Annotated in this window: 49 protein-coding genes, 1 pseudogene and 1 riboswitch; of the genes and pseudogenes, 41 read left to right on the forward strand and 9 right to left on the reverse strand. The window is 32.6% G+C overall.

Annotation, left to right across the window (positions count from 1 at the left end; genetic code table 11):
* The 6 genes and pseudogenes from ACFHWD_RS16000 to ACFHWD_RS16025 form a co-directional block, all read left to right on the forward strand.
* A pseudogene (locus ACFHWD_RS16000) lies at nt 1-301 on the forward strand (dihydrolipoyl dehydrogenase); the annotation flags it as partial.
* 335 nt (nt 302-636) lie between these two features.
* Nucleotides 637-1,944, forward strand: a complete 1,308-nt coding sequence (locus tag ACFHWD_RS16005) for a hypothetical protein (protein ID WP_378062668.1) — start codon at nt 637-639, stop codon at nt 1,942-1,944.
* Nucleotides 1,945-1,982: 38 nt separating this feature from the next.
* Entirely contained in the window at nt 1,983-2,699 is a 717-nt protein-coding gene (locus ACFHWD_RS16010) for a zinc dependent phospholipase C family protein (protein ID WP_378062669.1), read from the forward strand.
* Between the two features lie 100 nt (nt 2,700-2,799).
* Nucleotides 2,800-3,339, forward strand: coding sequence for a class I SAM-dependent methyltransferase (locus ACFHWD_RS16015; RefSeq protein WP_378062681.1), 540 nt, complete (start codon nt 2,800-2,802; stop codon nt 3,337-3,339).
* Between the two features lie 54 nt (nt 3,340-3,393).
* On the forward strand, nt 3,394-5,103 hold the full coding sequence (locus ACFHWD_RS16020; protein ID WP_378062670.1) for a B12-binding domain-containing radical SAM protein: 1,710 nt from the start codon (nt 3,394-3,396) through the stop codon (nt 5,101-5,103).
* A gap of 20 nt (nt 5,104-5,123) precedes the next feature.
* The gene (locus tag ACFHWD_RS16025) at nt 5,124-5,429 is read left to right on the forward strand and encodes a hypothetical protein (protein WP_150357993.1); all 306 of its coding nucleotides are present in this window, start codon (nt 5,124-5,126) and stop codon (nt 5,427-5,429) included.
* A gap of 77 nt (nt 5,430-5,506) precedes the next feature.
* Here ACFHWD_RS16025 and def read toward each other — a convergent pair whose 3' ends face one another.
* Nucleotides 5,507-5,983: a peptide deformylase gene (gene def / locus ACFHWD_RS16030; protein WP_378062671.1), complete on the reverse strand. Its 477-nt coding sequence runs from the start codon at nt 5,981-5,983 to the stop codon at nt 5,507-5,509.
* 154 nt (nt 5,984-6,137) lie between these two features.
* On the opposite strand from def, the gene ACFHWD_RS16035 reads away from it, so the two are divergent.
* Nucleotides 6,138-6,626, forward strand: a complete 489-nt coding sequence (locus ACFHWD_RS16035) for an ECF transporter S component (protein ID WP_150357991.1) — start codon at nt 6,138-6,140, stop codon at nt 6,624-6,626.
* A gap of 216 nt (nt 6,627-6,842) precedes the next feature.
* A complete protein-coding gene (gene helD / locus ACFHWD_RS16040; RefSeq protein WP_378062672.1) occupies nt 6,843-9,146 on the forward strand; it encodes an RNA polymerase recycling motor HelD in 2,304 nt (767 codons plus the stop codon).
* Between the two features lie 194 nt (nt 9,147-9,340).
* Here the strand turns inward: helD and ACFHWD_RS16045 are convergent, their stop codons facing one another.
* Nucleotides 9,341-9,505 (reverse strand): Spo0E family sporulation regulatory protein-aspartic acid phosphatase, encoded by a 165-nt coding sequence (locus tag ACFHWD_RS16045; RefSeq protein ID WP_378062673.1) that lies wholly within the window; start codon nt 9,503-9,505, stop codon nt 9,341-9,343.
* 387 nt (nt 9,506-9,892) lie between these two features.
* On the opposite strand from ACFHWD_RS16045, the gene ACFHWD_RS16050 reads away from it, so the two are divergent.
* The 9 genes from ACFHWD_RS16050 to ACFHWD_RS16090 all read left to right on the forward strand — a co-directional run bounded on the left by ACFHWD_RS16050 (nt 9,893) and on the right by ACFHWD_RS16090 (nt 18,195).
* Entirely contained in the window at nt 9,893-10,612 is a 720-nt protein-coding gene (locus tag ACFHWD_RS16050) for a TIGR04283 family arsenosugar biosynthesis glycosyltransferase (protein ID WP_378062674.1), read from the forward strand.
* Complete coding sequence (locus ACFHWD_RS16055; protein ID WP_378062675.1) at nt 10,569-11,279, forward strand: TIGR04282 family arsenosugar biosynthesis glycosyltransferase; 711 nt, start codon at nt 10,569-10,571, stop codon at nt 11,277-11,279. The genes ACFHWD_RS16050 and ACFHWD_RS16055 overlap by 44 nt, the downstream gene beginning before the upstream one ends.
* 26 nt (nt 11,280-11,305) lie before the next feature.
* Nucleotides 11,306-12,310: a phosphotransferase gene (locus ACFHWD_RS16060; protein ID WP_229981557.1), complete on the forward strand. Its 1,005-nt coding sequence runs from the start codon at nt 11,306-11,308 to the stop codon at nt 12,308-12,310.
* A complete protein-coding gene (locus ACFHWD_RS16065; protein ID WP_229981558.1) occupies nt 12,304-13,446 on the forward strand; it encodes a (Fe-S)-binding protein in 1,143 nt (380 codons plus the stop codon). Before ACFHWD_RS16060 ends, ACFHWD_RS16065 begins: the two co-directional genes overlap by 7 nt.
* Entirely contained in the window at nt 13,443-14,156 is a 714-nt protein-coding gene (locus ACFHWD_RS16070) for a TVP38/TMEM64 family protein (RefSeq protein ID WP_150357984.1), read from the forward strand. Before ACFHWD_RS16065 ends, ACFHWD_RS16070 begins: the two co-directional genes overlap by 4 nt.
* A 24-nt stretch (nt 14,157-14,180) precedes the next feature.
* Nucleotides 14,181-15,104: an HPr(Ser) kinase/phosphatase gene (hprK, locus tag ACFHWD_RS16075; RefSeq protein ID WP_150357983.1), complete on the forward strand. Its 924-nt coding sequence runs from the start codon at nt 14,181-14,183 to the stop codon at nt 15,102-15,104.
* Entirely contained in the window at nt 15,101-15,646 is a 546-nt protein-coding gene (locus ACFHWD_RS16080; protein WP_179978280.1) for a 5-formyltetrahydrofolate cyclo-ligase, read from the forward strand. Before hprK ends, ACFHWD_RS16080 begins: the two co-directional genes overlap by 4 nt.
* 137 nt (nt 15,647-15,783) lie before the next feature.
* The gene (locus tag ACFHWD_RS16085) at nt 15,784-16,722 is read left to right on the forward strand and encodes a magnesium transporter CorA family protein (protein WP_150357982.1); all 939 of its coding nucleotides are present in this window, start codon (nt 15,784-15,786) and stop codon (nt 16,720-16,722) included.
* Nucleotides 16,723-16,794: 72 nt separating this feature from the next.
* Nucleotides 16,795-18,195, forward strand: coding sequence for an aminopeptidase (locus ACFHWD_RS16090; protein ID WP_150357981.1), 1,401 nt, complete (start codon nt 16,795-16,797; stop codon nt 18,193-18,195).
* 52 nt (nt 18,196-18,247) lie between these two features.
* Here ACFHWD_RS16090 and ACFHWD_RS16095 read toward each other — a convergent pair whose 3' ends face one another.
* The gene (locus ACFHWD_RS16095) at nt 18,248-19,099 is read right to left on the reverse strand and encodes a PHP domain-containing protein (RefSeq protein WP_229981575.1); all 852 of its coding nucleotides are present in this window, start codon (nt 19,097-19,099) and stop codon (nt 18,248-18,250) included.
* Nucleotides 19,100-19,338: 239 nt separating this feature from the next.
* Here ACFHWD_RS16095 and ACFHWD_RS16100 point away from each other — a divergent pair, with 239 nt between their 5' ends.
* The 4 genes from ACFHWD_RS16100 (at nt 19,339) to ACFHWD_RS16115 (ending at nt 22,542) form a co-directional block, all read left to right on the forward strand.
* Nucleotides 19,339-19,539, forward strand: coding sequence for an alpha/beta-type small acid-soluble spore protein (locus tag ACFHWD_RS16100; protein ID WP_150357979.1), 201 nt, complete (start codon nt 19,339-19,341; stop codon nt 19,537-19,539).
* A 153-nt stretch (nt 19,540-19,692) separates the two neighbouring features.
* Entirely contained in the window at nt 19,693-20,064 is a 372-nt protein-coding gene (locus ACFHWD_RS16105) for a phage holin family protein (protein WP_150358996.1), read from the forward strand.
* A 209-nt stretch (nt 20,065-20,273) separates the two neighbouring features.
* Nucleotides 20,274-20,711: a bacteriohemerythrin gene (locus ACFHWD_RS16110; protein ID WP_179977367.1), complete on the forward strand. Its 438-nt coding sequence runs from the start codon at nt 20,274-20,276 to the stop codon at nt 20,709-20,711.
* A 4-nt stretch (nt 20,712-20,715) separates the two neighbouring features.
* Complete coding sequence (locus ACFHWD_RS16115) at nt 20,716-22,542, forward strand: MutS family DNA mismatch repair protein (RefSeq protein WP_179977366.1); 1,827 nt, start codon at nt 20,716-20,718, stop codon at nt 22,540-22,542.
* Nucleotides 22,543-22,570: 28 nt separating this feature from the next.
* Here ACFHWD_RS16115 and rbr read toward each other — a convergent pair whose 3' ends face one another.
* The gene (rbr, locus tag ACFHWD_RS16120; RefSeq protein ID WP_150358993.1) at nt 22,571-23,158 is read right to left on the reverse strand and encodes a rubrerythrin; all 588 of its coding nucleotides are present in this window, start codon (nt 23,156-23,158) and stop codon (nt 22,571-22,573) included.
* Between the two features lie 197 nt (nt 23,159-23,355).
* Nucleotides 23,356-23,533, forward strand: a riboswitch (Lysine riboswitch).
* Nucleotides 23,534-23,653: 120 nt separating this feature from the next.
* Here rbr and ACFHWD_RS16125 point away from each other — a divergent pair.
* A complete protein-coding gene (locus ACFHWD_RS16125) occupies nt 23,654-25,126 on the forward strand; it encodes an amino acid permease (RefSeq protein WP_150358045.1) in 1,473 nt (490 codons plus the stop codon).
* 97 nt (nt 25,127-25,223) lie between these two features.
* Here ACFHWD_RS16125 and feoB (ACFHWD_RS16130) read toward each other — a convergent pair whose 3' ends face one another.
* Together feoB (ACFHWD_RS16130) and ACFHWD_RS16135 are read right to left on the reverse strand one after the other, a co-directional pair.
* Nucleotides 25,224-27,347, reverse strand: a complete 2,124-nt coding sequence (feoB, locus tag ACFHWD_RS16130; RefSeq protein ID WP_150358046.1) for a ferrous iron transport protein B — start codon at nt 27,345-27,347, stop codon at nt 25,224-25,226.
* Nucleotides 27,331-27,585: a FeoA family protein gene (locus tag ACFHWD_RS16135; protein ID WP_150358047.1), complete on the reverse strand. Its 255-nt coding sequence runs from the start codon at nt 27,583-27,585 to the stop codon at nt 27,331-27,333. The genes feoB (ACFHWD_RS16130) and ACFHWD_RS16135 overlap by 17 nt, the downstream gene beginning before the upstream one ends.
* 466 nt (nt 27,586-28,051) lie before the next feature.
* Between ACFHWD_RS16135 and ACFHWD_RS16140 the strand changes: the two genes are divergently transcribed.
* From ACFHWD_RS16140 to ACFHWD_RS16175, 8 genes are all read left to right on the forward strand, one after another.
* A complete protein-coding gene (locus tag ACFHWD_RS16140; protein WP_378062676.1) occupies nt 28,052-29,161 on the forward strand; it encodes an ABC transporter ATP-binding protein in 1,110 nt (369 codons plus the stop codon).
* Nucleotides 29,158-30,057: an ABC transporter permease subunit gene (locus ACFHWD_RS16145; RefSeq protein ID WP_326839083.1), complete on the forward strand. Its 900-nt coding sequence runs from the start codon at nt 29,158-29,160 to the stop codon at nt 30,055-30,057. The genes ACFHWD_RS16140 and ACFHWD_RS16145 overlap by 4 nt, the downstream gene beginning before the upstream one ends.
* Nucleotides 30,057-30,845, forward strand: coding sequence for an ABC transporter permease (locus ACFHWD_RS16150; RefSeq protein WP_150358049.1), 789 nt, complete (start codon nt 30,057-30,059; stop codon nt 30,843-30,845). Before ACFHWD_RS16145 ends, ACFHWD_RS16150 begins: the two co-directional genes overlap by 1 nt.
* 62 nt (nt 30,846-30,907) lie before the next feature.
* Nucleotides 30,908-31,987 (forward strand): spermidine/putrescine ABC transporter substrate-binding protein, encoded by a 1,080-nt coding sequence (locus tag ACFHWD_RS16155; protein WP_378062677.1) that lies wholly within the window; start codon nt 30,908-30,910, stop codon nt 31,985-31,987.
* A gap of 45 nt (nt 31,988-32,032) precedes the next feature.
* Nucleotides 32,033-33,403: an amidohydrolase family protein gene (locus tag ACFHWD_RS16160; RefSeq protein ID WP_229981562.1), complete on the forward strand. Its 1,371-nt coding sequence runs from the start codon at nt 32,033-32,035 to the stop codon at nt 33,401-33,403.
* Nucleotides 33,404-33,450: 47 nt separating this feature from the next.
* Nucleotides 33,451-34,437: a UDP-glucose 4-epimerase GalE gene (galE, locus tag ACFHWD_RS16165; RefSeq protein WP_378062678.1), complete on the forward strand. Its 987-nt coding sequence runs from the start codon at nt 33,451-33,453 to the stop codon at nt 34,435-34,437.
* Between the two features lie 94 nt (nt 34,438-34,531).
* Nucleotides 34,532-36,229 carry an arginine--tRNA ligase gene (argS, locus tag ACFHWD_RS16170; RefSeq protein ID WP_150358053.1) on the forward strand — a complete coding sequence of 566 codons (1,698 nt, stop codon included), beginning with the start codon at nt 34,532-34,534 and terminating at the stop codon, nt 36,227-36,229.
* Between the two features lie 154 nt (nt 36,230-36,383).
* Complete coding sequence (locus tag ACFHWD_RS16175) at nt 36,384-36,764, forward strand: CBS domain-containing protein (RefSeq protein WP_150358054.1); 381 nt, start codon at nt 36,384-36,386, stop codon at nt 36,762-36,764.
* 10 nt (nt 36,765-36,774) lie between these two features.
* Here ACFHWD_RS16175 and ACFHWD_RS16180 read toward each other — a convergent pair whose 3' ends face one another.
* From ACFHWD_RS16180 to ACFHWD_RS16190, 3 genes are read right to left on the reverse strand one after another with little or no spacing between them, the layout of a single operon-like run.
* A complete protein-coding gene (locus ACFHWD_RS16180) occupies nt 36,775-36,927 on the reverse strand; it encodes a FeoB-associated Cys-rich membrane protein (RefSeq protein WP_207708013.1) in 153 nt (50 codons plus the stop codon).
* 17 nt (nt 36,928-36,944) lie between these two features.
* Nucleotides 36,945-38,711 carry a ferrous iron transport protein B gene (gene feoB, locus ACFHWD_RS16185; protein WP_378062679.1) on the reverse strand — a complete coding sequence of 589 codons (1,767 nt, stop codon included), beginning with the start codon at nt 38,709-38,711 and terminating at the stop codon, nt 36,945-36,947.
* A 48-nt stretch (nt 38,712-38,759) separates the two neighbouring features.
* Complete coding sequence (locus tag ACFHWD_RS16190) at nt 38,760-38,993, reverse strand: ferrous iron transport protein A (protein WP_150358056.1); 234 nt, start codon at nt 38,991-38,993, stop codon at nt 38,760-38,762.
* A gap of 212 nt (nt 38,994-39,205) precedes the next feature.
* Between ACFHWD_RS16190 and ACFHWD_RS16195 the strand changes: the two genes are divergently transcribed.
* The 11 genes from ACFHWD_RS16195 (at nt 39,206) to argB (ending at nt 51,583) form a co-directional block, all read left to right on the forward strand.
* Nucleotides 39,206-39,931 carry an HAD-IB family hydrolase gene (locus tag ACFHWD_RS16195; protein ID WP_150358057.1) on the forward strand — a complete coding sequence of 242 codons (726 nt, stop codon included), beginning with the start codon at nt 39,206-39,208 and terminating at the stop codon, nt 39,929-39,931.
* 70 nt (nt 39,932-40,001) lie between these two features.
* Entirely contained in the window at nt 40,002-40,655 is a 654-nt protein-coding gene (locus ACFHWD_RS16200) for a ribonuclease H-like domain-containing protein (protein WP_150358058.1), read from the forward strand.
* 78 nt (nt 40,656-40,733) lie between these two features.
* Entirely contained in the window at nt 40,734-41,432 is a 699-nt protein-coding gene (locus ACFHWD_RS16205) for a FadR/GntR family transcriptional regulator (protein WP_179978279.1), read from the forward strand.
* A gap of 303 nt (nt 41,433-41,735) precedes the next feature.
* Entirely contained in the window at nt 41,736-43,262 is a 1,527-nt protein-coding gene (locus ACFHWD_RS16210; RefSeq protein ID WP_150358764.1) for an L-lactate permease, read from the forward strand.
* A gap of 52 nt (nt 43,263-43,314) precedes the next feature.
* A complete protein-coding gene (gene larA / locus ACFHWD_RS16215; protein ID WP_150358765.1) occupies nt 43,315-44,589 on the forward strand; it encodes a nickel-dependent lactate racemase in 1,275 nt (424 codons plus the stop codon).
* A 48-nt stretch (nt 44,590-44,637) separates the two neighbouring features.
* A complete protein-coding gene (locus ACFHWD_RS16220; RefSeq protein WP_179977362.1) occupies nt 44,638-45,426 on the forward strand; it encodes an electron transfer flavoprotein subunit beta/FixA family protein in 789 nt (262 codons plus the stop codon).
* 20 nt (nt 45,427-45,446) lie between these two features.
* Nucleotides 45,447-46,661, forward strand: coding sequence for an electron transfer flavoprotein subunit alpha/FixB family protein (locus tag ACFHWD_RS16225; RefSeq protein WP_150358767.1), 1,215 nt, complete (start codon nt 45,447-45,449; stop codon nt 46,659-46,661).
* Between the two features lie 47 nt (nt 46,662-46,708).
* Nucleotides 46,709-48,121, forward strand: a complete 1,413-nt coding sequence (locus ACFHWD_RS16230; protein WP_150358768.1) for an FAD-binding oxidoreductase — start codon at nt 46,709-46,711, stop codon at nt 48,119-48,121.
* Nucleotides 48,122-48,414: 293 nt separating this feature from the next.
* Nucleotides 48,415-49,449, forward strand: coding sequence for an N-acetyl-gamma-glutamyl-phosphate reductase (argC, locus tag ACFHWD_RS16235; protein WP_378062680.1), 1,035 nt, complete (start codon nt 48,415-48,417; stop codon nt 49,447-49,449).
* 23 nt (nt 49,450-49,472) lie between these two features.
* A complete protein-coding gene (gene argJ / locus ACFHWD_RS16240; RefSeq protein WP_179977361.1) occupies nt 49,473-50,693 on the forward strand; it encodes a bifunctional ornithine acetyltransferase/N-acetylglutamate synthase in 1,221 nt (406 codons plus the stop codon).
* A 38-nt stretch (nt 50,694-50,731) separates the two neighbouring features.
* Complete coding sequence (argB, locus tag ACFHWD_RS16245; RefSeq protein ID WP_150358430.1) at nt 50,732-51,583, forward strand: acetylglutamate kinase; 852 nt, start codon at nt 50,732-50,734, stop codon at nt 51,581-51,583.
* The last annotated feature ends 72 nt before the right edge of the window (nt 51,584-51,655 follow it).

Below are 51,655 nucleotides of genomic sequence, written 5' to 3' on the forward strand. Positions count from 1 at the left end.
AAAAGGAATTGACTACAAAGTAGGTATTTTCCCCATGGGTGCCAATGGGAAAGCCGTGATATCTAAGGAGACGGATGGAATGGTAAAGATAATCTCGGATAGAAAAACAGAAGAAATCCTTGGTGTTCACATCATGGCACCCAGGGCCACGGATCTCATAGGGGAAGCTGCACTTGCACTGAGGCTTGAGGCCACTGCAGATGAAGTTATAACTACAATACATGCTCATCCAACCATAAATGAAGCTTTCAAAGAAGCCGCGCTGGCTGTCCAAAACAGAGCTCTCAATTCTGTAAATTAAAAATTAATTTAATTTGNGGCCACTGCAGATGAAGTTATAACTACAATACATGCTCATCCAACCATAAATGAAGCTTTCAAAGAAGCCGCGCTGGCTGTCCAAAACAGAGCTCTCAATTCTGTAAATTAAAAATTAATTTAATTTGAATAATTCTAAGCTTTAATAATTTTTTTATTGAGGCTTAGAATTATTTTTTAGAGGTGGTAACATGGTGAAATTTTCCGAAATTATAACATACAAATTATTGTAGTATTCTTTCTAAATAAACATTCATATGCAGAAAATTTTTTTAATATAATATTTTAGGATCTATATTTGAGGAGAGTATTATATTTATGAAAAAATTATTGAAAGTTTTATCAATGCTTGTGCTTATATCTGCATCAGTTTTTGCAATTCAATTTTATTTTGATAAAACACATCCCAAAATTCAGGTGGAGTTGAAAGACAACGCTCTAAGCTGTAGTTTGAAATATAGTGGGCTAAAGAACTCAGTTGATTTCACAGTGGATGAAAAGAATAATTATTACATAGCATATAGAAATAAAATACAGATTATAAAAGAAAATGGAAAGAGTTATGATATATTCAAAGATCCTGAGCTGGATATTCACAGTATAGACTATTTTAAAAATAACCTATATTATTCTTCAAAAGATAAAATATATTGCTATAACATGAAACAAAATAAAAATACAGTTCTTTTAGATAATCTCCCTAATTATGGAGATTATAAAGACAGCTTATTAAAAGTAAGAGGGGAATATATATATGTATCCATAGGGGCTGCAACTAATTCAGCTGTAGTGGGGGATGACAACAAATGGGTTAAGAAGAATTTCTATGTCCATGATGTGACACCAGAGGATATAACCTTGAGGGGAATTAATTTTGGCAAGTACAAGAGAGGGGCATTTCAAAGTTATAATACAAAGAGCTTAAAGGGGCAGATAGTGCCACAGCATTTTCCAGGAAATGCCTCCGTAATAGTATATAATATAAAAAACGACAGCAGTGAAACTTTTGCCTGGGGGATAAGAAATATAGGCGGTATGGATTTTACAAGTAATAATAAACTTATATGCAGTGTTGGAGGTATGGAAAATAGAGGGAGCAGGCCTGTTATAGGAGATACGGATTATATATATGATATAGAGAAAAGTATATGGTATGGATGGCCGGATTACAGCGGAGGTGATCCAGTTACTTCTCCAAAATTCAAGAGTGTCAAGAGTTCACCACTGCAGTTCATACTTGACAACCACCCAAGCACAAATCCTCCGGCTCCACTGTATCAGCATAAAAGTGTAGGCACTTTAGGAACTTTAGCTGTAGATTCAAATGGAGATTTAAAATCAAGAGATTGTATATTCTTTTATGATAATTCAGATAATATAATCTATAGTTTTCGGGGAGCAGGTTCCCCTTTAGCAGAAGTTAAATTTAAGGATATTTCTAAAATTTCCAGCATAAAGATATATGATAAGTCATTGTTAACACTTGACGGAGAGAGTGGATATTTATATAGTATAAAAAGAGGCAAAATTAATGTAAAGCCGGAAGTAAATAAAAACATTTACCTATATTTACTTTTAACGGTGATACTCGGAATTATATTCATTTTAAAGAATCAAAATTCTTGAAAGTGCATTAATATATTTAAAGAGGAGATTATTATTGGATGAAGCGTAGAATTGAAAAAACTTATGGAAATGCTGTTAAAGGTATATTCCTTGCAGTAAATCCACTTAAGAAAAAGATCATGAAGACAAATTGTACTGTTCATAAGTTCATAATTATACAGGCTATAGAAATATTAAAGATCAATGGATATACGGAAGAATATAAGTTTTTTAAAAAATACGTAAAGGCTTTGAATATAGGAGTTACCTGGGCAGATCAAGATTTTAAGAGTTCAAATCATTTTTATCATATAACTAGAGGCAGAGGACTATACGGGTTTTCAGATGCACTGACAGAATGCAAGAAATATTATAATAGATCATTACAATTTCTGAAAGATAGAGAAATTCAAAGGGCTTTATTTTATTTTGGAGCATCCTGCCATCTTGTTCAGGATGTTACAGTCCCACATCATGTAAACAATAAACTTTTAAACAGTCATAGAAAATTTGAACTCTGGATAATAGGAAAGCTTATGACAGATTATTCTTTTACTACAGAAGAGGAACCCATAATATACGATAAAGTAGATGATTTTATAAAGAACAATGCTATAATGGCAAACAGCACCTATATAAAAAACAGAAATGTAGAGTCCAGAGAGGAAAGATACGGTAAGATATCCATGATTATTATAAAAGAAGCTGAGAGGACTACAGCAGGCTTTATGCTTAAATATTTCAATGAAATAGAAAATTTAAAAATTCTTCCATAGATTGGAGGATTTTTTTTCCTTTTACAGAACATATATAGTAAGTATATAGCATATTATGTATTTTATTATATTTTTTACTATATGTTCATAAAGGATAGTGATTCGATTGAATAGAAATGTATTTATAAATATGGAAAATGAAATATTTAAGGGAAATTTACTGGATGTAGGTCTTGACAATCAGGGCATAGTATATAATGTATATAAGCAATTTAACGATAACATAAATGTTGAATATATAAGTGGAAAAGATGAACGGAAAAATATAACGGAGGACTACTATGATAATTGTATACTGTTATTTTCTTTTGACAAACTCTGCTTTAATTTTAAAAAGAAAAATTTTATAATGAATATACATAGATATTTGAATAAAAATGGATTTTTGCATATATGGGATATAGACAAGGGATATAATAAAATTTTTTGCGGAGATATAAAAATAGCAGTACCTGGAGGAAAACTTAAGAAAATAAAAATAAGGGATTTTAATATTTTAAAAAATAGTTCTAAAGAAAATACTTTAAAACTGCTGGAAGATTATTTTAAGGTTTTAGATTTTAGAAATTCGGATGGAATTTACTATATAAAGGCCAAGAAAAAAATATTGTCTAGTTTGAAACGAAATTCTAAATTGTAATTTGTGATGCCTATTAGAAAACTATGGTGATTTGGAGGTAAATAGGAAACTCATATGAAGATATTACTGACTGCATTGAATTCAAAATATATTCACAGTAATTTGGCAGTAAGATATTTAATGGCTTATACCAAGAAACTTGATTATGATTGTGTTGTAAGGGAGTTTACAATAAATGATATACTGGAGAGAGTTTTAGAGGAGATCATAAGTGAGAAACCTAACATAGTAGCTTTTTCCTGTTACATATGGAATATAGAGTATATCAAATCTCTGGCTGTGCTGATTAAGCTTGTTGATCCTAAAATCCAGATTCTATATGGAGGTCCGGAGGTCTCCTATGACAGCTGTAAATTTTTAAAAGATGCTGCGGGAGAATATGTAATCATAGGAGAGGGAGAAGAAACTTACTGCGAATTTGTAAAATTTCAGATAGAAAATTTCAGGAATTCAGGTAGAGAAAATAGTGAAACAGATTTTTTAAAGCTTAAGAATATAAATGGACTTTGTTTTAAATGGAATAACAAAATAATTTTAAATGGATATAGAAAATTAATAGACATGAACAGAATAGTATTTCCCTATAAAGCGAAAGAGGATTTTCAAAATAAGATAATATATTACGAATCCAGCAGGGGATGCCCTTTTAACTGTAAATACTGCTTATCTTCAACTACTGCAGGTGTCAGATTTCTGAATATTGAGAGAGTGAAAGCAGAACTTCAATTTTTAATGAGAAAAAATATAAAACTTATAAAATTTGTAGACAGGACTTTTAACTGCAACCATGAATTTACTATGAAACTCTGGAAGTTTATAATAGATGCAGATACAGATATTACCTTTCATTTTGAGATCTCGGCAGACATCCTTACAGAAGATGAAATAGAATTACTTCAAAGGGCTCCTGCAGGAAGAATTCAACTTGAAGTTGGAGTTCAAACTACAAATGACAGGGTTCTAAATAATATAAACAGACATGTTGAGTTTCAAGAAATAAAGAGAAAAGTGAAAAAAGTAGAAAAAAACCACAATGTAAAACAGCATCTTGATTTAATAGCAGGACTTCCGGGAGAGGATTTTAGTTCCTTTAAAAAATCATTCAATGATGTGTATTCTGTGAAGCCAGAAGAAATTCAGCTTGGATTTTTAAAACTTTTAAAGGGATCTGACCTGAGGAAAGATGCAAAAAATTTGGGAATTGTGCATTCTCCTTATGCCCCATATGAGGTTTTAAAAACAGACAACATAAGTTATGAAGAACTAGTTGTATTAAAAAGAATAGAGAAGATGGTAGATAAGTACTATAATTCTGGAAAGTTTACACATATACTAAATTATTTTGCAACTAAGTTTAAAACTGCCTTTGACTTTTATTATGAATTGGGAATGTTTTTTTATAATAGTGGATATTTAACTAGAAATATATCATCAGCAGAATATTATAAGGTGTTTGTTGAATTTGAAGAACAGTATTTAAAGGAAAAAAATATTGAATTAAATGAGATAATAAAATATGATTATCTTAAGTTCAATAAAAAACGATGGCTTCCAGATTTTTTATTGAGATATAGGGATAAATATGGAGAAAAACTTATAAAGCAAAAAATACAGGATAAGGATATAGCGGTATCGAAGAATTATTATCTTGAAAAATTTTCTATAAATATAGAAAAGCTCTTGAAAAGCTCCCTTATAGAAAAAGAAGATGGATATGTAGTATTTGACGGAAAAAGGGAATTATATTTTTTCGGCCATATTTAAATAATGAAGGAGTTGATATTATGAACTTGACTATTGATGACAGAGCCCTTGAATATGCAAGAGAAAAAGGCGGAGATTTTGTAGTTAAAACTGTTTCTACATCCGGAGGATGCTGTGCTATGGAAGTACGGGAGATAACTGTAGAATTTTCAAGTGATTTTAAAGGAAGCAATAAAATATTTAATAGGTACAACTATAAGGGTATAAATGTATATGTGGAAAGAGGACTTGAAATGGAGGAAGAAGTACTCATATATGAAAAAGCGAAGCTGCCTTTAATTGGAAATCTATTTGGATCGAAGGGAATATCCGTAAGATATCTCTAATTATTTTTAGACTGGATATGAATTGAGCTGCCCTAAGGTATTAAAATAGGACAGCCTCATTTTTTTGCCCGATTATATTAATCTGAATCTTTTACCTTATATACTTTTTTTGTCCTGTCTGTATACAAAATGCCGAACAAATGATCTATTTCATGGCAAAATACATTGGATACAATTCCGTCAACTTTATAAGTCGATTCATTGCCCTCTATATCCTCACTTGTCACTAAGATTTTTTTTGGCCTTATCACAACTCCTTCATATCCTGGATAACTCAGGCATCCTTCTACACTTTCCTGTCTGCCTGTTTTTTTGATTATTTTAGGATTTATTAAAATTATAGGCTTAGAATCCTCTTTTTTTAAGTCTATAACTACAATTTTCCTAAGTATTCCTATTTGAGGAGCAGCGAGACCAACACCGTCAGGACTGTTATTTAAAGTATCCTTAAGATCTTCTATAATTTTCAGAATTTCATCGTCTATTTCTTTCACTGGTCTGCTAACTCTATTCAGCAATTTATCTCCAAATTGCAATATTTTTCTTATTGCCAAATTATTACCTCCCTATTAATCTAATCGCCAATAAATAAATTATACATTTATTTCATAAAAGGATCAATTTAGATTTAATAGCTTTACATTTTGAGTTAACTATTATATTATTAGTGTATATATAAGAGTATATACACTAATTTGGAGGAGAAAAATGAATAATATAAAAAAACTTACTTATTCAGGGCTTCTAACAGCTCTGGCAATTGTAATACCAACAGCTTTTGGAATTTTAAAAATACAATTTGGGCCTTTTAGCGCTACTTTGGCTGCTCATGTACCTATGTTTATGTCGATGTTTTTAGGACCTTTTGCAGCAGTAATGGTGGGGATAGGATCTGTAATAGGATTTTTAGTTACTTCGCCTCTTGTAATAGCAGCAAGGGCAGCCAGTCATATATTTGTTGGATTGGCAGGTGCATTTATGCTTAAAAAAGGAATATCTTTTAAAAAGATCATAGTGCTTACAGCGCCTATTCACGGAGTACTTGAGGCCATAGCAGTAATACCTTTCGGGTTTACTATGTACAAGGTACTCATAGTAGTAGGAGTTGGTACACTTATTCATCATATGATAGATGGAGCTATTTCTCTTGGCATTCTGGGAGCACTTTCGAGAAGCTTTAGTCTCAAAAGGATTTAGACTCAAACAATGAGAATATAATTAGAGTAAGAATGAACTGCTGAATGTTTGATTATTCAACAGTTTATTCTTTTGCGCAAATATAAGAAAATGTCCTAACTTAGTAAAAAGAGATTTGTAATATTTCCTTCTTGTGGTTCTGACATGTTATAATGTTAAATATAAAATTTATATAATATCTTATACAGTAAGTACAGGAGTGGGAGAAGGGATACTATGTCTATAGATTCTAGTGAAATGGAAATTGAAAAGGAACATTTGAAGGACACTTTAAAATGGTTGGAATCAGAAATAAAAAATATACAGCAAAATGACAAAAAATTAAAGATGAGTATAGAGGACTTGAGGAAGCAGTCTAGGGGAAAGTATAATGAAGAACTGGATACAAAGGAAAAACTTTATAATATCACCCATAAAAGTCTTGAAAAATACGAAGAAAGCAAAGAAAAACCTTATTTTGGAAGAATTGATTTTAGAGAATACAAGAGCGAAAAAGAGACTTTCTATATAGGCAAATTTGGGCTTGGAGATGTAGAAAATGGAGATGAAAAAGTAATTGATTGGAGGGCTCCCCTGGCGGATTTATATTACAGTGGTGTAGAAGGAGATACATTTTACAAGTCTCCTGTTGGAGTGATAAGTGGAAAACTCAGTTTAAAGAGGAAATTTTTGATTGAAAATGGTAATTTAAAAGATGCCTTTGATGATGGAGTAAACGAGATATTACTTAAATCTGACAATGAAGAGGGCAACCCACTGGTAGATGAATTTCTAAAAGTAAATTTAAATCAAAGTGTGAATAACAGGCTCAAAGATGTGGTGGCAACCATTCAGAAAGAGCAGAACGATATAATAAGAGCAGAAAAAAATACCACTCTTATATTTCAGGGAACTGCAGGTTCCGGTAAAACTACAGTGGCCCTTCATAGGCTGGCATATTTACTCTACAGATATAAAGATAAACTAGGCGGAAAAGACGTTTTGGTTATAGCTCCCAATAAGCTTTTTTTAAGTTATATATCAGATGTACTTCCGGATCTGGGAGTAGACAATGTAAAGCAAATGACTTTTGAAGAACTGTGCAGTAAAATACTGCACATTAAATGTAAAATATATACCAAAGATAAGAAATTGGCAGATATACTTGAAAATAAACAATGTTTTTCTAAAAAAAACATGATCTACAACAGCCGTATAAGAGGAAGTATTTTATACAGGAAATTAATTGATGATTACATAAAATATATTGGGGAAAAGGATTTAGATATAAGTGATATAAAAGTAGATGATTATATTTTATTTGACAGCAGAGAAATACACAGGCTATACACGAAGGATATGAAATATTTGCCTGAAAATCAAAAAAAATATAAGATAAAAAAATATTTCGAGTTAAAGATAGATGATAAAATACATAAAATAATGGATAAAATAGATTTTCTATACGATTATAAAATTGCCAGATTAAAAAAAACTATGAAAGACAGTGCAGGTAGGAGAAATAAAATTAGATTTATCTACGATGAAAGAGATAAAAAGAAAGAGTATATAATAATTCAATCGGAGAAAAATTTTGAGGATTATTTCAATAGGTGGACTGAAGTCGATACATCTAAGCTCTATGAAAAATTTCTAACGGACAAGGATGTATTTGAAAGGATCATAAGTAAAGAAGTTTCCAGGAATCGCTGGAACAACCTCGTGAATGAAATACAGGCAAATAAACAGAATAATGTAATTGATAGTGATGATTTAGCAGCTCTTTGCTATTTGAAATTCAAAATAGATGGAATACCTGAAAAGTTCAGGTTTAAATATCTGGTTGTGGATGAAGCTCAAGATTACAGCAGTTTTGAAATGACTGTCTTAAGGGAAATAAGTACAGGCGGCTCTATGACTATAGTGGGAGATCTTGCCCAAGGTATATATGATTATAGAAGTATATCCGACTGGAATGATATTATACAGGATATCTTTGGAGTCAACACAAGATATTTTCAGCTGACTCAAAGCTACCGTTCTACAGTAGAAATAATAGAATTTGCCAATAAGATACTTGAACTTCAAAAAAGTAATCTAATACCGGCAGTACCTGTTTTAAGACATGGGTATTCTCCTAAAATACTTAAATTTATAAACAATAGAGATTTCAGTAAAAGTTTAGATAAAATAGTGAAAAAAGTTCATGACAGTAATAAAAGAACTATAGCCATTATAGGAAAAACTTCTGTCCAATGTAAAAAAATCAGAGATTATTTAAAAAAGTACAGTGCTTACAATTGGAATTTAGTCAAAGAAAATGATAATGTATTGAAAGAAGATAGAATGATAATTCCCTCCTATATGACAAAAGGGCTGGAATTTGACTGTACTATAATTTACAATTGCAATGAAGAAAATTATACCGAAAATGAATTGGATAAGAAGATATTATACGTAGCTCTCACTAGAGCCCTTCACATGGAGTACATATTTTACTCAGGCAAAATATCAAAGATTATTGACAGTTTTTATAAATAAACCAACCTTATGAGAAAAATTTAAAAAATAGATGGGTTTATAGATGAATTTCTAACTTTAGTTTTAGAAGCAGGGGCTCAGCCCCCTATTTTTATTATAGTAAAAAGTTATATAGATTTTTAAAATCAAGTCCAAGGAATAGAACTTTTAAAATTTAAATGAAATGAATATGTAGTTTATAAAATTAAAAATATCTAACCAAAAGTGTTTTTCCTCTGGTATTCTAAAATTAACTTGTCCAGTTTTTCACTGCATTTAACTACTGTTTCGTCTGTAAGATTACTGTTTTTCATCAGCAGATATAGAGTTTCTTTTAGATTATTTATCTCGATATCTAAATTTGCTAAATCATTTTTCATCGCTATTCCCCCATAAGGTAACTTTACTCCTCTTATATTTTACCAGATAATAATAAAATAAACATATCTTTTATTAGCCAATAAAATACAGTATATTACAAAAATAAACATAATTTCTGTAGATAAGGTGTGGATTATTCTGTGGAGAAAATGTGGAAAAAAGAAAAATGTGTCTGTATATATTGGTATAAAGTGTTATGGAAAAATTTACTAAAATAAAATAATGTCTAAAAGTTTTTTGCATATATTAATAGCAGATAATAAATTTTGATAAGAAATAATAATATAACTTACTATAAGTATTTTAAATAGCTATAATAATTAGGGTTCTGTATACAAAAAAGTTATAATTAAAATAAGAAGTACAATTTTGATTTGGTGATTAAAATGGTTTCAATAGTAATTCCTGTATTAAATGAGGGTAAAAATATAAAAGCATTTTTAACAATGTTGGAAAAAGTGAAGGGAAAAAAAGAGATAATTTTTGTAGATGGAGAGAGTACAGATAATACTGTGTCAACAGTGAGAAAATGTGCAAAGGTACTGTCTGGTGACAGAGGAAGAGCAAGGCAGATGAATGAAGGTGCAAAATATGCTAGAGGGAATATACTATGGTTTTTACATGCAGATTCAATTGTAGATCCTAATTCAATTGACTACATAGAAAAAGCTATTGAAGAGGATGAAATTATAGGAGGAGGGTTTTCCCTTTATTTTTATGATTGCAATACACTATTTATGAGATACATATCCACTACTTCAAATATTAGAGCAGGAAAACTTGGAATATATTTCGGGGATCAGGGAATGTTCATTAGAAAAGATGTATTTGAAAAATTAGGAGGATATGCGGACATAGATATTATGGAAGATTTAGAAATATCATTGAGATTAAGGAAAATAGGAAAAATGAAGCTGCTCAGATATGGCATTGGAACTTCTGCAAGAAGATTTAAAAAAAGTGGTCCTATTAAAACCCATATATTAATGCATAAACTCAGGATACTGTATTTTCTGGGTGTTTCATCAGAAAAATTAAATGAAATGTATAGGAGGAGTATGGATGAATGCACTCATACTTATGACAAGGGTACCTATTCCAGGTAAAACCAAAACTAGATTGATGGAAATTTTAACAGGCGGAGAATGTGCCAAACTTCATATCCAATTTTTAATGGATATTTTCAAAGTGTGCAGTAGTTTGGTCAATGACACGGATATATACCTTACATATACTCCAAAAGAAGATTTATCTTACATGAAGGATATGATTCCAGAGTATATTGATACATTCCCTCAAATTGGGGGTGATTTGGGAGATAAAATGGACAATGCCATAGATACTGTACTGCACAAAGGATATAAAAAAGTAGCTTTGATAGGAACTGATATACCAGAAATACAGCCATCCAATATAGCCAGAGCCTTTTCTGTATTGGAAGATAAGGATCTATGTCTGGGGCCGACAGAGGATGGAGGATACTACTTGATAGGTATGAAAAAAAGAAATTCACAAATATTTTCAAGCAGCATAAACTGGGGAAAAAAGTCAGTGATTGAGGGTACTATAGATATTGCAAATAGAAATAATATAACAGTTGGATTTACATGTAAATGTTGTGATATAGATACTAAAGAGGATTTAATGAAATTTAGGGATAAGATGAAGGACAGAACTATAAAGTGGGAAATTTTTCCTCAAAATACCTACAAATTTATAAATGACATCTTATTTAGTAAATACCACAAAATCAAAATCAATACAAATAGTTAGCTTTGTTATATTTAAAAGGAGTTAATATGTTAAAAGATAAATTAATATATAAAATAGAGGATTACATAAATAAAAATAAGGAATTGAGGAAAATAGGCATAGATGGAAACTATTCCATTAATTTTTTGGCACAGGGAGAATATAATATAAATTACATACTGAAATATGGAAATAAAAAATATGTGTTTAGAGTAAATACAGGGAGTCAATTAGAGCTTAAACATCAGATTTTATATGAATTCAATGCACTTAAAAGACTTAAAGTAAGCGGAGTTACGCCTGAAGTATATTATGTAGATGATAGTAGAAAACTTTTGAATTATGGAATTTTAATTATGGAATTCCTAGAAGGTGTACCTTTAAATTATAAAAGGGATCTAGAAAAAGCTGCAGATATTTTTGGCAGGATTCACTCTATAGACTTAAGTGAAGATGATGAAAAAATTTTTATAGTGGAAGACAAAATTTTTTCCAGCAGAGTACTGGAATCTAAAAAATGGCTTAAAGATTTTATGTCATCTCCTCTAGTCAATAGAGAACAAAAAAATTTCTTCTATAAGTTTTTGCAAAAGGCTGAAGATAATAGTTATAGGGAGAAATATTTCATGGATGACAAATGGCATGTGATAAATAATACGGAGGTCAACTCAAATAATTTTATTATAGGTGGGAAAGAGTATTATCTTATAGACTGGGAAAAACCAGTTATAAGTGATCCCTGTCAGGATTTAACTCAATTTCTGGCAAAAACCACTACATTGTGGAAATCATCTTATCTTTTTAGCAAAGAAGAAATAAATGAATTTCTCACTATATACGAAGGCAAATTGAAAAATGGCAAAAGAGATATAAAGGAGAGAGTACATCTATATAAACCTTATCTGTATCTAAGGGCACTTTCCTGGTGTGCCTATGCATGGATTCAATATAAGAATCCGGAAAAGAATATAAAGAACGAGGATACATTGAAAAAGATAGAGGAATACCTAAGTTTGGATTTTCTGAAAAATCTAGAGGTGAATTTATGGTAAATAAGCCCATTGAATTGGATGAAAATATTTTAAATGAGTTGAAAAGCACAGGAAATAGGTGTGTAAAATGTGGTGCATGCATGAAACAATGTGAGATGCTTAGATATTTTTGTAAAAATCCCAGATCTCTATTTAAAAGTGCAGTAGAAGAAAAAAGTATGAATTTATATATACCTTATTCCTGCAGCATGTGTAAAACTTGTAAATCAGTATGCCCGGAGAATTTGGATTTGGGTGATGTATTTATGAATATCAGAAAATATGCAGTGGAAAATAACGGAGGAGTATCTCCCATGAAAGGCCATAGATCCGTGCATATGCATCAAACATTAAGTTTTTCAAGATTTTTTAGCGGTATTTTGGGAGATGAATCCCATAAAAAGATTAAAAGGCTCTTTATGCCTGGATGCAGTCTTTGTGCTTATAATCCAGAGCTTGTATTCAAAACTCTTGAATACCTCAAAAAAGATTTTCCCGAGACAGCAATGATTATAGAATGCTGCGGAAAGCCTTCCAAAATTATCGGGGAGGAGGAAAGTTACAAGCAGAAAATTACAAAATTAAAAAGAATGGCAGATTCTTCCGGTGCTCTAGAGATAGTTACAGCTTGCCAGTCCTGTTTTTTACTTCTTAAAGAATGCGGATTGAATCAAAATATAATTTCACTTTGGAACCTGCTGGCAAAAATTGGACTACCTCAGGAGGCAAAAGGTATAGGAAAGAGCAGTGATATAGTCTTTTCAATTCAGGATTCATGTGTAACTAGGTATAGGGAAGATATTCAAAACAGCGTAAGATATATTGTAGATGAACTTGGATATAAAGTAGTGGAATCACTGCATTATGGAAAACATACTCACTGCTGCGGTATGGGAGGAATGGTTTCTACAACGAATCCAGATATATCCATGCAGGTTATGGAAGATACAGCCAACTCCGGCAGCACCGATTATTTACTTACGTATTGTGCCAGCTGTAGAGAATCCATGTCTATGGGAGGGAAAAAGTCTCTGCACCTTTTGAATTTAATATTTGGAGGTAAGTGGGATTCCAAACGTGAGGTACCTGGCAAAACAAGCCTTTATAAAAGTTGGATGAATAGATATAAAATCATGAGAGGAGGATATAGGATTTGAACAAAAAGAAAACTATATTGCTGAAAATACTGATTGCAATTTTAATTATATCTGCCGCAGTGATATGTTTTAAATGCGACCTGCTGCATAAATGCAGTGCCTCTAACATAAAAGCTTATATAAGTTCTTTTGGGATGCTTGCACCTGTAGTTTATATAATAATGTTTACTTTTGTACCTCTTACACTTTTTCCCAATGCTTTACTTGCCATAGCCAGCGGAATGGTTTTTGGAGTGTTCTATGGTATGATATATACTATTATTGGGGCTGTTTTAGGAGCAGCTCTATCTTTTTATATAGCCAGGTTTTTGGGAAAGGATATAGTAAATAAATTGGTCAGGGGCAGGGGAAAATGGTTCCAAGACGGAGTTGAAAAAGAGGGCTTCTTAATAGTATTTATATTGAGATTGATACCACTGGTGCCTTTTGATATAATAAGTTATGGAGCCGGCCTTTCTAAAATAAAATTCAAAGATTTTCTTATAGCCACTACAATAGGGATAATACCCGGGGTATTTGTATTTATAAATTTAGGAGATAAGTCACAAAATATAAATTCTTTAAATTTTGTTCTGGCTTCGGCTCTTTTGGGTGCTCTTGTTTTAGTATCCTATTTTATTAAGAAAAAAATCACCTTCAATAAACTTCAAAATGATTTAACCGTAACAGAGGTTGACAATTCAAAAAAACTTATGGAAAATAAAGACTAGATGATCCAACTAAGGGGTGATAAAATGCCAGTAACGGTAGAAGATATTATAGAGGACTTGAATTTGGAAGTTATAACTAAAGGAGACAAAATAAATAAAATAACTGAAAGTGATATAAATAGACCAGGACTTCAATTCAGCGGATTTTACAATTATTATGCAAATAAAAGAGTTCAGATAGTGGGTAAAGCTGAATGGAGTTTCTTAGATGCGATGCAGTCAGAACTCAGGAAAAAAAGATTGGAAAAATATTTTGAATTTTATAATCCCTGTACTATAATTACTAGAAATTTACCACCACATAAAGAATTTTTAGAAAGTGCCCTTTCTAATAAAAGATGGATACTTAGAACTGATAGTATATCGACGAGATTCATAAATAAACTGATGAACTATTTGGATGATAAGCTGGCACCTGAAACCAGGCTTCATGGGGTGTTAGTGGATGTATACGGCATAGGTATACTTATAACTGGTGAGAGTGGAATAGGCAAAAGTGAAACTGCGCTGGAACTTATAAAAAGAGGACACAGGTTAGTAGCGGATGATGCAGTGGATATAAAACAGATAAATGGAGTACTTCACGGGACTTCACCATATATTACAGCGGGAATGATAGAAGTTAGAGGAATGGGAATTATTGATGTCCCTGCACTTTATGGGTTGAGTTCTGTACTTAAGACCAAAAATGTCAACCTTGTAATATATCTGGAGCAGTGGAAGGAAGATGAGAATTACGACAGGCTTGGAATAGACAAGGAATACATGAATATTTTAAATGTTCCTGTGAGAAAGCTAAAGGTTCCTATAAGGCCTGGAAGAAATTTGGCTGTCATAGTTGAAGCTGCCGCAGCAAATTACAGATATAGTCTTATGTCAAGCATAACTCCAGTAGATGTAATCAGCAAGAGAATAAAAGAGTTGGAGAAAAAAAGACCATGCAGATGAATAAAGAAGATATCAGAAAAAAAATCAAAGAAAAAAGAGATAGTATGCCTGAAATTAAAAAGAGGGCATTGGACAATATAATATTTGAAAAAGTTTTACTAAGTGAAGAATATCGGAAAGCTGGAAATTTATTTATATTCGTCAGTTTTGGAACTGAAGTTGATACTCATAGAATTATAAAAAGGGCTCTAAGAGATGGCAAAAATGTCTCTGTTCCAAAGACAATATCCAGGGAAAAGGGAATGATAGCGGTAAAAATAAACCATTTCAATGAACTGAAAAGTGGTGCCTATGGAATACTTGAGCCTGAAAATATAAATTTAAGGATGGATGAGTCTACAATAGATCTATGCTATATACCAGGTATTGCTTTTGACAAAGAGGGAGGAAGAATAGGCTATGGAGGAGGATATTATGACAGATTTCTAAAGATGACTAGAAAGGATTCCAAGAAGATAGCCCTTGCATACAGTTTTCAGATTTTAGATAAGGTTCCCAGAGAAGAACATGATATACCTATAGACAATATTATTTCAGATTAAATTTTATTTTAAATTTGCCTGTGAATCAATTTGTTTGAAAGGGCAGTGAATTATTTTCTGATTAAATTAACACACTAATATAAGATGAAACTATTTACATGTAAATTATAGTTAGTTTTTATTGGTGGTGTTTTTTTATGAAGGTACTGGATATAGATAATGGTTTTCAAGAGATTACTGAATCATTTGATTTTGTAAACGGTCATTATTGGATACTTCTGCATGTAGATGAGGTTGAAAAATTAAATGATTTCATATCCGTGGATGAGGAAACTGTAGATGAGTGCAGAAGTTTTTCCCAGGCATCAAAAATAAGTTTTTTTAACGGGTATATTTTTATAATATTTAATGTACTCAATTATATAGAGAGAATAGTGGTATCCAGGGAGTTGAATGTTTTTCTAAGTAGAAATTATATAATAACTGTATACAAAGACAAAATCGATATACTGGAGAATTTAATAAAAGACATAAATAGCTGGAAGAATTGTTTTGTGCTAAAAGACAATCCCCGGGTGTGTATACTTCTTTACTGCATTTTAGACAGAATAGTTATGAAAAATTATGATATAATATCCGAACTAGAAGTAGAGGCAGATAAAATCGAAATAAATATTTTGAAAAACCCGAGGCAGGATCAGATAGACAATTTGATAACTTTAAGAAGACAGGTTTATAAAATAAGAAAGTATTTAAGTCCCCTGATTTATATAGGAGACAGCTTAACTATAAATGACAACCTTGTTATTGAAAAAGAAAGTATAAAATATTTTATAGGCTTAAGTAAAAAAATAGAAAAGCTTATGATTTCCCTTGAAAGCCTGGTCCAGGATTTGGCACTGGTAAGGGAAGCTTTTGAATCAGAGATAGCAAATAAAACAAATGAACTCATGAAAATTTTTACTGTTATAGCTACTATATTTTTACCTTTGAACCTCATAAGCAGTATTTATGGTACTAATTTAAAGGGAGTACCTTTTATGGAAGTGGAAAATGGATGCCATTATGTAATTATAATGATGACTTTTATAGCCATAATCCTCATATGCATATTCAAAAGGAAAAGATGGCTTTAAAATAAACAGGATTGATAATGAATATTAAAATTTGTTTTTTATCCTAAATAAATACAGATAGGAGAGATTATAGTGTCAAAGGATTTAACTAAAAAATATAAATATGCCTGGGATAAATATTCAAAAAAGGATTTTGAATCACTTTTTAAATTATCAGATGAGTATAAGAATTTTATGTCCAAATGTAAAACCGAAAGAGAATGCATAGCGGAATTTGTGTCAATAGCTGAAAAAAGTGGCTATAAAAATATAGAAGATATAAGAGGTAAAAAAGCTTCACTGGAACCAGGAGATAAAGTTTATGCCAATAATAAAGGAAAGACTCTGGCACTCTTTGTAATTGGGAAAAAAAACATAGAGGAGGGCATGAGGATACTTGGAGCACATGTAGATTCTCCAAGACTTGATCTAAAGCAGAATCCGCTTTACGAGGATACGGATTTAGCTTTATTTGACACTCATTATTATGGTGGAATAAAGAAGTATCAGTGGGTTACACTTCCGTTGGCCATTCATGGGGTTGTCGTAAAAAAGGATGGCACTAAGGTCAACTTAGTACTGGGGGAAAAAGAGACTGATCCCGTATTTGGCGTATCCGATTTGTTAATACATCTTGCCAGAGAACAAATGGACAAAAAAGGAGATAAAGTAGTTGAAGGAGAAGATTTAAATTTACTGGTGGGAAGTATTCCAATTAAGGATAAAGATGCCAAAAACAGAGTAAAACAGAACATACTGAAGTTGTTGAATGAAAAATACAATATTGAAGAAGAGGATTTTGTATCCGCGGAACTTGAGGTAGTTCCTGCAGGAGCTGCAAGGGATTTTGGACTGGATAGAAGCATGGTTATGGCTTATGGACACGATGATAGAATATGTGCATATACCTCCTTTGAGGCAATGATGAAAATAGAAAATCCTGAAAAAACCTGTGTAACTCTTTTAGTTGATAAAGAGGAAATTGGAAGCGTTGGAGCTACAGGAATGCAGTCTAGATTTTTTGAAAATACGGTGGCAGAAATCATAGATCTCTGCGGAAAGTACAGCGATTTAAAAGTAAGAAGGGCTCTAACCAATTCAAAAATGCTATCTTCAGATGTAAGTGCAGCTTTTGATCCAAATTATCCTTCTGTCATGGATAAAAACAACTCGGCTTATCTTGGGAAAGGGATAGTCTTTAATAAATATACTGGAGCCAGGGGAAAATCGGGATGCAATGATGCAAATCCTGAATATATAGCTGAAATAAGAAATATAATGGAAAAAAATAATGTGTACTGGCAAACTGCAGAACTTGGAAAAGTGGATCAAGGAGGCGGTGGAACAATAGCATATATACTGGCAGAATACAATATGCAGGTAATAGACTGCGGCATAGCACTTCATAATATGCATGCCCCTTGGGAGGTAGCAAGCAAGGCAGACATATACGAAGCTGTAAAGGGATATACGGTCTTTTTGAATGAAATATAATATAAATTAAAAAATAATTCGTGTAATTGCAGATGTAATTACATGGATTATTTTAATTTAAGGTGTTTAGTTTATTTAAAAATATTTCTATATCTTTTTCCTCTAAATAAACTTCACCTATACTATGAGAGTGCTCGGGATCGTCTCTGTCTTTTCTTGGTAAACCGTGGAAATCTGAACCTGCAGTTATTATTTTATTATATTTTTCAGCATATTTTATAAACTTTTCTGTATCTTTTGGTGCATTCATGGAGTAAATTGCCTCTATACCGTCAAAGGGAAGCTTAAGTAGGGTTTCCATATTGACATCTTTTATGAGAACTGGATGTGCTAAAACAACCACGGAATTTAAAGATTTAAGCAGTTTCACACCATCTTCAGTGGAAAGCTTCTTAGTGGGGACATATGCGGGACAGGAATCGCCTATAAAATTCGTAAATATATCCTTAAAATTATAATTATATCCAGAATCTATTATGGCCTGTGCAATATGAGGTCTTGTAACAATATTGTGAGCATTTTCAAGTATGCTTTGATAATCTAGTTTTATATTAAAAAATTTATATAGATTATCTACTATTTTTTTTGCTCTCTTTTTTCTATATTCACTCATTTCCTGTAAAAAATTTTTAAATTCAGGAGATATATTTGAAATTGCTTTAAAATATCCTAATATATGAACACTTTTTCCATAACATAAAGTAGACAGTTCTATTCCTGGAATAACTTTGAGTTTTATTTTTCTACCAGCATCTAAGGCTTCATCCATACCGGATACTGTATCATGATCTGTTATGGCGATTATATCCATACCCCTTCTGCCGGCCATTTTTACAAGCTCACTGGGAGATAATCTTCCGTCAGATGCAGTGGTGTGTAAATGGAAATCTCCTCTTTTATACAACAATATCACCTACCCTTTTTAGTTTATCTAAACCTTAATATTATATTATACGCTAAATAAATTTTAATTGTAGATTAAAATTTAAAAGTTATGCTAAAATAAACTTTTATATATAAAAATTTCTATCTATGTCATATCATATCTCAATTTCATGCAATTTTATAGAGTAATAATTTTTATATGGAGCAAACTTATAGATGTAATACAAAATAATAATATATAGGAGGAGGAAATCAATCATGGCAAGTAACAGAGGAAATAGAGTCCTAGTTCCACAAGCTAAAGATGCCTTAAATAGGTTCAAAATGGAATCAGCTAGAGAAGTTGGAGTAAACTTAAAAGAAGGATATAATGGAGATCTTACATCAAGAGAAGCAGGCTCAGTAGGTGGAAATATGGTTAAAAAGATGATTGAAGCTTATGAACAGGGCTTAAAATAAAAAATAATATAAAATAAGTTAGGGGGCTGCTGCATAGTTAAATTATGCAGCAGCCCCCTATAATTAAAAAATTTATTATTTTTAAATATTTTTTAGATATTGGGTAAAACTATATTTGCACAGATAATATTTTATTGAAAAGGAGTGACTTCTATGGCTGACGATACAAAGAGAGAACCGGAAAATTCAAAATCTACTGTGGGCAGTTATATATTAAGATTTATCTTAACATTAATCGTGCTTGCAATAACATCTTTTTTGACACCTGGTTTTAGAATAGTAGGATTATGGTCTTATTTAGGGGCGGCAGTTGTAATAAGTATAATAGATTATTTAGTAGAAAGATTTATGAGAGTGGATGCATCTCCTTTTGGAAAAGGATTAAAGGGATTTGTAATTGCAGCTATAATCCTCTATATAACTCAGTTTTTGGTTCCGAACATGAGAGTATCTATATTAGGGGCTATTTTGGCCGCAGTAGTTATCGGAATATTAGATGCTGTAATTCCAGGAAGAGTTATGTAATAAAGTGACTCAGTAAGCTGCTGGTAATTTACCAGCAGCTATTAAATTTCAAAAAATAATCTGCACTAAATTGGAAATGTTATAGGTATCCTATGGTCTGCGATTTTAAAGTTTGCTATAATTACAATGTAAGGAATATATTAATTTTCAAATATATTTTTAGGACAAACCATATAAGGTGTTAATTTTTAAAGGGGGCAAACTTGTAGATGTTTGATTGGAAAGATGAGTACAGTTGTGGGATTAAAAGAATAGATGATGAGCATAAAAAGTTATTTGAAATAGGAAATTCCATCTATGAACTAGCCACGAATAAAAATCGTGTGGATTATTTTGATGAAATATTAAATTCGATTGATGATCTGAAAGAATATACAGTTTATCATTTTGAAGATGAAGAAAAAATAATGGACATGTATGAGTATCCAGGATATAGAGAACAGAAAAAAGTACATGATAAATTTATTGAAAAAATTCAAAATGTGGATTTAGAAGAAATTGATGAAAATCAACAGGAGGCAGTGTTAAAGCTGCTGGATTTTGTATATAACTGGATAACAAATCATATAATAGGTATGGATTTGAAGATTAAAGATTATTTTGAAAGTTTGAAGCTAAATGGAACTGTAAAAAAGAAAGAGAGGTAATGGTTTGAACTGCATACAAAAAATTTATTCCAGAAGAAAAGAACATTATTATAAACTTATAAGAAGGCAGAAAAATAACGCCTTATACATAAGCAAATTGAGGTTTGCAATATTCCTATCGGGAATGTTCTGCTCTATATTTTTTTATGCAAAAAAATTTTATTATATGAGTTTTAGTTTCTTACTGGCTTTTCTTATACTATTTATATTTGTCATAAAAATTCATTGTAAATTAAAAGAAAATGTGAACTTCACAGAAAAGTTATGGAGAATAAATGACAATTCTTTAAATAGAGTTGAGGGGAATTGGAATAAGTTCAGCAAAACAGGTCAGGAGTTTAAAGACAAAAATCACAGTTATTCAGAAGATCTGGATTTATTTGGAGAAGGTTCACTGTTTCAATGGATGAACTGCTGTAAAACCTATTTTGGAGAAAAAAAACTAAAGGATGTTCTATCAGGAAATATTGGAAGTAAACAGGATATAATAAGCAGGCAGAAAGCAGTGATGGAATTAAAGCACAAGTTAAAATGGAGACAGCATTTTGAAGCAGAAGCTTCTTTTATAGAAAATGGTGGAAAAAATATTTTAAAAATAGAGAAAATATTGGAAACGGAAAATCCATTTTATGAAAAAAGATATATGATAATTTTGTTTAAGACATTGCCTGTTATAACTATAGCGCTCTTGATTATGAGTTTTGTATTCCATCTATTTGGAAATTATGTAGGTTATACCGCAGTTATAATACAGATAACTTTGCTTATACCTGGAATGAAAAACAGATTTAATATTTTAGATGGCGTATCTGAGATTAAAAATAGTATAATGGTATACGATAAAGTTATATATATGATATCCAGAGAAAAATTCCAGTGCACATATTTAAATTCTTTAAAAGAAATACTTTATAAAAAAGGGGAAACATCAATTGATGCTGGAAGAGAATTGCGGAATTTAAATAAGATTTCAGAGAACGTATCCCAGAGAAAAAATATTTTATACATCTTGATAAACATTTTTTTATTATGGGATTATCAATGCACATTTGCCTTTGAAAAATGGAGAGTAAAAAATGGCAGGTCAATTTATAATTGGATTGAAGCAGTAAGTCAATTTGAAATGCTGAACAGTCTTGCTCTCATAGCTTTTGAGCATCCGTATTGGACAATTCCTGAAATTTTAGATACCCCGCTTGTGTTTAATGCAAAATCCATGGCACATCCTCTTCTTGGAGACAGAGCTGTGTGTAATGATTTGACTTTAAAAAAGCCTTCTAATATAGTGTTGATTACAGGGTCAAATATGTCAGGGAAGAGCACGCTCCTGAGAACTGCAGGTGTAAATTTAGCATTGGCATATGCAGGGGCCCCAGTTCGTGCAAAAAAATTTAGCTGTTCTATAATGAACATTTACACTTGTATGAGAATAAGTGATAATTTAGAAGAAAATATATCTTCTTTTTATGGAGAAATACTCAGAATAAAAGGGATTGTAGAGGCCTGCGGCAGAGGTGAACAGGTATTTTTCCTTTTGGATGAAATATTCAAGGGAACTAATTCCATTGATAGGCATTTAGGAGCCAAAATTTTGATAAAAAATTTAGAGAATGGAAAGACCTGTGGAATGGTATCGACACATGATTTAGAATTAGCTGAAATGGAAGAGGAAAGTGGCGGTAAAATAAAAAACTATCATTTTAAGGAATATTATGAAGATGGAAAAATCAAATTTGATTACAAACTCAGAACTGGAGTTTCAACTACTAGAAATGCACTTTATTTAATGAAAATGGCAGGTATAGATATAGGGGAATCACCTAAGCAGTGATTCCCCTATATCTAATATTAATTAAGTATTAAAATTCTTCTACAAATAACTGAAAATATGCTTTAGGATGTGCACATGAAGGGCAGAACTCAGGAGCAGATGTACCTTCATAAATATATCCACAGTTGCTGCAGATCCACTTACATGGTTTATCTTTTTTGAATACAGTACCATTTTCTACATTTTTGAGCAGTGCTAGATATCTTTCTTCATGGTGCTTTTCAACCTCTGCTATTTTTCTAAAAACAGTCGCTATAGCATGAAATCCTTCTTTATCAGCTGTATCAGCAAAGGAAGGATACAACTTAGACCATTCTTCATTTTCTCCAGCAGCAGCTGCTTTTAAAATAGTCTTAGTATCACCTAATGCAACTGGATAAGACGCATTATTTATTTCCACAGCTTCGCAATGCAGATCTGCATCTAAGAATTTAAAAAATCTTTTAGCATGTTCCCTTTCATTTCCAGCAGTTTCTAAAAATATATTGGAAATTTGAACATACCCTTCTTTTTTTGCAGCAGATGCATAATAAGTGTATCTGTTTCTTGCCTGAGATTCTCCTGCAAAAGCTTTCATTAAATTTTCAGCAGTTTTTGTACCTTTTAATGATGCCATAAAAATTACCTCCTGATAAATAATATAATTTAATATTTTGTTCTATATAATATAATATATTAATTTGATTATATATTCAATGCAATTTTAGTAAAATAACTGGAAAAAGGAAAAATATAGCTTATTGCAAAACAAAAATTATTAAAATGTATTGACTAAATTTCATTTTTAGTTCATAATATTTAATATAAGTGAATAACTGGGGTAGAGGTGCGAAATTTAAGAGTAAAGTTGCGGAGTTAAGCGCATTGAAACAACTTAAAAGGAAATTTCGCCGAAGTGTTTAGCTAATGCTTTAATGCTGAACAACTGGGCTTGTATAAAATATGTACAAGACTGTCACAATATTTTAATTTGTGGAGAGCTATCATTCATTACGGAATTAATATTTTTATGTTTAATTGCCTTGAGTGTACTCTCAAGGTATTTTTTATTATAGGCTCATCTTGGTTAATTCACTTATGGGAATTTAAAACCCATAGGGAGGAATAAAAAATGCAAAATGTAAATGCAGTAGAACAACTAAAGGACAAAAGTAATTATAAGCTGAAAAGAGGACTTAAAGCGAGACATTTAAATATGATTGCCATGGGTGGAGCCATTGGAACAGGCATATTTTTAGCACTTGGTGCTACTATTAAACAAGCTGGTCCCGGAGGAGCACTAGTAGCCTACGGATGTATAGGAGTTATGGTATATTTCCTAATGACCAGTTTGGGAGAAATGGCCACATATATGCCTGATTCAGGTTCTTTCGGCACTTATGCTACCAAGTTCGTAGATCCAGCTTTAGGCTTCGCATTGGGTTGGAACTACTGGTATAATTGGGCTATAACTGTAGCAGCAGAAATGGTAGCGGGAGCTCTTATAATGCAGTATTGGTTTCCAAATATACCTGCCATTATATGGAGTATATGTTTCTTGACTTTGATTGTTGGGCTTAACCTATTATCTGCCAGGGCTTATGGTGAATCGGAATTCTGGTTTGCAGGAATCAAAGTATTGACAGTTATTGTATTCTTAATAGTCGGCATAGCAACTATCTGGGGCATATTTAACGGAAAACCTGTAGGGCTGAAGAATTTTACTATAGGAGAAGCTCCATTTGTTGGTGGATTTAAATCTATATTTTTGGTATTTTTAATTGCAGGTTTTTCATTCCAAGGTACAGAACTTGTAGGTATAGCAGCAGGAGAAAGTGAGGATCCAGAAAAAAACATACCAAGAGCAATAAACACTATATTTTGGAGAATACTTTTATTTTATATAGGTACTATATTTGTAGTAGGAGCTTTAATTCCATACATGAATGCAGGCGTGAATACAAGTCCTTTTACCATGGTGTTTGAAAGGGCAGGAGTAGCAGGAGCAGCTTCCCTTATGAATGCAATCATATTGACTTCCGTATTATCTGCAGGAAATTCTGGAATGTATGCTTCTACCCGAATGTTATATTCTATGGCAAAGGATAAAAAAGCTCCAGCATGGTTGGCGAAAGTCAATTCAAGAGGAGTTCCTGTAAATTCATTAATACTTACTACTATAGTGGCATCTGCATGTTTTCTCACGGGACTTTATGCTGAATCTACAGTTTATGTATGGCTTGTGGCAGCTTCAGGACTGGCAGGATTTGTGGCCTGGCTTGGAATAGCACTTTGCCACTATCGTTTCAGAAAAGCCTATACGGTACAAAAACGTGATTTCAGTAAATTGAAATATAAAGCTAAATTGTTCCCTTTGGGACCAATAATAGCTCTTGCATTGTGTATTGTAGTTATATTAGGGCAGGGAATTACTTATTTTGGAGCCGATAAAATAGACTGGAGCGGAGTGATTTCCTCTTATATAGGCCTTCCTCTATTTGCAGGATTGTGGTTGTGGTATAAGAAAAAATATCATACCTCCACAATAAAATTAGAAGAAGTTGATTTTGACAGCATTGAAAAGGATATGAAATATTTGAAATAAAAGTTAAAAGTTCAAATGTCAGAGTTCAAATCTGGTGGATTTTCGCCATAAGCTGAAAATTATCACTATTTGATACCCGATATTTGAACTTTTATATTTAAACACAGAGAGTATGAATTCCCCTATAAATCAAAGTAGTGCACAAACATACTGCAAAGGCGGTTATCAATGGAATAAATGCTGAAAGTACCGTCCATTTTAAGCTTTTTGTCTCTTTTTTTATAGTAAGAAGTGTAGTTGCACAGGGCCAGTGAAGTAAACTGAACAGCATGATATTTATAGCTGTAAGATATGTCCAGCCATGGTTTAAAAAAATCTGTTTTAAAGACAAGATGCTTTCAACATCAACCATTGTATTTGTGGATAAATACAACATAAGCAGGATAGGGAGTACTATTTCGTTTGCAGGTAAACCAAGCAGGAAGGCCACCAATATACATCCGTCCATACCTATGAGTTTTCCCAGCGGATCTAGAAACATAACTACATGATTTATTATATTGATGTCTCCAATGTATATATTGGAGAGTATCCATATAACTGCTCCTGCCGGAGCTGCTACAATTACTGCTCTCCAGAGTACAAATATGGTTCTGTCTATTATGGAAGTGTATATTACCCGTCCAACTTGAGGTCTTCTATAGGGAGGAAGTTCAAGTGTGAAGGTGGACGAAACACCTTTTAGTAAGGTTTTGGATAATAAATAAGATATAGATAATGTTACACATATGCCAAATAGTATTATGAGAGTTATAATTACCGCAGGTATTATTTTAGAAAAATTGGCACTTGAGGCAAAGAACAAAGAAGATATTATTATCAGTGTAGGAAATCTTCCATTACAGGGGACAAAGTTATTCGTTACAGTAGCTATAAGTTTTTCCCTTGGAGAGTCTATTATTCTGCAGCCTATTACTCCTGCGGCATTACACCCAAGTCCCATACACATGGTGAGACATTGTTTTCCATGGGCACAGGCTTTTTTAAAAAGATGATCCAGGTTAAAGGCAACTCTGGGTAGATACCCAATATCTTCTAGCAAAGTGAATAGGGGAAAAAATATGGCCATAGGAGGCAGCATTACAGATATAACCCAGGCTAGAGTTCTATAAACCCCTAAAATCAACATACCATATAGCCATTTGGGAACATTTAATTCAATAAACCATTTGGCAAGTACATCTTCGAATCCAAATAGTATTTTGGATAGGATATCAGAAGGTATATTTGCCCCCTTTATGGTTATCCATAAAATTCCACATAACATCAGCAGCATGAGTGGTATTCCATATTTTTTTGAAGTTATTATGAGATCAGGATTGATTTTTTTAACAGCTTTTTTACCTGTTCTTTTTCTTTTAATATAATTTAATTTTATAAATTCAGCTAGCTTATAATTCTGTTCCGTTATATAATCCCTTATGGCTTCTCTATCTGTATTTTTGCATAATTCGTCTACAGATTTTTTAGTGTAATATAGGGCATCTTTGTCAAGATACTTTGACATAGAATCGAGAAAGTTCTCATTTCCATCCATAAGCCTTATAGAAAGCCACCGGGGGTTTATATTCAAAAATCTTTTTTCTACCATTTTTTTTATCTTATCTACTGTATTCTCTATGTTTTTATAGGTTACAGGATTATAGTTCAATTTTATTTTATTTAACGCAATATCATATATACTTTCTTTTAACTCATCTATACCTATATTGTTTCTGGCAGAAGACATGATTACTGGTATTCCCAGCTTTTTTTCTATAGCTTTGCCATCTATTATTATACCTTTTTTTTCTGCCTCATCTATCAAATTTATACACAGTACTACGTTGCAGTTAACTTCCATTATCTGAAATACCAGATTTAAATTTCGCTCTAAACAGGTAGCATCTGTGATTACAGCTATGACATCGGGGTTCCCAAAGCATATAAAATCTCTTGCTACAGTTTCTTCAGTAGAAGATGCAAATATAGAATAAGTACCTGGTAAATCAACAATTAAAAAATCTTCATCTTTGTATTTGTAACTTCCACGGGCATTTACTACAGTTTTACCAGGCCAATTACCAGTGTGCTGGTGAAGACCTGTAAGAGAATTAAATATAGTGCTTTTACCTGTATTGGGATTCCCAGCTAATGCTACTACGAAAGTTTTTTCTTTAGCTTGAATATTGAAGGTATCTTTAAGCGATTTGCTTCTTGTGGATTCAAAAGTTAATCCCATATTTATTCTCCTTTATCTGCTGTATTGCTATCAAAGAGGCTTCTTCTTTTCTAAGAGCAATTAAAGTATCTCTAATTTTATATAAAGTCAGATTATCACCAGGTCCTTTTAATATCACCTCTATCAAGGTCCCCTTGGTAATGCCAAGTGCCATCATTCTTTCCCTAAGTAGATTTTTTGAGAAGAGCTGTTTTACCATTACTGTTTTGCCTACATTCACATGACAAAGTTTTTCCACATTAATTCCTCCTTCCCAGGGCTCGTAAAAATATAAAATTATTTCCCTAGGCTAAAAATATTAGTCTAGATTAAAACTCGATTCAATATTAATTTATGAAATATAAAAATAAACGTGATTATAATCTTTTATAAATTTTATATACATACTAAAATGAACATATCTCAGCAAATGTAATTGACTTAAAAGTATTAATGTGCTATTATTACTCTGTAATTTAAATTTGAGTAAAGCACTAGGAATTGATATTGAAAATACAATATATCAAGGAAAATTTTAAAGTCTGTAAAAAAATTTTGATATGATAACAGGGTGAGTAGAGACTGCAGGAGTAAGCTTCTGCCTCTGTAATGGAGGCGGAGGCTTTTTAATATATATTTTACACTAATTACATATTAATTACTTATAATAATATAATAATGAAAAAAACTTTTAATAGTTATATTATAATCTGGAGGTGAAAAAATTGGATACTATACTTAAACTAGTCAACCTAGTAAAAGTTTTTAATAATCAGGAAGTAATAAAGAATATTTCTATGGATATTAAAAGGAGCGAATTTTTAACTATTCTTGGCCCCAGCGGCTGTGGCAAGACTACTACTCTCAGGATGATTGCCGGGCTTGAAAAACCTACTAGCGGAAATATATTATTAGATGGTCAGCATATAGAAGATAAGGAACCCTATGAGCTCAATGTAAATACTGTTTTTCAAAATTATGCTCTTTTTCCTCATATGAATGTCTACAAAAATATAGCTTATGGCTTGAAAATCAAAAAGATCCCAAGATCAGAGATAAAAAAGCGTGTGACTAAAATGCTGGAACTTGTACAACTTAATAGTTATGAAAAGAGGATGCCAGATCAATTGAGCGGAGGACAAAAACAAAGAGTAGCAATTGCAAGAGCACTTATAAATAACCCCAAAATATTGCTTTTGGACGAACCCTTAGGTGCATTGGATTTCAGACTTAGAAAAAAAATGCAAAGTGAATTAAAATCTCTCCAGCAAAAATTAGGAATAACTTTTATCTATGTAACTCATGATCAGGAAGAAGCTCTTTATATATCCGATAGGATAGTCGTAATGAATGCTGGAGCTATAGAACAGCTAGGTGACCCTAAAGATATATATGAAAGACCAAAAAGCAAGTTTGTGGCTAGCTTTATAGGTGAGTCAAATTTGTTTGATTCAACTGTAGAAGAAATTTTGGGAAACAAAGTTCTGTTGAGAACAAAAAATTCACAAATACTTGTAAATAATAAGTCACTGGAAATAGGAGATAAAGTTTGTATACTTATTAGACCTGAAAATATAAAATACTCTCTAACAAGTATTGAACATTTTAATCTCAAAGCTGTAGTAAGGGAAAATATATATTTGGGATCCAACATAAAAACCATTTTTGTACTGGAAGATGGAAGAAAGGTAATTTCAGTTAATTATAATAAAGATCTTAAGATTCCAGAAATGAATGAACATGTTTGGATATATTGGGATCCAGAGGATGCAGTGATAATAAATTGTGAAAATGACAATAAATCAGATCGGGGAAAAAAGGTGATGGTGAGTTGAGCAGTAGAAGTGAAACATCGGTGGTAAAAAATACAGTTAAAAGACGAATTCCGAATTTTGAAAAGAGTTTTTTTATACTTCCCATTTCCGGGTGGATGATATTTTTTATGGCAGTGCCAATTCTATATATAATTTTTATAAGTTTTCTTCAGAGAGGGATAAATGGGGGAATTGACGTTATATTCTCTTTAGAAAATTATAAGAGAATTTTTTCTCCACTTTATCTCAGAATTTTTCTTGACTCTGTTTCCATTGCATTTACAACCACTTTATGTACACTGTTCCTGGGATATCCCTTTGCCTATTTAGTGGCAAAAATACCAAAAAGATTTCGCATATTGGCCGTAATGTTGATAATTATTCCTTTTTGGACAAATTCCCTTATAAGAACTTATGCATGGATGATACTTATGAGTACAGGGGGACTTATAAACAATGTACTTATTAAAATGGGACTTATAAGTGAACCTCTGAAAATGCTCTACACATATGGTGCAGTGCTTGTAGGAATGATATATGCCCTTTTTCCATTTATGGTACTTCCTCTCTATACTTCCATAGAAAAAATTGAAGGGATCTTCATTGATGCAGCTAAAGATCTTGGGGCAAATCCTCTTAAGGCTTTTTTAACGGTAACTTTGCCTCTTACTATGCCTGGAATAATTGCAGGATGCATACTGGTTTTCATACCTTCTTTGGGACTGTTCTATATATGTGATCTCATGGGTGGAAGCAAGGTTATGCTTATAGGGAATCTTATTAAAAACCAATTTTTAGTTTCAAGAGATTGGCCTTTTGGAGCAGCTGTATCCATAATTATGATGATTGCTATTTTGGTTATTATAGGTATAAGTATAAAATTGCTTGGAAAGAAAATTGACTTGGAGGTTTTCTGATGAAGACTAAATTTTTTAGGCAAATTTCCAATATATATATTGGAATGATATTTATATATTTATATTTACCTATATTTATAGTCGTAGTTTATTCCTTTAATAAATCAATGGCAGGGACTGAATGGATGGGATTTACTATGGACTGGTATAGGAAGTTATTTAAGGATTTAAATGTCATAATTGCATTCAAGAACAGTTTAACCATAGCAATTGTAAGCACTGTAATTTCCTCTATAATAGGTACAATAGGAGCTGTTGGACTATATAAGTATAATTTTAAAGGGAAGAATTTAGTGGAAGGGCTTTTAGACATAACTATTGTTATCCCCGAAGTCATAATGGGTATTGCTCTGCTCATGTATTTTTCTCAGATGAGATTTCCTCTTGGAATAGGTACTTTAGTTTTATCTCACACTACTTTTAGTATACCTTTTGTATTTATTGTAGTAAAATCGAGATTGGCCGGATTTGACTCCAGTATCGAAGATGCTGCAATGGATCTCGGGGCAAGTAGATTTAAAGTATTTACAAGTATTATCCTTCCACTTATATTACCTGGTATATTATCAGGAGCTATGATTGCTTTTGTTTTGTCTTTTGATGATGTAATTATAAATTTTTTTGTATCTGGTCCAGAAAGTACTACTTTACCTATAAAAATATTTTCCATGCTTAGATTTGGATTATCACCAGAAATCAACGCACTTTGTACTTTGATGCTTTTAATTACGTTTGGAATTCTAATTATGGTACAATTTATTAAAACAATGGGAACAAAGAAAGTGTGAAAATAGAAGTAGCTATAAATGAATTATATTGCGATTAATATAGGATCAAGGAGGAATGTATAATGAAAAAGAATCCGTTTAAAATATTAATTTTAGGGATAACAAGTGTCTGTTTTATCTTTGCTTTATCTGCCTGTAGCATTCAAAGTAAACCTACATCCGACAATAGTGAAAAAGTGGTAAATCTATTTACCTGGGCCAATTATGTGCCTGATTCAGTAGTAAATGAGTTTGAAAAACAAACTGGAATAAAAGTAAATTACAGCAATTTTTCTACCAACGAGGAAATGCTTGCAAAACTTCAGGCCTCCAGAGGCTCTGAGTATGATGTAGTAATATGCAGCGACTATATTATTGAGGTTATGGGGAAACAAAAAAATATTTTGATGCAGCCTATAGATAAAGCAAAAATACCTAATTATAAAAATGTGGATCCACAGTTTTTGAATCAGGCTTATGACAAGGGGAATAAATACTCCATGCCTTACACCCTTGGAAGTCAGATGATTGTATATAATTCCGAAAAAGTAAATTTTCCAATAAGAGGTTATAAAGATCTATGGAATCCTGCACTTAAGAATTCATTGGTTCTCGTGGATGATCCAAGAATAGTGTTGGGAATGACACTAAAAAAACTAGGTTACTCCATGAATGAAACGGATTCTAAAAAATTGGATCAGGCTAAACAGGATTTACTTAAATTAAAGCCCAATGTAAAAGTACTTGATGCAGATACTCCCCATAACAGCCTTATAAATGGCGATACCACAGTAGGATTCATGTATGGTTCTCAAGCATCGGCAGCAGTTAAAGCAAATCCTAAATTTAAGATAGTATACCCTGAAGAGGGAATGAATGCTGAAGAGGATAATTTTATTATACCGATAAAAGCCCCTCACAAAGAAAATGCAGAAAAATTTATAAACTTTATGCTGGATGGTAAAATAAGCAATGAAGCTACTACTGCAAATGAATATGTAAATACAAATAAAGCTGCTAAAAAATATATGTCAAAGGAGTATTTAAACAACAGGGCGGTATTTATACCTGATTCAGAATTAAAGAGAGCTGAGAGATTCAGAGATGTGGGAAGTGCTACAAAAACGTATGATTTAATATGGTCTGAATTCAAACAAAGATAAAGAGGATTTTAAGCATAGAAAATATTTTGAAAGGAGGTTAGCTTTATGGATATCTATGATGTAGTTATAAAAAATGCCCAAGTGGCGGATCCAGAACAGGAGGTTATGTTTAAAGCCAATATAGCACTGCTGAATGGCAAAATAGCTGCAATTACCAGTGAGGATATAAGAGGAAAAGTAGAAATAGATGCTAAAGGGTGCACAGTAAGTCCTGGATTTATAGATATTCATGCCCATATTGATGGAAATATTAACTGTGGAGAACTGTCTTTAGTTCAAGGAATTACCACTACAGTAGGGGGCAACTGCGGCGGTGGGCCATTGAATTTAGATAAATTTTTTTACAGGCAAAACAAAAATGGTTTCTTAATAAATCAACTTCAATTCATAGGACATTCATTTAGTTTGAGATGCAGTGTGGGAATTACCAATCCATATATTGGAGCTACTGAGAACGAAATAAGAAAAATGAAGACTATCTTAGAAAAAGAATTTTACAACGGTGCAGTGGGGCTGTCCTTTGGCCTTGAGTATGCTCCAGGATCTTCTTTTGAAGAAGTTATAGCCTTGAGCAAAGTAGCTTCAAAGCATAAAAAATTAATTTCTATCCATACAAGACTTAGAGCCCCCAATGATTTAGATTCTCTTAGAGAAGCTGTTAGAATTTCCGAGATTACTGGAGCCTTAGTACAGGTATCTCACCTTGTATATCAATATGGAACAGGGGTCATGACAGAAGCACTTGATATCATCGATCGTGCAAGGGATAGAGGAGTGAATATATGGGCGGACAGCGGTATGTATACTTCTTTTGCTACAGGTATATGTACCAGTGTTTTTGATGAAAATCACATCAAAAAATTCGGTTGGAAGCTGAGTGATTTGTTTATTGCATCTGGAAGTTTAAAAGGGCATTGCCTTACGCGGGATTTGTATAAAAAACTGAGAAATAAAAAGGAAAATGCAGTGATAATCTGCAGTACTGGAATTGAGAATGAGATCTACGAAGCACTTTTAAAGGACTATATAGTACCTTCCTCGGATTCAGGAGCCAGCCCTACAGGCAATATGGGAGAGGGGCATCCACAAAATGCGGGTACTTTTCCACGATTTTTTAGAAAGATGGTGAGGGAAAAAAATTACATTTCACCTATTGAAGCCATTAAAAAATGTACTCTGATACCTGCACGTATATTAGGGCTTAAAAATAAAGGCAGAATGGCTGTAGGATATGATGGCGATCTTGTTGTATTTGACCTAAATACTATTTGTGATAAATCTAGATTTTTAGGAAAGGGTAAACCTGATACCTATCCCGAGGGAATTCATTATGTTATTGTAAATGGACAGATAGTATTTGAAAATGGCAGGATCAAAAAAGGAGTTTTACCTGGAAGGGCAATTGAAATGAACTAAATTTAGTTATAAAATATATATTATTATGTATTTTAGGAGGTTTTATAATGCCAATTCTAGTTTGCGGCGGAGCAGGATATATAGGCAGCCATATGGTTGCAAGACTGCTTGAGGAAGGAAAAAAAGTTGTAGTGTTGGATAATTTTGAAAAAGGACATAGGAATTCCATTTTAGGCGGAAAAGTCTATGAGGGTGATTTAAGGGAAGAAAATTCATTAGAGAAAGTTTTTAAAGAAAATGAAATTGAAGCGGTAATAGATTTTGCAGCCTATTCCCTTGTGGGAGAAAGTGTAGATAAACCTATTAAGTACTTTCAGAATAACGTGGGAGGTACTTTAAATCTTATAAAGGCCATGAAAAAATATGAAGTAAAATATATAGTATTTTCTTCAACGGCAGCTGTATATGGAGAGCCTAAAAGTATTCCTATTTTAGAAAATGCACATACTAGTCCTACAAATCCTTATGGTGAATCTAAGCTCACAGTAGAAAAAATATTAAAGTGGAGCGATAGAGCCTATGGAATAAAATATGCTGCACTTAGATATTTTAATGCTGCAGGGGCACATGTAAATGGACTTATTGGGGAGGATCACAGGCCGGAATCCCACTTAATTCCAATAATACTTCAAGTGGCCTTGAAAAAAAGAGATAGAATATTCATATTTGGAGATGATTATGATACAGAGGATGGAACTTGTATAAGAGATTACGTACATGTCGCTGATTTGGCAGATGCCCATCTCCTGGCACTGAAGAAAATTATGAATTATGACGAAAGCAAAATATACAATCTTGGAAATGGAAAGGGATTTTCTGTAAAAGAAGTAATTGAAATTTCAAGACAGGTAACTGGTGAGAAAATAAAGGCTGAAGTTTCTCCAAGAAGAGCAGGAGATCCTGCAGTTCTGGTGGCTTCTTCTAAAAAAGCCATGGAAGAACTTGGCTGGAATCCCAAATACAATTCCATTGAAAAAATTATTGAAACCGCATGGAATTGGCACAAAAAGCATCCTCATGGCTATGAAAAATAATTAAAATACATAAATTTGGAATCGAGATCAAGAAATGTAGATTGTGAAAGGAGTTGAAAAGTGTTAAATAGGCTGACGTTTATTTAGCAAAAGTATGGATTATAAGGAACTGGTAGCAGAAAAAATTCAAAAAAACATAAATGCGGATTTGCAATTGGATTTTATAGAGGGATTGATAGAAATACCTCCAAGACCTGAAATGGGAGATTATGCATTTCCATGTTTTCAATTGGCAAAGGCTCTGAAAAAAGCACCTAATATAATTGCACAGGAACTAAAGGATAAAATAGGAAAAGACTATTTTGAAAAAATTGAAAATAAAGGAGCTTATTTAAATTTTTTTGTAGATAGAAATATATTTATAAAAAATGTGATAACCAAAATATTAGAGCAGAAAGATAAATATGGAAGTTCATCTATAGGTAAAGATAGTAATATAGTTGTGGAATATTCCTCTCCCAATATTGCAAAACCCTTTCATGTAGGTCACCTTTTTAGTACTGCCATAGGAAATTCTCTCTATAAGATGATGAGTTTTGAAGGCTATAATTGCACTAGAATAAATCATCTTGGAGATTGGGGGACTCAATTTGGGAAACTCATAGTTGCATATAAAAAGTGGTGTAATGAAGATGAACTTCATAAAAATCCAATAAAGGAGCTTTTAAGGATATACGTAAAATTTCACAAAGAGGCAGAAAAAGATCCTGAGCTTAATGAAGAAGGCAGATTGCATTTCAAGAGACTTGAGAACGGATGCAGAGAGGAAGTTGAGCTCTGGAAAAAATTCAAGGAATTGAGCCTTAGGGAATTTAAAAAAGTATATGATCTATTGGGAGTGGAGTTTGATTCCTGCGCAGGTGAAAGCTTCTATACAGATAAAATGGATGCAGTTATAGATGAAATAGATAAAAAAGGACTTCTTGTAGAGAGCAACGGAGCAAAAGTAGTTATGCTGGATAAATATAACATGCCTCCTTGCATTGTGAAAAAGTCAGATGGCGCCACTATATACGCTACAAGAGATTTGGCTGCAGCTATATACAGAAAAAAGACTTACAATTTTTCTAAATGCATATATGTGGTTGGAATGGATCAATCCCTTCATTTCAGACAGGTATTTACTACACTTAAATTAATGGGAAAAGATTGGGCGGATTCATGTGTGCACGCGGGTTTTGGATTAGTCAGATTTGCAGATAAAAAGCTTTCTACCAGAAAAGGCGACGTGATATTCCTAGAGGATCTTTTAAATAGATCAGTACAGAGGACTCTTGAAATAATAGATGAAAAGAATCCCAAACTGGAAAATAAGCTTCAGGTGGCTCAAAAAGTGGGAATAGGTGCTGTAATATTTACTTATTTAAAGAATAACAGAGAGAGGGATATAGTATTCGACTGGAACGAAATGCTGAACTTTGAGGGTGAAACCGGACCTTACGTTCAATACAGTTATGCCAGAGGGAAGAGTATACTCAGAAAGGCAGAATACATTGACAGTCAGGCAGATTATAGCAAATTAAACAGCAAAGAGGAATTTGAACTCGTAAAAGTTCTAAACAATTTTAGGGATTCTATATTAAATGCTATAAATAAATTAGAACCTTTTATGGTTACCAGATATGTAATAGATGTGGCAAAAGCTTTTAATAAATTCTATAATGCACACAGCATTTTAAATGCAGAAGACGAAGCTATAAAATTTGCTAGATTGCAGCTTGTAAAGGCAACCTGCCACGTAATAAAAAATGGACTGAATTTGCTTGGGATTGATGTAGTTGAAGAAATGTAGTATCCGGGTATAAGTAGGTCTTGTAGGTCTTGTAGGTATTTCGTTATTAACCTGCCTTCCGTACCACAGAACATTTATTTGTAAACCCATGTGGTGATTATATTAACTTTTTTAATTTATTAAGATGTTGTATAATAAAAGGGGAGGTGGGTATATGACAGTAAAAGAAATAATGCGTTCTCATATTATAAAGCTAAAGAAAAAAGATAGCCTTTGTAAAGCTTTAAAAATGATGGACAATCACAATGTAAACGGTGCACCAGTAGTGGATGAAGACGGAGAACTAGTAGGAATGATAGTAAAGGCTGATATATATAGATTTCTCATGGAAGAGGGACATTATGATACTTGTCCAGTAGATTGGGCCATGACAAAGAATGTAGTCACTGCTTATAGTGATGAGGACATTTTTACTGTAGCAAAAAGATTGAGAGAAAAAAACATAATAGCTATTCCCGTAGTTGATGATAAAAATATAGTAAAAGGAATCGTATCCATTGAAGATATATTGGATTATGCATTAAAAAAGTCCTAATTATATGCAATCAAGACTTTTTTTTCTTAATATTATGATATGGGCAATTTGTGGTAGAACAGCAATCACATTTGCCCCTTGATTTAATTTTAAGGTTTTTATACAGTAGATAACCTGCTACTATTACTATTACAGCTGTTATTGTAATTTCTATAAATATCATATGAGATATCCTCCTAATTAGCTAAATATTAAAGTAGCTATTCTAAATACCAGGAAAGAGCCTATCCAGGCAATTACAAGTTGATATGCTACAGAAAAAACGGCCATTTTGTTTCCATATTCTTTTTTCATGGTTGCTATTGTAGATATACAGGGAGTATAGAGCAGTACAAAAACTAAAAATGAATAGGCGGAAATAGCTGTAAAATGATTTGGCAATACAGCAGTTAAATTTCCACTGTACACAATTCCCATGGTACTCAGTACAATTTCCTTAGCCATAATTCCCGTTATGAGAGCTACTGAACTCTGCCAATTTCCAAATCCCATAGGTGCAAATATAGGACTTATAAAATTACCAATTGAAGATAAAATGCTCTTATCCATATCTACCATGCCAGATAAATTGAAATTAGACAGGAACCATATCAGAACAGACATTGAAAATATTATTGTACCAGCTTTCCTCAAAAAGCCTTTAGCTTTTTCCCAGGTATGCAGTAATAAGCTTTTAAGTTCAGGAATGTTGTATTCTGGAAGTTCTATTATAAAAGGTTCTTCATCTTTTTTAAATATAGTACTTTTAAAAAGAATTCCTATTAAAAAAGCTACTGAAATTCCCAAAATATATAGTGAAAAAACTACAGTGGTCTTATAATTTACAAAAAAAGCAGATGCAAAAAGTGAATATATTGGAAGCCTGGCATTACAGGACATGAAAGGTACTAACAGTGCTGTCAATTTTCTGTCTTTTTCACTTTCCAGGGTTTTAGAGGACATAATAGCTGGAACTGAACATCCAAACCCAACTATAAGTGGAATAAATGCTTTTCCAGATAACCCCATCTTTCTCATAAGCTTATCCATTATAAAAGCTCCCCGTGCCATATATCCGCTGTCTTCTAAAAAGGATACTCCTAAAAACAAACAAAATATAACTGGGAAAAATACAATTACAGATCCTACCCCAGCTAAAATACCATCAACTAAAAATGAACTAAACCACGGACTGGTTGATGAAAGCAATATTTTTAAATGTGAAGTTAAGAAACCATCTACAAAATCACCAAGAGCATCTGCCATAGGCTGTCCTACCCAGCTAAAGGTGAATTTAAAAATTAATATAAGTGCTAATAAAAATATGGGATAGGCCCACAGCCTATTCAAAACTATCTTGTCTATTTTTTCAGTAATGGAAGTTATATCTTTTTTTACCTTTGTCAAACAATTCTTTAGGACTTCATTTATATAATGATAAGCTTCACTTTCGTCTTTGAAATCAAATTTATCATCGTTTTGCGGTTGTTTAAAATCACCGTTCTTTAAAATTTCAAGAAGCTTATCTATTCCCTTACCTTTAGTTGCTATAATTGGAACTACAGTTACTTCCAGTTCATCAGATAATGTCGAAAAATTTATCTTAAAACCCTTTGATTCAGCTACATCTAGCATATTTAATACCAATATAATGGGCTTGTTAAATTGCTTTAGTTGAGTAGTAAGATATAGATTCCTATTTAAATTAGAGGAATCTACAATATTTATTATAACATCCGGGTTACCCTTCAATAAAAATTCTTTTGATACTTTTTCTTCATTGGAATAAGTATCCATAGCATATATACCAGGCAAATCCACCACTTTTATAGAATTATCTATATAACCTTCCTTTTTTTCTACAGTTACTCCAGGCCAGTTACCTACATATTGATTGGAACCAGTTAAATGATTGAATAAAGAAGTTTTGCCTACATTTGGATTTCCCAATAAAGCTGCCACAATCATAATAATCCTCCCGCCTCACATATATCGTCGATATTTATATCTTAACTATTACAATTTACTTAAACTGCTTATTGATATATTTTTTGCATCTCTTTTACGTATTGCCAGATTGAAGCCTCTTAAATTTATAACTATGGGATCTCCCAAAGGAGCAGATGTTTTTACCAGTATTTCGGTACCTTCTATACATCCAAGCGCTAGAAGTCTTTTAACTAATCTTTTATCTCCACTTAAATTTTTTATAAATCCCTTCTCACCGGGCTTTAAATCGCAAATGCTCATAATAACTCACCTCGACAGGTAATTTATAAATAATGAAAATCATTATCATTATTTGATTTTATAATATCATATTTAGAATGTACTGTCAATAAATCAAAATATATTTTTATTTTTAATATTTTATCTAAAGACTTGTAAAACTAATGTACATATATGTGCTAAAATAATATTATAAAATAGAATTCTTTTATTAAAGAGGAGAAATAACAAATATGAACACTGCAGCTTTTTTTGATATTGATGGTACTTTATACAGAGAAGGACTTATAACAGAGGTTTTTAAAAAATTAGTCAAATATGAGATAATACCTGCTGAAAGATGGTATAAAGAAGTCAAGCCAGAGTATGATAGATGGGATAAGAGGAAGGGAAATTATGATAACTATCTTTTAAAAATGGCAGATATATATATTGAGGCTATAAGGGGGCTTCATAGATCCCAGGTAGAATTTATAGCTAAAAATGTAGTATCACAAAAGGGAGATAGAGTATATTCTTATACTAGAAATAGAATAAAATGGCATAAAGAAAAAGGGCATAAAATATTAACTATATCTGGAAGCCCTGTAGAACTAGTGAGAGAAATGGCTATTAAACATGAATTTGATGATTATGTGGGTGCTGTATATATCAGGGATAAAAATGAGGTATATACAGGAGAAGTTATTCCCATGTGGGATAGTGAAAGCAAGAAAAACTCCATAAATATGCTCGTAAAAAAATATAATATAGATTTAGATAAAAGTTATGCTTATGGAGATACCTCAGGAGATTTTTCAATGATGAAAATGGTGAAAAATCCTGTATGTGTGAACCCAACAAGGGAACTTGTAAAGGAAATATTGGATGATTCAGAATTGTGCAAGAAGGCACATATAATAGTTGAGAGAAAAGATATGATATATAAATTAAAGGCAGAAGATGTAAATTATATATGAGTTATAATACAACTGAATATGAATAAATTTAAAATTGTGTACTTTAAAATAGTTAGAAAAGAGTGGTAAAGTGATAGAAAGAATTAATGATATTTGTGTAGAAAAACCATCTATTGAGAATTCATTAAAAGTAGGTGACAATGAATGTATTATTAAGGATGCTGTTTTTTTTGATTTAGAACATTATATATACAAAAAACCCATATGCGTAGGTGTATTTGGTTCTTGTTTTTATGATTATAAAAATGAAAGTTTAAAAGTAACTCAATATATGATAGAAAATAAAAAAGATGTAAAATCTATACTTAAATTGTCAAAACAATATTTTAAGGCCATGATTGAAAAAGGCAAAAGATATATAGTTACTTTTTCAGGAAATAATGATTTTACTGTTATAAACTATCTCTTCAAAAAATATAACTTGGAGTTTAACATACAGGATTATTTTACGAGTATAGATTTACAGAAGCAATATGAAAATAAAATCCATAAATCTATAGGATTGAAAGCATTGGAAAAAGAATTCGGAATTACTAGAGAAAATGGAGTTATAAGCGGATCAAATCTGGCTAAAACTTTTAGTAAAATAGTAAAAGACAGTGAATATATAAATAGAATGCCAAATATTAAAAAGCAAAAAATATTGCTTTATAACGAACAGGATGTGGTAAGTCTATTTGATATATACACCAAATGGAATGACGTGTTTATAAATTCTATATAAAGTACTTTAAAAAAAATATCAAATATTGTAATATTAATATATAGATATCATATATATTATAAAGAGGTGACTAAGTTGATTTTTACTCCTATAAAGAATACAAAGGTATATGAACAAGTAATAGAACAAATTGAAAATATGATTATAGATGGGACTTTAAAGAAAGGAGATAAACTTCCTTCTGAAAGAGAGTTAGTGGAACATCTTCAAGTGAGCAGAACTTCCATAAGAGAGGCATTAAGAGCTCTGCAGGTTATGGGACTCATAGAAAGTAGACAAGGTGAGGGCAATTTTATAAAACAAAGTTTTGAGAATAGTTTGTTTGAGCCTCTCTCGGTGATGTTTATGCTTCAAGGGGGGAATCCAGAAGAAATAATAGAGGTAAGAAAACTTTTAGAAGTGGAAACCGTTTCTCGGGCTGCTGTAAAAATAAATGAGGAACAGCTGAAAAATTTAAAAAAATTGTCGGATGCTTTTAAAACTTCTAAAGATGAGAATAATAATGTAAAATTTGACAAACAATTTCATTATGAAATTGCACAAGCTGCTGGAAATTTTTTAATAATAAATATTTTAAATGCTATGTCTTCTTTAATGGACTCTTTCCTAAAGGATGCCAGAAGAAAAATACTGGTAAATAAAGAAAATTTAAAAATTCTCGCTGAACAGCACGGTAGAATATATGAGGCCCTTAGACTACATGACGCAAAAATGGCTTCGGATGAAATGAATAAACATTTAGCATTTACCAATATGTACATTAAAAAGAACATGTAAAAATTTTTTGGATATACAGTTTACCTTAAAATAAGGCAAAATTTTTTTATATATAATAGTTAATAAATTAACTATTATATATAATTTTTTTACTTGTTGAGAGAAAAATTATATGTTTAAGTATGTAAACGTTGTATAAATAGTAGGGTTTAAATGTTAATTGTAAAATTACTTACTGTTAATAAAATAACAATTGTAGAAAAATTGAGACAAATGTGATATTATGTTTCATGAGTGGTAGTACCATAGTACCATAGCATGTAGTACCACATGTTTTATATATTTTAGGGGGAGGGAATAATATTGAATGTTTACTTACTTTTTTTCATAGCACTAATACCAATAGTATGGCTTATGGTTTCATTAAGTGCTTTAAAAATGCCAGGTCATAAAACTTGTCCTTTTACATTGGTTGTAACTATACTGTTGGCAGTACTAGTATGGAAAATGCCAGTGTTAAATGCAGCCACTGCAACCTTAGAGGGGTTTGCTCTTGCCGCATGGCCTATTTTAATTGTAATAATAGCAGCTGTGTTCACCTATAATCTTACCGTTTACACCAAGAGTATGGATGTAATCAAGAAGATGATGACAGGTATAACAACAGATAAGAGAATACTGGTACTTATCCTGGCCTGGGCTTTTGGCGGATTTATGGAAGCTATAGCGGGATTTGGAACTGCAGTTGCCATACCTGCAAGTATACTGGCTGGCCTTGGATTTAACCCACTTTTTGCAGCTATTATATGTCTTATTGCAAATACAACTCCCACCGCTTTTGGAGCTATAGGAATTCCTGTAACAACTCTTGCAAAGGTTGCCAACATTGATGTAACGCAACTCAGCTATGCAGTAGGTCTCCAATTGGCAATATTGATTGTAATCGTACCCGTTGTACTTGTAATGTTAACAGGTAAAAGCGTAAAGGCAATAAAGGGCTTTTGGGGAATATCCCTTGCATCCGGTATTTCTTTCGCAGTTCCAGAAGTATTGGCGGCAAAATACTTAGGTGCAGAACTTCCTGCAATACTAGGATCAGTAGTCTGTATGATAGTTACAATAGCTGTAGCTAAGATATTTTATAAGAATACTGCTGATGAAAAAGCTGAAAAGGTTTCCTTCAAACAAGGAGTATTGGCCTGGCTGCCTTTTATATTAGTCTTTATATTTGTAATATTGAGCAGTGCATTGTTCCCAACTATAAACAAGGCACTTTCTGCGGTGAAGACATCAGTACCTATTTATACTGGAGAGGGAGCGTCACCTTATGTATTTAATTGGATATCAACTCCAGGTACACTTATCATAATAGCGACTTTTATAGGAGGACTTATTCAAGGTGCTAAGTTTGGTGAAATAACAAAGGTTCTAGGCAACACCTTTAAACAAATGGCCAAATCATCTATTACTATAATTGCCATAGTAGCACTGGCAAAAGTAATGGGATACAGTGGAATGATAAAATCAATATCAGTTGTTTTAGTAGCAGCTACAGGAAGTTTTTACCCGCTGATTGCTCCTATAATAGGTGCACTTGGAACCTTCGTAACAGGGAGCGATACGTCGGCCAATGTATTGTTTGGAGGCCTTCAGGTAGAAGTCGCAAGATCTCTGCACCTGAATGAATTCTGGCTTGCTGCAGCAAACACGGGAGGAGCTACTGCAGGAAAGATGATATCACCTCAAAGTATAGCAGTTGCCACAGCAGCTACAGGACTTGCGGGACAAGAGGGAAAAATATTGAATGCCACTTTGAAGTTTTGTATAGTATACGTAATCATATTGGGCATTATTGCCTACTTTGCGGGACCTTTATTGGGATTTAGATAATTCTGATTTCACCTGATTTTACTAAATTCAAATATTAGAAAGGATGATTGATATGGCATTGATAAAGCTGCCTTATAACAAAAAAACTTTAGAAATTGAAATAGATGACAAGAATCTGTCGGCTGTACTTGAATCAAAGGCAGGGAAGTACAAGACGAAACTCACTGAATCTGAAATAGTTGAAAATGCACTCGATAACCCAATAGGATCTCCTAAACTAGAAGAGCTAGTTAAGGATAAAAAAAATATGGTCATTATAAGTAGTGATCATACAAGACCTGTTCCAAGCAAAATCATAATGCCCATACTTTTAAAAAGAATAAGAGCAGTCAACCCTAAAATCGACATAAAAATTCTAATTGCCACAGGTTTTCACAGACCTACAACAAAAGAGGAGCTTATAGGTAAGTTTGGTGAAGAGATAGTCCAAAATGAAAATATAATAGTACATGATTCCCGTGATAGCAGCAGTTTAGTTAAAATAGGAACATTACCCTCAGGAGGAGAACTTATAATAAACAAGGCAGCAGTGGAAACCGAACTTTTGATTGCAGAGGGTTTTATAGAATCACATTTCTTTGCAGGATTTTCAGGAGGCAGAAAAAGCATACTTCCCGGTATAGCTTCTACTAAAACAATTATGGCCAATCACTGTTCGGAGTTTATAGCAAGTCCTTATGCCAGAACAGGAAAGCTGAAAGGCAATCCAATTCATAAGGACATGCTTTACGCTGCTGAAAAGGCAAAATTGGCCTTTATAATAAATGTAGTTATAGATGGGAATAAAAAGATAATAAATGCATTCACAGGTCACAGTAAATTGGCTCATGAAGAAGGTTGTAAATTTGTACTTGAGTTGTCTAAAGTGAATGCAGTTGAATCAGATATTGCCATTTCTACAAATGGAGGTTATCCACTTGATCAAAATTTGTACCAATCAGTTAAGGGAATGACTGCAGCAGAGGCAACCTGCAGGAAAGGCGGAGTAATAATAATGGTAGCTGCCTGCAATGATGGGCACGGTGGTGAAGGCTTTTACAAGAGTTTGTCAGAAGTAAAATCACCTGAGGAATTTTTGGAAAAAGTTTCAAAGGTTTCAAGAGGAGAAACAGTACCTGATCAGTGGGAATCTCAGATACTTGCCAGAATACTCAGTAAATGTACTGTTATCATGGTTACCGATATGTGTGATCCTCAAATTATAAAGAATATGCACATGCAGCATGCATATACTATTGAGGAAGCTCTCAATAAAGCTTATGAAATTGCTGGAAAAGATGCAAAAGTAGCTGTTATACCAGATGGAGTTGCCGTAATTGTAAGTTAAATAATAAAATGTTTTTAAATTTATATAAATTTTGGAGGTAATTTATAAATGGATATATTAGTATGTATAAAACAGGTACCTGGAACTTCTAAAGTTGAAGTAGATCCTGTAACTGGAGTATTGAAAAGAGAAGGTATAGATTCTAAGATGAATCCCTATGATCTATTTGCACTGGAAACTGCACTGAGACTCAGGGAAAAACATGGAGGAGTAGTAAAGGTAATAAGCATGGGACCGCCTCAGGCTGCAGATGTAATAAAGGAAGCCTATATGATGGGTGCTGACGAAGGAGTGCTTCTGTCAGACAGAAAATTTGCAGGGGCTGATGTACTTGCAACTTCCTACACCATATCCCAGGGAATAAAGGCAATGGGTCATATAGACCTGATTCTCTGCGGCAAGCAGACTACAGATGGAGATACGGCTCAGGTAGGACCTGAAATGGCGGAGAATTTGGGAATACCTCATATAGCTAATGTACTGAGCATTGAAGAAGTAAAGAATGACTCAATGATAGTTAAAATGGATATGCCCAATACTGTGGAAATATCACAGATAAAATTTCCATGCCTTTTAACAGTGGAAAAAGATATCTTTCAGCCAAGGCTTCCATCTTACAAGAAAAAGGTGGCTACAAAAGACAGAGAAGTTAAGATATTGAGTCTCAAAGATTTTGAAGATAAAAGTGAAAACAGGTACGGACTCAACGGTTCACCAACTCAAGTAGAAAGAATATTTCCACCTGAAGTAAACACAGATAAAGAGATGTGGAATGGAACTAGTGAAGAACTGGCGGATAGATTGACTGAAAAACTTAAAGAATTAAAATTTATATAGGTTATTAGGAGGAATGGAAAATGGGTAAATTGGTAATAAACAAAGAGAAGCTTACTCCTTCAATTATAAAGGAATTAGTTGATATATGTCCTTTTGGGGCAATGGAGAGCAAAGATGGAGGATTGGAAATAAATGCAGCTTGTAAGATGTGTAAGCTGTGTGTAAAAAAGGGACCAAAGGGAGTAGTAGAGTTTATAGAAGATAAAGTTGAAGAAATAGACAAAAGTCTCTGGAAGGGAATAGCTGTTTATGTGGATCATGTAGAGGGAAATATTCACCCTGTAACTTATGAACTCATAGGTAAAGCTAAAGAGTTGGCAGCTAAGATAAGTGATGATTATCCCGTATATGCTGTATTTGTAGGACATAATATAAAGGATAAAGCACAGGAAATACTTCATTATGGTGTAGATGAGGTTTTTGTATATGATTACGAGGAGCTTAAAGATTTCATAATAGAGCCTTATACCGCAGCTATGGAGGATTTCATAAGTAAAGTTAAACCTTCAACTCTTCTTGTAGGAGCTACTACCGTTGGAAGATCACTGGCACCTAGAGTTGCAGCTAGATTCAAGACCGGACTTACTGCTGACTGTACAGTACTGGACATGAAAAAAAATACAGATCTCGTACAGATAAGACCTGCTTTTGGTGGCAATATAATGGCTCAGATATTAAATCCAAATCACAGACCTCAATTGGCTACCGTAAGATATAAAGTCATGAATGCACCGGAGAGATCAAAAGATATTTCAGGAAAAATAACTGTCCAGGAAATGGATAGGAAAAAATTTAAATCTGGAATAAAAGTACTTAAAGTAACTAAAAAAGAAGTTGAAAAAGAAATATCAGAAGCAGATATTATAGTTGCAGCAGGCAGGGCATTCAAAAATGAAAAGGATTTGGAAATGGTATATGAACTTGCAGATCTGCTTGGAGGACAAGTAGCTTGTACAAGGCCACTTATAGAAGCAGGGTGGATAGATTCCAAGAGACAGATAGGACTAAGTGGGAGAACAGTTAAACCAAAACTCATAATAACTTGTGGTGTGTCTGGTTCAGTACAATTTGTAGCTGGTATGAATAATTCTGATTTAATTATTTCAATAAACAAGGATCCAAAAGCATCTATATTCAATGTAGCCCACTATGGTATCGTAGGGGACGTATATGAGGTTATACCAAAGCTCATAGAGAATATCAAAGCAAAAAAAGGTCTGTGCCAACCGGCGTAAATTGCAGATGAATTTCAAATTTTTAAGTTTAGTTTGGAGGAAAAAACATGGAAATGTGTGTTGAAAAATATAAAAAATTAAATAGTGATGATATAAAATTTCTGGTGGATTTACTTGGCAAAGACAGAGTTTTTACAGGAGAAAATATAAATGACGATTACAGTCATGATGAATTGGGTGGAGTCAGCAAATATCCCGACGCAATGGTAGAAGTTTTAAATGCAGAGGAAGTTTCAAAGATAATGTCCTATGCCTACAAAAACAATATACCGGTAGTAGCAAGAGGTTCAGGAACTGGCTTAGTTGGATCATCAGTGCCAATAGAAGGAGGCATAATGATAAACCTAACCAAGATGAACAATATAATTGAATTGGATGAAGAAAATCTCACTTTAACTCTTGAGCCAGGCGTGCTTCTCATGGATATAGCAAAATTTGTAGAAAGTCATGATCTATTTTACCCACCGGATCCAGGTGAAAAATCCGCGACCATTGGTGGAAATATAAGTACAAATGCCGGTGGAATGAGAGCTGTAAAATACGGTGTTACAAGAGATTATGTAAGAGGCCTTGAAATAGTACTTCCCAATGGAGCTATATTGGAGCTCGGTGGAAAAATAGTTAAAAACAGCTCAGGTTACAGCATAAAGGATTTGATATGCGGCTCAGAGGGAACTCTCGGGATAATTACAAAAATAATATTGAAGCTTCTTCCTCTTCCAAAACAATCCATAAGCTTGCTTGTGCCATTTCCAAACCTGGATAAAGCTATAAGTACGGTACCGAAGATAATAAAATCAAAATCCATACCAACTGCTATAGAATTTATGCAGAGAGAGGTCATACTTGCAGCAGAAGAATTCCTTGGAAAGAAATTCCCGGACAATTCGTCAGATGCATATTTACTTCTGACTTTTGATGGAAACAGCAAAGAGCAGATAGAAGCCGATTACGAAAAAGTAGCTGAAATATGTCTTCAGGAAGGAGCCCTTGACGTCTATATTTCAGACACGGATGAAAGGAAAGAATCAGTTTGGTCTGCAAGGGGAGCATTTCTTGAAGCCGTTAAAGCTACCACTACTGATATGGATGAATGTGATGTTGTTGTTCCAAGAAACAAAGTAGCTGAATTTATAAAATACACCAATGAGCTTCAAAGACAATTCAACATAAGAATAAGGAGTTTCGGCCATGCAGGAGATGGAAATCTACACGTATATATTTTGAAAGATGAGCTTTCAGATGAAGAGTGGAAGAAAAAGCTAAGCGATGTATTTGACTGCATGTATAAAAAATCAGAAGAATTACAGGGTGCTGTGTCGGGAGAACACGGTATAGGATATGCCAAGAAAAAATATATATTCCGCCAGTACGGTGATGAATATATGAAACTTATGAGGAATATAAAACTTGCCTTTGATCCTAAAAATATATTGAATCCAGATAAAGTTTGTGAATAATCAGAAATAGAAGAATAAAAACCTTCGTAAAATTTTATGAAGGTTTTTATTCTTTTTTATAGAAAATATTTAAATTTTAATAAAATGATATATATAAATTATTGTATATTTATAATAAAATAAATAATGCAATGATAACTTTATATACTTTGACCTACGACGTATAAGAAAAAAATTATAAAAAATAAATTAATTTTTATAAAATATGTTGCATATTTATTCATAAAGTCATATAATAACTACATATTCAAAATAGCATCCTATAAGTTCTATAAAAAAGGGGGTAAACAAATTTGATACAGGTAGGAATTATTGGGGGGACAGGTTATGTAGGCGCAGAACTTGTAAGGCTTTTGTCAAATCACAATAAAGTGCATATATCTGGAATATCTTCTGTTCAATATAAGGGGAAATCTCTATCCAGTATATATACTGGATTTTACAAAATCAATGAACTTATATGTGAAAGTCAACAGGATGTTGTAGAAAAAAGTGATTTGATATTCTTGGCACTGCCCAGTGGATTAAGCCAAGCTATTATTGAAAAGGCGGTTCAAAAAAACAAAATATGCATTGACATGGGAGCAGATTTCAGATTTAAAAATGAAGATTTGTATAAAAAATGGTATGGTAGAGATTTTATCAACCACGACTTACATCAACAATCTGTATATGGCCTTCCGGAATTGAATAGAGAACATATACGAAAATCTCAGATTATAGGGAACCCTGGATGTTATGCTACTTCAGTTGAATTGGCACTTTTGCCTCTTATTTCCGGAAACTTAATAGAAAAAAAGGGTATAATTGCAGATTGTAAATCCGGAATAACTGGATCAGGAAAAAATCTTACAGAAAGCAGTCACTTTGTAAACTGCAATGAAAATTTCAGTGCTTATAAAGTGGTAAATCATAGACACACTCCGGAGATAGAGGAAACTTTAAGTAATGTATGCAGGGAAAATGTAAAGTTAACTTTTATTCCCCACTTGATTCCAATAAATAGAGGAATCTTATCTACAGTTTATACGACTCCCAAGGATACAATAGATTTAAAAAGTATATATAAAAAATACTGTAAATTCTATAAAAATGAATATTTTGTAAAAGTATTACCACTTGGAGAAGTGTCAAAAATAAGTAATGTTAGGCTCTCAAACTACTGTCATATATCTTTACACTATGATGAGGACAATAACAAGCTGGTAATTATATCCTGTTTAGACAATATGATAAAGGGTTCGGCAGGACAGGGAATTCAAAATATGAATATTGTTTTGGGTTTTTCAGAAAAAGAGGGACTTGCCGCTTTACCAGCTGTTTTCTAATTGAACTACAGGAGGTTGTTAAAATGGTTTTTAAATTTATAAAGGGAGGAGTAACTTCTCCTAAAGGCTTTATATCTTCTGGAATTGACTGTGGGCTTAAGGGAAAAAATTTAAAAGATCTAGCTCTTATAATGTCCACTGGTTCCTGTAATTCCGCAGGAGTTTATACCACAAACAAGGTCAAAGGAGCTCCTCTTCTGGTTACCAAAAAACACCTGGAAAATAAAACTGCTCAGGCTATAATCGCAAATAGCGGCAATGCCAATACATGTACAGGTAAAGTGGGTATAGAGGATGCAGAGAAAATGTGCAGGTTTGTGGCAAAAGCATCAAACATTAAAGAAGAAAATGTGCTTGTGGCATCTACTGGCATCATAGGAGTAAAATTGAATATTGATTCCATAGAGAATTCCATTCCAGTTTTAGTCAAAAATTTGAGTAAGGATGGCTATAAAGATGCATCTGAAGCCATAATGACTACGGATACTATTCCCAAAACCCTGGCTGTGGAATTTAAAATTCAGGGAAAACCAGTTGTCATAGGTGTCATGGCAAAGGGTTCTGGAATGATACATCCGAATATGGGAACTATGCTTTCTTTCATTACTACCGATGCAAACATAAGCGGTGAACTCTTAGAAAAAGCCTTAAAGGAAAGTGTGAGAGTGAGCTATAACAGAATTTCTGTAGATGGAGATACATCTACAAATGATATGGTATTAATTATGGCAAACGGGCTTTCTGACAATCCCGTAATAGAAGAGGAAGATGGGGACTACAAAATATTTTTAGAGGCACTTAAAAAATTAAATATAGAAATTGCAAAAATGATTGCAAAAGATGGAGAAGGTGCCACAAAACTTATAGAATGTAAAGTTTTAAATGTTCCCAGTGAAAAAGATGGTGAGATCCTTGGAAAATCAGTAATATGTTCCAATTTAGTCAAAACTGCCTTTTTTGGATGCAATGCAAATTGGGGAAGAATACTGGATGCAGTTGGATATTCCGGAGTGGATTTCGATATAAATAAACTTCAGGTATCTCTGAAAAGTTTGAAAGGAAATATACTGGTATTTAAAAATGGAGAACCTGTAGAATTTTCAGTAGATGAGGCAGAAGATATATTGTCGGAGGATGAAGTGAGTATAATCTTAAATTTCAATTCAGGCAATTACAGCACCTGCTGCTGGGGATGTGATTTAACCTATGACTATATAAAGATAAACGGAAGCTATATGTCATAGAAACTGTTGTTTAACAAGGGGGGGCGCATATGCAAATAATGGATCATAATGAGGTAGCAAAAGTCTTAGCAGAGTCTCTGCCTTATATTCAAAAATACAGAGGGAAAACCATAGTTATAAAATATGGCGGCAGTGTGATGAAGGATGAAAAGCTCAAGGGATATGTCATAAATGATTTGGTACTCATGAAATGTGTGGGAATAAATATAGTAGTTGTCCATGGGGGAGGTCCTTTTATATCCTCCCATTTAAAAAAATTAAATAAAAAGAGTATTTTTATAGATGGATTAAGATATACTGACAATGAAACCATGGATGTAGTCCAAATGGTACTTTGCGGAAAAGTTAATAAGGATTTAGTCAATTTAATAGAAAATTATGGTGGGAAATCCATAGGCCTGTGTGGTATAGATGGAAATATGCTTGAGGCTAAGAAGGCTTCTCTTAAAATGGATCTGGGAAATGTAGGAGAAATAGTCAACGTAAATACCGAAATCATCAACAATTCCATAGAAAATGGATACATCCCTGTAATAAGTAGTGTGGCCAGGGGAAATAATGGTGAATTATACAACATAAACGCAGATACATGTACTTTTAGAATTGCAGCAGCCTTAAAAGCACAAAATTTAATATTTCTTACAGATGTACCTGGAGTTATGACGGATGTTAGAGATCCATCTACACTTGTTTCAGAACTAAAATTACAGGATATTGCTAAGATGTATAAGGACAATATGATAAAAGGCGGAATGATACCAAAAATTACATCTTGTGTTGAGGCAATAGAATCTGGAGTTAAAAGTGCTCACATTATTGACGGAAGAGTTCCTCACTGTCTTCTTCTAGAATTATTCTCAAAAAAAGGAATAGGAACAATGATCTATTAAAATAAAATAATATATATCTAAAATTATTTATGAAGACACTCGAAAAGTAGATGGAAAATCTTAAAAGATATT

Source organism: Clostridium sp. MT-14, assembly GCF_042436595.1.
Taxonomy (GTDB): domain Bacteria; phylum Bacillota; class Clostridia; order Clostridiales; family Clostridiaceae; genus Clostridium_B; species Clostridium_B aromativorans.

Bases quoted from the DNA above. Each gene is read 5' to 3' on its own strand.
- ACFHWD_RS16005 (WP_378062668.1), top strand. From the start codon at position 637: ATGAAAAAATTATTGAAAGTTTTATCAATGCTTGTGCTTATATCTGCA.
- ACFHWD_RS16010 (WP_378062669.1), top strand. From the start codon at position 1,983: ATGAAGCGTAGAATTGAAAAAACTTATGGAAATGCTGTTAAAGGTATA.
- ACFHWD_RS16020 (WP_378062670.1), top strand. From the start codon at position 3,394: ATGAAGATATTACTGACTGCATTGAATTCAAAATATATTCACAGTAAT.
- ACFHWD_RS16025 (WP_150357993.1), top strand. From the start codon at position 5,124: ATGAACTTGACTATTGATGACAGAGCCCTTGAATATGCAAGAGAAAAA.
- ACFHWD_RS16035 (WP_150357991.1), top strand. From the start codon at position 6,138: ATGAATAATATAAAAAAACTTACTTATTCAGGGCTTCTAACAGCTCTG.
- helD (WP_378062672.1), top strand. From the start codon at position 6,843: ATGTCTATAGATTCTAGTGAAATGGAAATTGAAAAGGAACATTTGAAG.
- ACFHWD_RS16045 (WP_378062673.1), bottom strand. From the start codon at position 9,505: ATGAAAAATGATTTAGCAAATTTAGATATCGAGATAAATAATCTAAAA.
- ACFHWD_RS16050 (WP_378062674.1), top strand. From the start codon at position 9,893: ATGGTTTCAATAGTAATTCCTGTATTAAATGAGGGTAAAAATATAAAA.
- ACFHWD_RS16055 (WP_378062675.1), top strand. From the start codon at position 10,569: ATGAATGCACTCATACTTATGACAAGGGTACCTATTCCAGGTAAAACC.
- ACFHWD_RS16060 (WP_229981557.1), top strand. From the start codon at position 11,306: ATGTTAAAAGATAAATTAATATATAAAATAGAGGATTACATAAATAAA.
- ACFHWD_RS16065 (WP_229981558.1), top strand. From the start codon at position 12,304: ATGGTAAATAAGCCCATTGAATTGGATGAAAATATTTTAAATGAGTTG.
- hprK (WP_150357983.1), top strand. From the start codon at position 14,181: ATGCCAGTAACGGTAGAAGATATTATAGAGGACTTGAATTTGGAAGTT.
- ACFHWD_RS16080 (WP_179978280.1), top strand. From the start codon at position 15,101: ATGAATAAAGAAGATATCAGAAAAAAAATCAAAGAAAAAAGAGATAGT.
- ACFHWD_RS16085 (WP_150357982.1), top strand. From the start codon at position 15,784: ATGAAGGTACTGGATATAGATAATGGTTTTCAAGAGATTACTGAATCA.
- ACFHWD_RS16100 (WP_150357979.1), top strand. From the start codon at position 19,339: ATGGCAAGTAACAGAGGAAATAGAGTCCTAGTTCCACAAGCTAAAGAT.
- ACFHWD_RS16105 (WP_150358996.1), top strand. From the start codon at position 19,693: ATGGCTGACGATACAAAGAGAGAACCGGAAAATTCAAAATCTACTGTG.
- ACFHWD_RS16110 (WP_179977367.1), top strand. From the start codon at position 20,274: ATGTTTGATTGGAAAGATGAGTACAGTTGTGGGATTAAAAGAATAGAT.
- rbr (WP_150358993.1), bottom strand. From the start codon at position 23,158: ATGGCATCATTAAAAGGTACAAAAACTGCTGAAAATTTAATGAAAGCT.
- ACFHWD_RS16125 (WP_150358045.1), top strand. From the start codon at position 23,654: ATGCAAAATGTAAATGCAGTAGAACAACTAAAGGACAAAAGTAATTAT.
- feoB (WP_150358046.1), bottom strand. From the start codon at position 27,347: ATGGGATTAACTTTTGAATCCACAAGAAGCAAATCGCTTAAAGATACC.
- ACFHWD_RS16150 (WP_150358049.1), top strand. From the start codon at position 30,057: ATGAAGACTAAATTTTTTAGGCAAATTTCCAATATATATATTGGAATG.
- ACFHWD_RS16155 (WP_378062677.1), top strand. From the start codon at position 30,908: ATGAAAAAGAATCCGTTTAAAATATTAATTTTAGGGATAACAAGTGTC.
- ACFHWD_RS16160 (WP_229981562.1), top strand. From the start codon at position 32,033: ATGGATATCTATGATGTAGTTATAAAAAATGCCCAAGTGGCGGATCCA.
- galE (WP_378062678.1), top strand. From the start codon at position 33,451: ATGCCAATTCTAGTTTGCGGCGGAGCAGGATATATAGGCAGCCATATG.
- argS (WP_150358053.1), top strand. From the start codon at position 34,532: ATGGATTATAAGGAACTGGTAGCAGAAAAAATTCAAAAAAACATAAAT.
- ACFHWD_RS16175 (WP_150358054.1), top strand. From the start codon at position 36,384: ATGACAGTAAAAGAAATAATGCGTTCTCATATTATAAAGCTAAAGAAA.
- ACFHWD_RS16180 (WP_207708013.1), bottom strand. From the start codon at position 36,927: ATGATATTTATAGAAATTACAATAACAGCTGTAATAGTAATAGTAGCA.
- feoB (WP_378062679.1), bottom strand. From the start codon at position 38,711: ATGATTGTGGCAGCTTTATTGGGAAATCCAAATGTAGGCAAAACTTCT.
- ACFHWD_RS16190 (WP_150358056.1), bottom strand. From the start codon at position 38,993: ATGAGCATTTGCGATTTAAAGCCCGGTGAGAAGGGATTTATAAAAAAT.
- ACFHWD_RS16195 (WP_150358057.1), top strand. From the start codon at position 39,206: ATGAACACTGCAGCTTTTTTTGATATTGATGGTACTTTATACAGAGAA.
- larA (WP_150358765.1), top strand. From the start codon at position 43,315: ATGGCATTGATAAAGCTGCCTTATAACAAAAAAACTTTAGAAATTGAA.
- ACFHWD_RS16220 (WP_179977362.1), top strand. From the start codon at position 44,638: ATGGATATATTAGTATGTATAAAACAGGTACCTGGAACTTCTAAAGTT.
- ACFHWD_RS16225 (WP_150358767.1), top strand. From the start codon at position 45,447: ATGGGTAAATTGGTAATAAACAAAGAGAAGCTTACTCCTTCAATTATA.
- ACFHWD_RS16230 (WP_150358768.1), top strand. From the start codon at position 46,709: ATGGAAATGTGTGTTGAAAAATATAAAAAATTAAATAGTGATGATATA.
- argJ (WP_179977361.1), top strand. From the start codon at position 49,473: ATGGTTTTTAAATTTATAAAGGGAGGAGTAACTTCTCCTAAAGGCTTT.
- argB (WP_150358430.1), top strand. From the start codon at position 50,732: ATGGATCATAATGAGGTAGCAAAAGTCTTAGCAGAGTCTCTGCCTTAT.